Annotated in this window: 47 protein-coding genes (1 of these 47 only partly in view); 21 read left to right on the top strand and 26 right to left on the bottom strand. The window is 68.2% G+C overall.

Translation table 11 applies throughout. From position 1 onward, the window contains the following. Positions 1–524, top strand: partial view of a hypothetical protein gene (locus DAT35_RS54565; protein ID WP_233262267.1) — the end only. The gene continues 802 nt to the left of window position 1, outside the view; only the last 524 of its 1,326 coding nucleotides appear in the window; its start codon lies beyond the left edge, outside the window; its stop codon occupies positions 522–524. A 67-nt stretch (positions 525–591) separates the two neighbouring features. Here DAT35_RS54565 and DAT35_RS54560 read toward each other — a convergent pair whose 3' ends face one another. Then, the gene (locus DAT35_RS54560) at positions 592–3,906 is read right to left on the bottom strand and encodes an amidohydrolase family protein (RefSeq protein WP_108077416.1); all 3,315 of its coding nucleotides are present in this window, start codon (positions 3,904–3,906) and stop codon (positions 592–594) included. A gap of 152 nt (positions 3,907–4,058) precedes the next feature. Between DAT35_RS54560 and DAT35_RS59615 the strand changes: the two genes are divergently transcribed. After that, positions 4,059–5,369, top strand: coding sequence for a hypothetical protein (locus tag DAT35_RS59615; RefSeq protein ID WP_158502329.1), 1,311 nt, complete (start codon positions 4,059–4,061; stop codon positions 5,367–5,369). A gap of 125 nt (positions 5,370–5,494) precedes the next feature. Beyond that, complete coding sequence (locus DAT35_RS54555) at positions 5,495–7,456, top strand: ATP-binding protein (RefSeq protein WP_233262271.1); 1,962 nt, start codon at positions 5,495–5,497, stop codon at positions 7,454–7,456. A gap of 8 nt (positions 7,457–7,464) precedes the next feature. Here DAT35_RS54555 and DAT35_RS54550 read toward each other — a convergent pair whose 3' ends face one another. Both DAT35_RS54550 and DAT35_RS54545 read right to left on the bottom strand, forming a co-directional pair. After that, on the bottom strand, positions 7,465–8,637 hold the full coding sequence (locus DAT35_RS54550) for an ABC transporter substrate-binding protein (protein ID WP_108077414.1): 1,173 nt from the start codon (positions 8,635–8,637) through the stop codon (positions 7,465–7,467). A 113-nt stretch (positions 8,638–8,750) separates the two neighbouring features. Next, the gene (locus DAT35_RS54545) at positions 8,751–9,404 is read right to left on the bottom strand and encodes a carbonic anhydrase (RefSeq protein WP_108077413.1); all 654 of its coding nucleotides are present in this window, start codon (positions 9,402–9,404) and stop codon (positions 8,751–8,753) included. A gap of 121 nt (positions 9,405–9,525) precedes the next feature. On the opposite strand from DAT35_RS54545, the gene DAT35_RS54540 reads away from it, so the two are divergent. Next, positions 9,526–10,467 (top strand): bestrophin family protein, encoded by a 942-nt coding sequence (locus DAT35_RS54540; RefSeq protein ID WP_108077444.1) that lies wholly within the window; start codon positions 9,526–9,528, stop codon positions 10,465–10,467. 640 nt (positions 10,468–11,107) lie between these two features. On the opposite strand, the gene DAT35_RS54530 is transcribed toward DAT35_RS54540, so the two are convergent. Then, positions 11,108–12,436, bottom strand: coding sequence for an MFS transporter (locus tag DAT35_RS54530; protein WP_108077411.1), 1,329 nt, complete (start codon positions 12,434–12,436; stop codon positions 11,108–11,110). Positions 12,437–12,753: 317 nt separating this feature from the next. Here DAT35_RS54530 and DAT35_RS62265 point away from each other — a divergent pair, with 317 nt between their 5' ends. Together DAT35_RS62265 and DAT35_RS54520 are read left to right on the top strand one after the other, a co-directional pair. Continuing rightward, positions 12,754–15,738, top strand: a complete 2,985-nt coding sequence (locus DAT35_RS62265; protein ID WP_108077410.1) for a serine/threonine-protein kinase — start codon at positions 12,754–12,756, stop codon at positions 15,736–15,738. Between the two features lie 86 nt (positions 15,739–15,824). Further along, a complete protein-coding gene (locus DAT35_RS54520; protein ID WP_108077409.1) occupies positions 15,825–16,544 on the top strand; it encodes a tetratricopeptide repeat protein in 720 nt (239 codons plus the stop codon). Positions 16,545–16,569: 25 nt separating this feature from the next. Here the strand turns inward: DAT35_RS54520 and DAT35_RS54515 are convergent, their stop codons facing one another. Continuing rightward, complete coding sequence (locus tag DAT35_RS54515; RefSeq protein WP_108077408.1) at positions 16,570–18,012, bottom strand: hypothetical protein; 1,443 nt, start codon at positions 18,010–18,012, stop codon at positions 16,570–16,572. 202 nt (positions 18,013–18,214) lie between these two features. On the opposite strand from DAT35_RS54515, the gene DAT35_RS54510 reads away from it, so the two are divergent. The 3 genes from DAT35_RS54510 (at position 18,215) to DAT35_RS54500 (ending at position 20,653) form a co-directional block, all read left to right on the top strand. After that, the gene (locus DAT35_RS54510) at positions 18,215–19,651 is read left to right on the top strand and encodes a glycosyltransferase family 39 protein (protein ID WP_108077407.1); all 1,437 of its coding nucleotides are present in this window, start codon (positions 18,215–18,217) and stop codon (positions 19,649–19,651) included. Between the two features lie 87 nt (positions 19,652–19,738). Then, a complete protein-coding gene (locus DAT35_RS54505) occupies positions 19,739–20,191 on the top strand; it encodes a PaaI family thioesterase (protein WP_108077406.1) in 453 nt (150 codons plus the stop codon). A 3-nt stretch (positions 20,192–20,194) separates the two neighbouring features. Further along, the gene (locus DAT35_RS54500; protein WP_108077405.1) at positions 20,195–20,653 is read left to right on the top strand and encodes a PaaI family thioesterase; all 459 of its coding nucleotides are present in this window, start codon (positions 20,195–20,197) and stop codon (positions 20,651–20,653) included. A 1-nt stretch (position 20,654) separates the two neighbouring features. Here the strand turns inward: DAT35_RS54500 and DAT35_RS54495 are convergent, their stop codons facing one another. Continuing rightward, positions 20,655–21,245 carry a DUF2059 domain-containing protein gene (locus DAT35_RS54495; RefSeq protein WP_108077404.1) on the bottom strand — a complete coding sequence of 197 codons (591 nt, stop codon included), beginning with the start codon at positions 21,243–21,245 and terminating at the stop codon, positions 20,655–20,657. A gap of 83 nt (positions 21,246–21,328) precedes the next feature. Then, a complete protein-coding gene (locus tag DAT35_RS54490) occupies positions 21,329–22,744 on the bottom strand; it encodes a serine/threonine-protein kinase (protein ID WP_108077403.1) in 1,416 nt (471 codons plus the stop codon). Between the two features lie 95 nt (positions 22,745–22,839). Here DAT35_RS54490 and DAT35_RS54485 point away from each other — a divergent pair, with 95 nt between their 5' ends. After that, positions 22,840–23,376, top strand: coding sequence for a DUF418 domain-containing protein (locus DAT35_RS54485; protein WP_108077402.1), 537 nt, complete (start codon positions 22,840–22,842; stop codon positions 23,374–23,376). Between the two features lie 58 nt (positions 23,377–23,434). Here DAT35_RS54485 and DAT35_RS54480 read toward each other — a convergent pair whose 3' ends face one another. Further along, complete coding sequence (locus tag DAT35_RS54480; protein ID WP_108077401.1) at positions 23,435–23,836, bottom strand: VOC family protein; 402 nt, start codon at positions 23,834–23,836, stop codon at positions 23,435–23,437. Positions 23,837–23,929: 93 nt separating this feature from the next. On the opposite strand from DAT35_RS54480, the gene DAT35_RS54475 reads away from it, so the two are divergent. Beyond that, a complete protein-coding gene (locus DAT35_RS54475; protein WP_108077400.1) occupies positions 23,930–24,631 on the top strand; it encodes a YafY family protein in 702 nt (233 codons plus the stop codon). 115 nt (positions 24,632–24,746) lie between these two features. Here DAT35_RS54475 and DAT35_RS54470 read toward each other — a convergent pair whose 3' ends face one another. Further along, positions 24,747–25,481, bottom strand: a complete 735-nt coding sequence (locus DAT35_RS54470) for a glutathione S-transferase family protein (protein WP_108077399.1) — start codon at positions 25,479–25,481, stop codon at positions 24,747–24,749. A 113-nt stretch (positions 25,482–25,594) separates the two neighbouring features. On the opposite strand from DAT35_RS54470, the gene DAT35_RS54465 reads away from it, so the two are divergent. From DAT35_RS54465 to DAT35_RS54455, 3 genes are all read left to right on the top strand, one after another. Continuing rightward, positions 25,595–26,248, top strand: a complete 654-nt coding sequence (locus DAT35_RS54465; RefSeq protein WP_108077398.1) for a YdeI family protein — start codon at positions 25,595–25,597, stop codon at positions 26,246–26,248. Between the two features lie 88 nt (positions 26,249–26,336). Next, entirely contained in the window at positions 26,337–27,371 is a 1,035-nt protein-coding gene (locus DAT35_RS54460) for a hypothetical protein (protein WP_108077397.1), read from the top strand. A gap of 149 nt (positions 27,372–27,520) precedes the next feature. After that, positions 27,521–28,738, top strand: coding sequence for an adenylate/guanylate cyclase domain-containing protein (locus tag DAT35_RS54455; protein WP_108077396.1), 1,218 nt, complete (start codon positions 27,521–27,523; stop codon positions 28,736–28,738). Between the two features lie 77 nt (positions 28,739–28,815). Here the strand turns inward: DAT35_RS54455 and DAT35_RS54450 are convergent, their stop codons facing one another. The 9 genes from DAT35_RS54450 to DAT35_RS60350 all read right to left on the bottom strand — a co-directional run bounded on the left by DAT35_RS54450 (position 28,816) and on the right by DAT35_RS60350 (position 37,758). Then, entirely contained in the window at positions 28,816–29,241 is a 426-nt protein-coding gene (locus tag DAT35_RS54450) for an EscI/YscI/HrpB family type III secretion system inner rod protein (RefSeq protein ID WP_233262265.1), read from the bottom strand. A 201-nt stretch (positions 29,242–29,442) separates the two neighbouring features. Next, positions 29,443–29,985 carry a hypothetical protein gene (locus tag DAT35_RS54445; protein ID WP_108077395.1) on the bottom strand — a complete coding sequence of 181 codons (543 nt, stop codon included), beginning with the start codon at positions 29,983–29,985 and terminating at the stop codon, positions 29,443–29,445. Positions 29,986–30,173: 188 nt separating this feature from the next. Beyond that, positions 30,174–31,340, bottom strand: a complete 1,167-nt coding sequence (locus DAT35_RS54440) for an NAD(P)/FAD-dependent oxidoreductase (RefSeq protein WP_108077394.1) — start codon at positions 31,338–31,340, stop codon at positions 30,174–30,176. A 7-nt stretch (positions 31,341–31,347) separates the two neighbouring features. Then, positions 31,348–32,037: a TetR/AcrR family transcriptional regulator gene (locus tag DAT35_RS54435; protein WP_108077393.1), complete on the bottom strand. Its 690-nt coding sequence runs from the start codon at positions 32,035–32,037 to the stop codon at positions 31,348–31,350. A 270-nt stretch (positions 32,038–32,307) separates the two neighbouring features. Then, positions 32,308–34,233 carry a M20/M25/M40 family metallo-hydrolase gene (locus DAT35_RS61630; RefSeq protein ID WP_108077392.1) on the bottom strand — a complete coding sequence of 642 codons (1,926 nt, stop codon included), beginning with the start codon at positions 34,231–34,233 and terminating at the stop codon, positions 32,308–32,310. Positions 34,234–34,803: 570 nt separating this feature from the next. Continuing rightward, positions 34,804–35,040: a hypothetical protein gene (locus tag DAT35_RS54420; RefSeq protein ID WP_108077390.1), complete on the bottom strand. Its 237-nt coding sequence runs from the start codon at positions 35,038–35,040 to the stop codon at positions 34,804–34,806. Positions 35,041–35,049: 9 nt separating this feature from the next. Continuing rightward, entirely contained in the window at positions 35,050–36,255 is a 1,206-nt protein-coding gene (locus tag DAT35_RS54415; RefSeq protein WP_108077389.1) for a hypothetical protein, read from the bottom strand. A gap of 346 nt (positions 36,256–36,601) precedes the next feature. Then, positions 36,602–37,264: a lamin tail domain-containing protein gene (locus DAT35_RS60355; RefSeq protein WP_233262264.1), complete on the bottom strand. Its 663-nt coding sequence runs from the start codon at positions 37,262–37,264 to the stop codon at positions 36,602–36,604. Further along, positions 37,159–37,758 carry a carboxypeptidase-like regulatory domain-containing protein gene (locus DAT35_RS60350; protein ID WP_199243291.1) on the bottom strand — a complete coding sequence of 200 codons (600 nt, stop codon included), beginning with the start codon at positions 37,756–37,758 and terminating at the stop codon, positions 37,159–37,161. Before DAT35_RS60350 ends, DAT35_RS60355 begins: the two co-directional genes overlap by 106 nt. Before the next feature lie 775 nt (positions 37,759–38,533). Here DAT35_RS60350 and DAT35_RS54405 point away from each other — a divergent pair. Both DAT35_RS54405 and DAT35_RS54400 read left to right on the top strand, forming a co-directional pair. Further along, complete coding sequence (locus DAT35_RS54405) at positions 38,534–40,108, top strand: ELWxxDGT repeat protein (RefSeq protein WP_158502327.1); 1,575 nt, start codon at positions 38,534–38,536, stop codon at positions 40,106–40,108. A 14-nt stretch (positions 40,109–40,122) separates the two neighbouring features. After that, positions 40,123–40,539, top strand: a complete 417-nt coding sequence (locus DAT35_RS54400; RefSeq protein ID WP_233262263.1) for a type VI immunity family protein — start codon at positions 40,123–40,125, stop codon at positions 40,537–40,539. A 299-nt stretch (positions 40,540–40,838) separates the two neighbouring features. Here DAT35_RS54400 and DAT35_RS54395 read toward each other — a convergent pair whose 3' ends face one another. Continuing rightward, positions 40,839–44,216: a pentapeptide repeat-containing protein gene (locus tag DAT35_RS54395; RefSeq protein WP_108077387.1), complete on the bottom strand. Its 3,378-nt coding sequence runs from the start codon at positions 44,214–44,216 to the stop codon at positions 40,839–40,841. 1,034 nt (positions 44,217–45,250) lie between these two features. Between DAT35_RS54395 and DAT35_RS54385 the strand changes: the two genes are divergently transcribed. Beyond that, a complete protein-coding gene (locus DAT35_RS54385) occupies positions 45,251–46,480 on the top strand; it encodes an AHH domain-containing protein (protein WP_233262262.1) in 1,230 nt (409 codons plus the stop codon). Between the two features lie 80 nt (positions 46,481–46,560). Beyond that, complete coding sequence (locus tag DAT35_RS54380; protein ID WP_369946626.1) at positions 46,561–47,133, top strand: imm11 family protein; 573 nt, start codon at positions 46,561–46,563, stop codon at positions 47,131–47,133. An 81-nt stretch (positions 47,134–47,214) separates the two neighbouring features. Here the strand turns inward: DAT35_RS54380 and DAT35_RS54375 are convergent, their stop codons facing one another. From DAT35_RS54375 to DAT35_RS54350, 6 genes are all read right to left on the bottom strand, one after another. After that, complete coding sequence (locus tag DAT35_RS54375) at positions 47,215–49,365, bottom strand: WD40 repeat domain-containing protein (protein ID WP_108077385.1); 2,151 nt, start codon at positions 49,363–49,365, stop codon at positions 47,215–47,217. Positions 49,366–49,376: 11 nt separating this feature from the next. Continuing rightward, a complete protein-coding gene (locus DAT35_RS54370; RefSeq protein WP_108077384.1) occupies positions 49,377–49,763 on the bottom strand; it encodes a hypothetical protein in 387 nt (128 codons plus the stop codon). Between the two features lie 33 nt (positions 49,764–49,796). After that, positions 49,797–50,693: a DMT family transporter gene (locus DAT35_RS54365; protein ID WP_108077383.1), complete on the bottom strand. Its 897-nt coding sequence runs from the start codon at positions 50,691–50,693 to the stop codon at positions 49,797–49,799. A gap of 40 nt (positions 50,694–50,733) precedes the next feature. Further along, positions 50,734–51,513, bottom strand: a complete 780-nt coding sequence (locus DAT35_RS54360) for an AraC family transcriptional regulator (protein WP_108077382.1) — start codon at positions 51,511–51,513, stop codon at positions 50,734–50,736. Positions 51,514–51,720: 207 nt separating this feature from the next. After that, on the bottom strand, positions 51,721–51,954 hold the full coding sequence (locus DAT35_RS54355) for a hypothetical protein (protein WP_108077381.1): 234 nt from the start codon (positions 51,952–51,954) through the stop codon (positions 51,721–51,723). Between the two features lie 445 nt (positions 51,955–52,399). Further along, complete coding sequence (locus DAT35_RS54350; protein ID WP_108077380.1) at positions 52,400–53,293, bottom strand: LysR family transcriptional regulator; 894 nt, start codon at positions 53,291–53,293, stop codon at positions 52,400–52,402. 101 nt (positions 53,294–53,394) lie between these two features. On the opposite strand from DAT35_RS54350, the gene DAT35_RS54345 reads away from it, so the two are divergent. Beyond that, on the top strand, positions 53,395–54,423 hold the full coding sequence (locus DAT35_RS54345) for an SDR family oxidoreductase (RefSeq protein WP_108077379.1): 1,029 nt from the start codon (positions 53,395–53,397) through the stop codon (positions 54,421–54,423). A 99-nt stretch (positions 54,424–54,522) separates the two neighbouring features. Here the strand turns inward: DAT35_RS54345 and DAT35_RS54340 are convergent, their stop codons facing one another. After that, complete coding sequence (locus DAT35_RS54340; RefSeq protein ID WP_199243290.1) at positions 54,523–55,365, bottom strand: LysR family transcriptional regulator; 843 nt, start codon at positions 55,363–55,365, stop codon at positions 54,523–54,525. Between the two features lie 98 nt (positions 55,366–55,463). Between DAT35_RS54340 and DAT35_RS54335 the strand changes: the two genes are divergently transcribed. Both DAT35_RS54335 and DAT35_RS54330 read left to right on the top strand, forming a co-directional pair. After that, a complete protein-coding gene (locus DAT35_RS54335) occupies positions 55,464–56,060 on the top strand; it encodes a cysteine hydrolase family protein (RefSeq protein ID WP_108077377.1) in 597 nt (198 codons plus the stop codon). A 457-nt stretch (positions 56,061–56,517) separates the two neighbouring features. Next, positions 56,518–57,060 (top strand): hypothetical protein, encoded by a 543-nt coding sequence (locus DAT35_RS54330; RefSeq protein WP_199243289.1) that lies wholly within the window; start codon positions 56,518–56,520, stop codon positions 57,058–57,060. The last annotated feature ends 123 nt before the right edge of the window (positions 57,061–57,183 follow it).

Genomic DNA, 57,183 nt, shown 5'->3' with positions numbered 1-57,183 from the left:
ACCAGACCTCCATGGACGTGGTCGGCACGAAGCAGGGCTTCCTCGTCGCGTGGAGCGACTCGCGCAACGGCACCCGGGACATCTTCGGGACGCTGGTGAAAGGCAATGGCCGCGTGTCCGACCCCGATGGCTTCCCCATCTCCACCGGCCCGGCCGATGACATCATTCCCGCGCTCGCCTACGACGGGCAGCGGGTGCTCGCCACCTGGAGCCGGCTGGCTCCGGGCGGCAGCTCCATCACCATTCGAGGCAACTTCGTGAAGACGAATGGCACGGTGGCCTCGCCGGATGGCTTCCTGCTCTCGGATGACGACTTCGTCCGCGAGGTCGACCAGGACGTGCTCTTCGAGGATGGGAAGTACTTCATGGCCTACGGCGGAGCACCCACCGTCGACGAGCCACCCTTCCAGGTCATCCTCGGCACCCGCCTGAAGAAGGACGGCACGCGCGTGGATGACCCGGCCATCCGCATCTCGCACTCGCCATCGGTCGAGGGGATGACAGCGGTTCCCGCCGCGCGGTGAAGCCCGGGGGAGAGGGGACGAGCGTGTGTCCCCTCTCCTCCGCCATGCTCACCGAGAGGGCGGTGGCTCAGTCTTCCTGGGTGCTGATCGTCGTCGTCGGGCCCCATGTCTCCTGGCCCTCGCGCTCGAAGAAGAGCGGCTCCCGCTTGCGCGAGCTCCCGCCCACCTCGTTGAGCGTCATCGCGTCGAACATGCGCCCGCCCACCATCGTGTAGCGGATGGAGGTGCTGTTGCGCAGGTCCTCGAGCGGGTTCTTGTCCAGCACGAGCAGGTCCGCCAGCTTGCCCTCCTCGAGCGAGCCGATGTCCCCATCCAGCCCCAGGTAGTGCGCTCCCGACAGCGTCGCCGCCTTCAGCGCCTGCAGCGGCTTCATCCCGCCCTGACCGAACATCTGGATTTCCCAGTGCGCGCCCAGGCCCTCGCGCTGACCGTGCGCGCCGAGCTGCACGCTCACGCCCCGATCATTCAGCACCTTCGCCACCTCGGCGATCCGGAAGTGGTTGAACTCGTCGTCGGGCGCCATCACCGGCCGGCGGCTGCGCGCGTCCACCACGCGCCTCGGCACGAACGCGAGCAGGCGCTTGTCGTCCCACACGTTCGTCTTCTGGTACCAGTAGTTCTCACCCCAGACGCCGCCGTACGCGACGATGAGCGTCGGGGTGTAGCCCGTGCCGCTGCGAGACCAGAGCTGCTGCACGTCCGCGTACGCGTGGGCCACCGGCACCGCGTGCTCCACGCCCGTGTGTCCGTCCACCACCATCGTCATGTTGTGCTGGTAGAGCGAGCCGCCCTCGGGCACCACCATCATCTGCAGCTCACGCGCCGCCTGGAGCACCTTCTGCCGCTGGTCTCGCCGAGGCTGGTTGTAGCTCTTCACGCTGAACGCCCCCACGGCCTTCATCCGACGCAGGTGCGAGCGCGCATCCTCCAGCGTCTCGATGGGCGCGCGGAACGCCCCCGCGGCGCCGTACAGGATGGTGCCCGTGGAGAAGACGTGCGGCCCCACCATGCCACCCGTCTTCACCAGCTCGCTCGTGGCGAAGATGGTGTCGGTGTCGTTGGACGGGTCGTGCACCGTCGTCACGCCAAAGGCCAGCGACGAGAGCAGCTTCCAGTTCTGCTCCGGGAGGATGCCCTCGTCACCCATGGCCCCGTGCCAGTGCACGTCCACGATGCCCGGCATCAGCGTCTTGCCGCTCACGTCCACCACCTTCGCCCCCGCCGGCACCGGCACCTTCGCCCTCGGGCCCACCGTGATGATCCGGTTGCCCTTCACCACCACCACACCGTCCTCGATGACCTCGTCCCCCTTCATGGTGATGACGCGGCCACCCACCAGCGCCACCGTGCCCTCGGGCACGTCCGTCTTCGCCTGGAAGCCGATGTCCAGCCCCTTCTCCGGCGCGTCCGGCAGCTTCTCCGGCGCTCCCTCCTGGAAGCGGAAGCTGTCCTTCAGCTCGCGCGTGTACAGCTCGGGGCCCAGCGCCCAGTGCAGCTTCTTGCCGTCCCCGGACCAGTGCAGCCACTCGCCCGCGTCGCGCGACACCTTCGACACCGGCAGCGCCTTCGTCTCGGGGCTCGCCACCGCGCCCTTCGCCCCGCGCGGCAGCGGCATGAGGAACGCGTTGAAGTTCTCCCGGAACGCCACCCACTTCTCGTCCGGCGACACCCGGTACTCCGTCGCCTCGTCGCTCGTCACGTACGTGCGCGGCTCGCTCCCGTCCAGGCGGATGCTCTTGAGCGCGCGCTCGTCGTCCTTCTCGCGCTGGTCCACCGTCAGGAAGAAGACCCGCTCCGAGCCCGCGCCGAAGTGCGGCTGCTCGCCGTCCTTGGCCAGCCGGCGCGGCGTGCCCCCCGAGGCCGGAATCACGAACATGCCCTGGTCATGGCTGTAGAGCCCGCTGCGCAGGTAGCCACCGCCGATGGTGCGGTACACGATGGCCTTGCCGTCCGGAGAGAGCGCCGGCTCGACGTAGTGTCCCGGCCGCGAGGTCACCACCTTGCCCTCACCGCCCGTCACCGGCACCACGCGGATGCTGCCGAGCTTCTCGTCGTCCCACGTCGTGTAGACGATGCTCTTGCCGTCCCGGGAGAACGACGGGTACAGCTCCGAGTGGTCCGTCTGCTTCGTGAGGCGCTTGGGCGTACCGTTCGGCAGGTCGCGCACGTACAGGTGTCCGAGCGCCTGGAACACCACCTTGTCGCCCTTGGGAGACACCTGGACCCAGCGCAGCATCTTCACCGGGAAGGAGTCGGGCGCCACCGACTGCGGGAAGCGCAGCGCCTCGGCGATGGCGCGAGTGCCCCGCACACGGAAGGGAATCTGCGCCACCTTCTTCGTCGCCACGTCGATGCGCTGAAGCTTGCCGCCCGCCCAGAACACGAGCGACTTGTTGTCCGGCGTCCACGCCATCGTCGGGTACACGCCGTGGATGGCCCACGTCTCCTGCATGTCGCGCTCAAGCCCGTCATAGAGGGGCCGCTCCGCGCCGCTCGCGAGATCCGCCACGTACAGCGTGCTCTTGCCGCGCACCCGGCGGATGAACGCCAGGGATTTGCCATCCGGAGAGGGCGTCGGGCGGATGGAGCCGCCCGGACCCGTCACGAAGCGCTCCGTCTCCCGCGTGTCCAGGTCCAGCCGCTGGATGACATAGATTTCGCTGTTCGGGTCCTTGTTGTACTCGAACGACTTCCCGGGCGTGATGTCCTGGCTGTAATAGACATACCGGCCGTCCGGAGAGAACGCGGGCTCGCCCACGTCCTTCTGGTCATTGGGCCGCTCGGTGAGCTGCACGCCGTCACCGCCCGAGCGGTGGTACATCCAGATTTCACCCGCGCCCAGCGAGCGCCGCGAGGTGAAGTGCTTGCGCGCGATGAGGAATTGCCCGTCCGGCGACCACGCGGGGCTGTTGAGCAGGCGGAACTTCTCCTGCGTCACCGCGGTGGGCTCGGAGCCGTCGCGCTTCATCACCCAGAGGTTGTCCCCGCCGCCCCGGTCGCTCGTGAAGGCGATGGACTTGCCGTCCGGGCTGTAGCGCGGCTGCATGTCCCAGGCGATGCCGCTGGTGAGCGCCTTCGCCTCTCCCCCGGTGATGGGCAACGCGTAGATGTCACCGAGCAGGTCGAAGACGAGCTCATCGCCCTTGGGGCTCACGTCCAGGCTCATCCAGGTGCCCTCGGTGACGTCGAGGTCCACCTGGGTGGAGGGGAAGCCGGGGGCATTCACGTCCCACTTCTCCTCGGGCTTCTTGTCCTCGGGCTTGCCCGCGTCCTTCGCGGGCTGCGGAGTGGCGGGAGTGGGGGCCGGCGCCTGCGCGCGGGCGGAGAGGGGCAACGCGCTCGTCAGCACGAGCGCGAGGCAACGGAGGCTCAGTCGTTTCACCGCGAATCCTCGTCGGGTCTTGCGTGAAGGGGAGCGCAGACTACCCCGGCGCGGACCCGAGTGGAGTTCGTTGGCGGCAGGCGGGCAGGCGCGTTCCACGCGGGGTGCGGCTCGAAGATTGCGTTCACACCTGCCGCTGCCCAGGATGAGGGATGAAACGAAACCTTCGAGTCTGCATTCCGGTCGTAGCACTTCTCTGGGGCATCCTCGCTCCCGGTTGCGACAAGACTCCGCCGGCCGAAGAGCCGCCTCCTGGCGACGGGGGAGTCATCTCGCCGAGTGACGGAGGGGACGGCGGGGGTGGCACCGACGCGGGAGGAATCGAACCCGGGCCGATCGACGCCATCATCGCCGCCATGCCCGAGGGCTCCTGGAAGGAGCTGCCCAACACGCACATGGCGGACGTCTGCCCCCCGCCGTACTCCAGCTACAAGTGCGAATCGGTGATGATCGCCTGGAGCGGTGGAGCGTACGACTCGCTTCGCGACCGGCTGGTCGTCTGGGGCGGCGGCCATGACGACTCGCCGTACAACAACGTCTTCACCTTCGACCTCGCGTCGATGAAGTGGAAGCGCTGGACCGACCTCCCCGCCGGCATGACCGGCGACAGCGTCACCCCGGTGATGCGCGACATCCGTGTCGAGACGTGCGGTCTGTACCCATCCGTCACGTCGCTGAACATCCCCGACGCGGGCCTGGGACCCACCGGCTACGTGCGTCACGAGCTGTGCGACGACCCGAGCATCAGCTCGCAGTTGGATTCGCAGCAGCCGCGCAGCGCGCACACCTACGGCAACATCGCCTTCAGCGAGGCGACGGGCCGCTTCTACGTGCTCGGTTCCGTCGGCTCCTATCCCAGCGGTCAGTCCGGTTCGCAGCGGGTGATGGGCTTCGACTTCGCGACCGCACGGTGGGTGCGCGGCGCGAACAACCCGGTCGTCGACTACGGCGCGAGCGCCGCCGACAAGCAGGGCCACCTCTGGTACATCGGACCGCGGAAGCTTCACGAGTACGACCCGGTCGCCAACACCTGGACCGCACACGCTCCAGACGGCGCGGGCTACTACTACGCGGGCGCGGCCGTGGACACCCGGCGCAACATCCTCGCGTTGGTCCGCGAGGGAACCACCGTGTCGACCTACGCGCTGAATGACGCGTCGAAAACCCACACCACGGTCACCACCACCGGCTTGAGCGCACCGGTCGGCGGAGCGCCCGGACTCGCGTACTCGCCGGTGCTCGACCGGTTCGTTGCCTATCCGGGCGGCCGCAAGCTGGCGATCCTGGATTTGCAGGCCGCCAGATGGGTGGAGGTCACTGGCACGGGCGACGACCCGGGCCCGCAGGCCTCGAACGGCACCTATGGGCGGTTCCGCTACAGTCCCGCGCGCAACGTGTTCGTCGTCGTGAACAGCACCACGCGCAACGTGTTCATCTGGAAGCCGCCCGCGACCGCGCCGTAACGGCAACGCTTCCATCGGCCCACGGGGCTGGCTGCGATGGACGGGCGCCCACCCCAACCTCCCTCCCTGGAGCGACAGGGAAAGGGAGGCTCCGCCTCCGGTGGCCGAGCAGGGGACCTGTGTCGATGGTGCACGCGTGGTGGCCGAGACGAGGCAATCCGCTGGGCCGCCAGTTGCTCGTCTCCATCATGCTCTTCAGTGCCGTCATCAGTTGCATCGCCACGGCGGTGCAACTCCTCACGGACTACCGCCGCGACGTCCGGGCCCTGGAGAACCGGCTCGAGGAGATCCACACCAGCTACGCCCCCGGCATCGGGGAGAGCATCTGGTTGCTCGACGAGGACCAGCTCCAGGTCCAACTCCAGGGCATCACGACACTCCCCGGCATCGAGTTCGCGCAGGTGGACAGCGCCATCGGCACGCGCTACGTGGCCGGCAGTCCCTCCGGAGCGCAGTGGGAGCTGACGCACTCCTTCCCGCTCTTCCGGGGGGACTTGTATCTGGGGTTGCTCCAGGTGGGGGCCAGCCTGGAGGACATCTACGCCCGGCTCCGCAGCCGGGCGCTCGTCATCCTGATGACCCAGGCGGCGAAAACCTTTCTGGTCGCCCTGTTCGTCCTGTTCATCTTCCAGCGGCTGGTGACCCAGCACCTGGCGACCATGGCCGCGTACGCTCGCGGCCTGGACGTGAAGCACCTGGATGAGCCCCTGGAGCTCGGGCGTAAGCCCCCGCCCGACGGCTCGCGCGACGAGCTCGACGAGGTGAGCGCGGCCTTCAACGAGATGCGCGAATCCCTCCAGAAGGAGATGCGCGAGCGCCAGCGGGCCGAGTCGGCTTCCGTCTTCCTGGCCGAGGCCGGTGCGGTCCTCATGGAGTCGCTCGACCTGGAGAAGCTCCTGCAGCGGATCTCCGCCCTGAGCGTCCGGACCCTGGCCGACTGGTGCATCATCGACCTGCGCGAGGAAGAGGAGGTCCGCCGCGTGGAGGGTGCGTACGTCGACGCGACGAAGATGCCCCTGATGGATGAGCTCCGGCGGCGCTACCCGCCTCGCGCGGACTCGAAGTCACCAGCGGCCACGGTGTTCAGGACGGGAGCGCCGGTCCTGCTCCCCCATGTCTCACAAGCCGAGCTGCGCGAGCTGAGCACCGACGAGGAGCACTTCCGGCTCCTCCAGGGAATCGGGCTCACCAGCTGCCTGGCGGTTCCGCTCATCGTCCGAGGGCAGCCGCTCGGAGCCATCACGCTCGGCTCGAGCACCTCCGGACGGGTCTATGGCGCCGCCGACCTCGAGCTGGCCCAGGAGCTGGCGCGCCGGGCGGCCATCGCCATCGAGAACGCGCGGCTCTACCAACGGGCGGAGCGGGCCATCCACCTGCGGGATGTGTTCGTGTCCTTGGCCGCGCACGAGCTGCGCACGCCCCTCCTGCCGCTCCGGCTGCGCCTGCAGAGCATCCTGCGCAAGAGCGCTCGGGACAGGTCCCCCCTGGACCCGGAGTGGCTTCTCGGTGAAATCACCGCCGCGGAGCATCAGACCTGGCGGCTCGGACAGCTGGTGGACCAGCTCATCGACGCCTCCAGCCTCGGCTCGGGACACCCGTTGGAGCTGCACCACAAGCGGGTCGACCTGTGCGCGGTGGTGGAGGGCGTCCTCGATTCGATGAAGGAGCAGCTCAACGCCAGCGGCAGCCAGGTCGTCCGGAAGCTGCACGGACCAGTTCTGGGTGAGTGGGACCGGCGCCGGCTCGAGCAGGTGGTGGCCCAGCTGCTGCACAACGCCCTGAAGTTCGGACAGAGGAAGCCCGTCGAGGTGAGCGTGGAGCAGCGTGCGGAGTCGGTGCGTCTGGTGGTGCGAGACCATGGCCTCGGGATGTCGGAGAGCGAAGCGGCCCGCGTCTTCGACAGGTTCTCGCGCGGCGTGTCGGACCGGCATTACGGGGGACTGGGCATCGGCCTCTATCTCGCGAAACAGCAGGTGGAGGCACACGGAGGGACGCTCTCCGTCGAGAGCCAGCCAGGAGAGGGCTCCACGTTCACGGTGGAGCTGCCGGTGTCGCGAGTCCCGGGAAGCCAGCCGGAGCGGCCGTGACCGTGTACTCAGGGAGCGCGCCGGGGGTGGGTGGAGGGTGAGCGGCTTCGCAGCTGCTTGAACAAGGCCTGGGCGGAGAAGTCGTAGCGCTTCAAGGTGGGGTTGGCCACCTTCGAGAAGGCGCGAAAGTCGATCTCCGCCCAGGCCGGGTCACCGAGGAGGCGGAGGTACTCGTCCACGTTGTCGCGCGTGACGGCGACCATGTCCGTGTGCCAGTCGAGCCGCTCGGACGCGAAGTCCCTGCCGTGGTGGTAGTCGTAGAGGAGCACCAGGGCCCATGCGCCTTGCAAGACCTGGCCCCCGAGACTGGTCACCAGCCTCCCTTCACGGACGGCCTGGAGGGCCTGCGGTGTCCAGCCCATGCCGCCCACCACGACATCCTCTCCCGGGTGGCGGCCCGCATCCTCCAGCGCCTGCACGGCACCCAAGGCCATGACATCGTTGGCGGCCCAGACGAGCTGCAGTTCCGGATAGCGGCGCAACAGCAGGGACATCCTGCGCTGGGCCATCTTCGGATCCCAGACGATGACGTAGACCCCTTGGAGGAACTCGACGCCTTCGAGTCCGTCCAGGGCGTTGCGCAGGCCCTCGGAGCGCTCCACCGCGTAGGCATCGCCCCTTCCCTCGAGCGCGACGAGTCCCCTCCGTCCTCCCGGCGAGCCGGAAGGCAGGCCTTGGGCCGAGTCCCGCAGGAGGTGGGCGAGCCGATACCCGGCCGCCTCATCGTCCGGCACCATCTGGCCGAGCCAGGACTTGAAATGCTCGCGGGGTCCGCCAATGCGCGACTGCTCCTCGGGGGTCAGACTGGTGATGATGACGAACACCGGGATGTGAGCCTGCTCGGCGAGCTCGAGGACGCGAACACCAATACCGCGGTGCATCGAAATGATGAGGTAGTCGGGCCTCGGAGAGCCGCTCACCACCCGGCGTACCAGCTCGAGGTTTTCTCCCGGCCAGTACTCCGCGTTGTATTGGACGAGGTCGATGCCCAGATCCCGGGCCGCGGCATCCATGATGTCCATGATGCTGCGCTGCATGGGATTGTACGGTGCCAGCATGTTGAGGAAGACCACCCGCATCTTCCCGCCAGCCGCTGGGGGCGGGAGGGCCTGATCCCTCGCATCAGCCAGGAGCCCGAGGAGAAGGACGACAGCCACGAACCGGAGTCGCACAACGGACATAGGCAGACGTCCTCACCTCTCCACGGAGGAGAGAGAGACCTGGGAGGGGCGCGAGCTTTTCGCAACCCGTCCCGCGAGGCATGTAGGCCGTCAGCCGGAGCCTGGACGCGAGGTTAGTGCTCGAGTCCCTCGAAGAAGTCGACCAGGCCGGTCTCCAGCGAGTACTCGGCGCCGACAATCCACATGCCCTCCTCCTGGATGAGCCGCTCGAGCAGGCGGCTGCCGTGGCGCAGATGGGCGCACGACTGGCGGACGTTGGCGCGCACGGACTCGCGCATGAGACGCTCCTTGTCCACGCCCGGACCAACGGCCTCCACCACGCTCTGCACTGCGGGCCGGCACCGGTCCAGCAGGTCGTGGATGTTCTCCGAGGGCGCATCCACGTCGTGCTGGATGAAGTCCAGCGTGGCCTTGATGGCACCGCAGTGGGAGTGGCCCATCACCACCGCCAGGCGGGTCCCGAAGGTGGCGGCCGCGTACTCGACGCTCCCCACCAGCGAGGGCGCCACGACGTTCCCGGCCACGCGGATGACGAAGAGGTCTCCCAATCCCTGGTCGAAGACCATGCCGGACGGCACGCGGGAATCGGAGCACGACAGGATGATGGCGAACGGATTCTGCCCGGCCACCAGCGCGGCGCGAGCGGCCTGTCCAGCCGCGACCTCCATGCTGCGGACGTTCTGGCTGAAGCGGCGGTTGCCCTCGCGCAGGCGCTGGAGTGCCTGGTCGGCGGGCAGAGGGGCGGGAGCGATTCCAGCAACGGTCATATCCAGACTCCTGCCTTCCATGGGTGGTGCCGCTCGACGGGATTCGCACCTGACGCCCGCTGGCCTGCTGGCTTCGTTGTCGCGGCCGGGAGGGAGACCTACGGTTCCCGGGATGCAGTGGATGGGAGCGAGGCAGTTCTGGAAGGACGTGTTCACCTGGCGCGGCACGGTGACGCCGCTGGTGATGCCACGGGTGCTCCTGTTCGGGCTCTACGGGCTACTCGTGGGGCGCGTGCACGCGGTGTTCGGCTGGGAGGCGCTGGAGAGAGGGGCGGTGGAGTTCACCGCCGGCTTCCTGGTGCTGCTGCTGGTGCTGCGCACCAACGCGGGCTACGAGCGTTGGTGGGAGGCACGCAAGCTGTGGGGTGGCATCGTCAACCAGTCGCGCAACCTGGCCATCGCGGGGCTGACGTATGGCCCACGGGACTCGGAGTGGCGGGAGCGGTTCGTGCGGTGGACGGCCGCCTTCAGCCATGTGGCCCGGCGAAGCCTGCGCGGCGAGCAGGAGCTGCCAGAGCTGGTCCCCCTGCTCCAGGACGCGGCGGAGGTGGAGCGCATCGCCCACGCCCAGCACATGCCCTCGTTCGTCGCCCAGACCCTCGGAGGTATGCTGCGTGAGGGAGTCGAGCACGGAGGGATGGACCGCTTCGCATTCCTCGCGGCCGACCGCGAGCGCGCCCAGCTCATCGACCACGTGGGCGGATGCGAGCGAATTCTCAAGACGCCGCTGCCGCGCATCCACACCATCAAGCTGCGGCGCGTCATCGTGCTCTATCTGCTGGGGCTCCCCATCGCCGTCGTGGGGCCCATCTGGTGGCTCCCCGGGCTGGTGACCGCGCTCGTGGCCTTCCCGATTCTCGCCATCGACCAGATCGCCGTGGAGCTGGAGAATCCCTTCTCTCCGAAGAGCCTCAGCCACCTGCCCCTCGGCCCCATCTGCGACACCATCGAAGGCAACCTGCTCGCGCTGCTCGAGGCGGAGGAGGCGCTACCGATGCCAGGGCGCGGTGCTCCCAGCCTCGGCGCACGGATGGAGGAGGGAAGCGAACAGGCTCCTTCGTGAAGGCAGCGGCGCTCGATTTGGTCTAGAAACGGAGAGATGCATTCCGTGACGGTAAAGATTCTCGCCGCGGTGCTGAGCCTCCTCCTTTCAGGTTGCGCACACGGTCCCTGTTCCTCGTTCATGTCCCTGTTCGGCTGCTCTCCCCAGAACGAGGCCGTACTGGCAGAGGATCCGTCCATCAAGTTTCCGCAGTTCTATGAGCACGCCCCTTCCAGGGTGGGAACAGATGGCGAAACATTCGAACTGGATGGCACGGTGCTCCGCGCGATTCAGATCGCAGCCGACGATTTCCTACCGCCTAGCGCGAAGAACCCTCCATGCTGGGAGACTCAGGCCGCTCACACGTACCGAATCATCCGCCAGGGCGACATCATCTTCGTGCGCATCGATGAGGACCCCGCCCGCTGCGGGAGGGAGGTCATGGCGTTGCACTCCGGAGCGCAGTACGCCATTGGCTCGGATGGCCGCATCCTCCGACGTGTATTCGATGGTCAACCCGTGGAGCCATTCACGCCGGAGGCCCCCGACGCTGGCCATCGAGGCGTTCCCGCAAGGCCAGGTGTCGTCCCTGGCTATGAGCCCATCGAGGATGGACCATCGTCCTCACCGCTGGAGTCGCGGGACGGAGGCTGAGTCCGTTTCAATCCTCCGCGCGGTCCATCTGCGTCGCGCCCTCCCGCATTCCCGTGGCCACCTCGGGGAGGATGCCCAGCCGCTCGTAGATGGGCCGCACGAGCTTCCGCAACGATGGCAGCTTCACGTAGAACCACGCCGCCGCCACCAGGCACACCACCCCTCCCACGGCAATCGTCGCCGGGGCCCCGATGCGCGCCGCCAGCGCTCCCGCCAGCAGGCTCCCGAAGGGTGCCGTCCCCATGAACGCCATCGCGTAGAAGCTCATCACCCTCCCCCTCATCCGCTCCTCGACAATGGTTTGCAGCAAGGTGTTGCACGCCGCCGTCGTCACCATCATCCCGTAGCCCGTCGCCACCAGCGCTGCCAGTGACAGCACCACGCTCCTCGACAGCGCGAAGGCAATCAACCCCCCACCGAACAGCGACGCCGTCGCCACGATGACCTTCCCAAACCCTCTCACCGTGCGCCTCGACGCCAGATACCCCGCTCCTGACAGCGCTCCCAGCCCCGTCGCCGCCATCAGGAAGCCCAGCGTGGACGGCCCTCCCTTCAGCACGTTCGACGCCATCACTGGCATCAGCACCGTGTAGGGCATTCCCATCAGGCTCACCACCGCCAGCAGCAGCAACATCGCCCGGATGGGCGGGAAGTGAAACGCATACACGAAGCCCTCCTTCAGCTCCTCGAGCAGCGCCCTCCGCGTCTCATGCGTCTCCCGCCACGTCATCCGCATCGCCAGCAATGAGGCAATCACCGCCAGGTAGCTGACTCCATCCAACAGGAAGCAGCCGCCCTCGCCCACCCAGGCAATCAGCCCTCCGGCCACCGACGGGCCCAGCAGCCTCGCCGCGTTGAACATGGATGAGTTGAGCGCAATCGCGTTCGGCAGGTCCGCCCGGTCCTCCACCATCTCCACCACGAAGGCCTGCCGCCCCGGCACGTCGAAGGCGTTGATGAGTCCCTGCACCATCATCAACACCGCCACGTGCCACACCTCAATCACTCCCGCCAGCGACAGCGCCGCCAGCGCGAACGACTGCAGCATCGACAGCACCTGCGTCACCACCAGCAGCCGGTGCCGGTTCCACCGGTCCACCAGCACTCCCGCGAACGGCGCCAGCACGAACGTCGGTATCTGCCCGCAGAACCCCACCACCCCCAGCAGCAGCGCCGAGCCGCTCAGCCGGTACACCAGCCAGCTCGCCGCCACCCGCGTCAGCCACGTCCCCACCAGCGACACGCTCTGCCCGATGAAGAAGAGCCGGTAGTTGCGGTGGCCCAACGCCCTCCACAAGAACCTCCACCCGCTGTCCCTCCACCCGCGCGCCGCCATCTCCGCCTCTCCTCACTCCCAGTCCTCGGCGCGCTCCTCCCACCCCGCCACACTCCCGTCTTCCGAGCGCACCCCTTCTCCTCTCGTTAAAAGTAGGGTGCGCTTCGGCTCGCGCTCCTCCTCGTGCACCCTCGCGTGCCTCCGGGGGCACGCCCGCCCGGCTGCAAGACGCAACTGTCTCTTTGGGTCATGATGCACTGCGGTGTACAACGCTCGGTTCCATCAGGACCCGAATCAACAGCCTTTCAGTTTTTTCGCGGTTGTAATATTCTCTTATCGCTACCAAGCGAGGGCCTGACGTCGTCAGGGGGAAGCACGTGGAGCGCCTGAAGCGGTCCCAACCGGAGCAGCAGGCCGCCCTACCGGAAACAGCGGGTGAGCGGGCGCCGGACGACCGCGCGGGTAGCTCCAGTCACGCGCCGGACGCGCTCGCGGAGCTGGACGCACTGGAGGTCCTGGAGCAGGAGCTGGAGCGCGCCCGCTCGATGCTGAGTCAGGGCGAGGCCGAACCCACACGCGTAGTGGGTCCCCCCCAGCCCATGGCGGCCCTCTTCACCGAGCCGGAGCCCATGCCCCGGGGCACCTCGGTGGGGCGCTACCTGGTGCTGGAGCGGCTGGGCGCCGGTGGCATGGGCGAGGTGTATGCGGCGTTTGATCCACAGCTCAACCGCAAGGTGGCCATCAAGCTGCTGCTGCCCGGAGGCGAGGGGCTGGAGCGCAACGAGGCCCGCCCGCGGCTGATGCGCGAGGCGCAGTCCATGGCCCGCCTGTCGCACCCCAACGTGCTGCCCGTGTATGACATCGGCGAGCACGGGGACCAGGTCTTCATCGCCCTGGAGTTGGTGGAGGGCAGCACCCTGCGCCAGTGGCTCAAGGAGCAGCCGCGGCACTGGCGCGAGGTGGTGCACGTGCTCACGCTCGCCGGCCGGGGCCTGGCCGCCGCCCATGCCGCGGGGCTCGTCCACCGCGACTTCAAGCCAGACAACGTGATGGTGGGCCGCGATGGGCGCGTGCTCGTCTATGACTTCGGCCTCGCCTGTGAGCAGGGGACGGGGACGCCCGGCGCTCCCGTCCCGGTGGACCTGGCGGAAATCCTCCGCTCCGAGCCGCCTCCGGGCCAGGAGTCCGGCTCCATCTCCGGCCTGCGCACGCGGGAGCCGCTCGAGACGCCGGTGACGCGCGCCGGCCTCATCATGGGGACGCCCGGCTACATGGCCCCCGAGCAGTACCGCCAGGAGCCCATCACCGACCGGGCCGACCAGTTCAGCTTCTGCGCCACGCTCTACTACGCGCTGTACATGGAGCACGCCTTCGAGGGCAGCGGCGCCGCCGCGCTCGCCCGCGCCACGCTGGAGGGCCGCCTGCGCCCACCGCCGCGCGACTCGCGCGTGCCGGGCTGGCTGCGCCGCGTCGTCCTCAAGGGCCTGAGCCTCCACCCACAGGACCGCCACGCCTCCATGGAAGTGCTGCTCGAGGCGCTCCACGACGACCCGCGCACGCGCAGCCTGCGCCAGGTGCTCGTCGCGGTGGCCGCGGCCTTCCTCGTGGCCGTGGTGGCCGGCGCCGTGGGCCAGTGGCACCAGCGCCAGGGCCTCTGCCAGGGCATGGCCGCGCGGATGGACGGAGTGTGGGACGCCCCGCGCCAGGAGGCCGTGCGCAAGGCCTTCCTCGCCACCGGCCAGCCCTACGCGGCCGACGCGTGGTCCGGGGTGAAGGGCGCGCTCGACACCTACGCCTCCTCCTGGGTGGAGCGGCAGCAGCAGGCGTGCGAGGCGACGCGGGTGCGCGGCCAGGCCTCCGAGGAGCTGCTCGCCGCACGCACCGTCTGCATGGAGCGCCGACGCTCGGAGCTGAAGGCCCTCACTGGCGTGCTCGCCGAGGCCGATGCCACCGTGGTGGAGCACTCCGTGGAGGCCGTGCGCGGCCTGCCCGAGCTCGGCCCCTGTGAAGAGGTGGACCCGCTCGCCGCGCACATCCCCGCCCCCGCGGACGAGAAGACGGCGGCCCGGGTGGAGGAGCTGCGCGCCTCGCTCTCGCGCGCCCGCGCCCTGCGCATCTCCGGCCAGTACGCGGCCGGGCTCGCCGTGACGGCCCCCGTGGCCGCCGAGGCGCGCGTCCTGGGCTACCGCCCCCTGGAGGCCGAGGCCCTGCTGGAGCTCGGCCAGCAGCAGGCGGGCTTCGGCCTCCCCGAGGCCGAGCACACCCTCAAGGAGGCGGCGTGGACGGCCGACGAGGTGCGGCTGGACGAGGTGCGCGCCGAGGCGCTGGTGGCGCTCACCCAGCGCGTCGCCTACGACGCCGCCCGCGTGAAGGACGGCCATGACTGGTTCCAGCAGGCCCGCGCCCTGCTCGTGCGCACCCGGCGCCACGGCCGCATCCTCGCCGAGCTCGAGAGCGCCCACGGGCTGGTGTACGCCGCCCAGGGCGACGCCGCCGCCGCCGAGTCCTCCCAACGCAACGCGCTCGTCGCGCTGGAGAAGGTGTCCACGCCGGAGAGCCCAGAGATGGCCGTGGTGCTGCGCCGGCTGGGCAACGCACTCGCGGCGCAGGGCCGCCACGAGGAGGCCCTGGCCGTGTACCAGCGTGCGCACGCGGCCTTCCGCAAGTCGCTCGGCGCCGAGCACCCGCGCGTGGGCAGCTCGCTGGTGAACATCGGCACCACGCTGAGCGCGCTGGGCCGCAACGCCGAGGCGCTCGCGCCGCTGCGGGAGGGCGTGGGCATCGTGGAGCGCACGCTGTCGCCGCGCCATCCGTTCCGCGCGCAGGCGCTGGACGCGCTGGGCGCGGCGCTGTGGCGGGACGGGAAGACGGACGAGGCGCGGCAGGTGCTGCACCTGGCGGTGGATGCAGCGGAGCAGGCGCGCGGGCCGGAGCACCCGGACGTGGCGGTACCGAGCACCACGTTGGGCATGGTGCTGGTGGACGCCGGGCGCCCGGGAGAGGCGCTGGGCTACTTCGAGCGGGCGCTGCGTCTGCGCGAGGGCGCCCTGGGGCCGCGACACCCGGAGCTGGCCGCGCCGCTCACCGGCCGGGGCGAGGCCTTGTTGAAGCTGGGCCGTCCCACCGAGGCGCTCGCGCCGCTGGAGCGGGCCCTGTCGCTGCGCGAGTCCCATGCCGTGCCCCAGACGGAGCTGGCCGAGACGCGCTTCACGCTGGCCCGGGCGTTGTGGGACTCGCACCGGGACACCGCGCGGGCCCGGCAGCTCGCGCAGCAGGCCGAGAGCGCCCTGGACACACCGGGCACCGCGCGCCAGCGCGAGCGCGTCCAGGCGTGGCTCGCCTCCCGGATGCCGCGCGGGTAGCTACGTCACACACCGGCGATCCATCCCGGACCTGACGCTCCGCTGAGCCGGGCCGTAGGATGAGCGCCCGTGACGAAGGGAATGGAATGACGGAGCGCAAGGGGCGCGAGGCCTGGCCGCCAGAGCTCACCGAGCTGCTGCGCAAGGTGGACCGGCTGCGGCGAAGTGGACGCTACACGGAGGCGCTCTCCCGGATGCGCCAGCTCGTGGAGACGTACCCGAGGCAGGCGCGCGTGCTGCTGGAGATGGGATTGACGCTCGGCATCTGGGGCCGGGACCCCGCCAAGGCCCTGCCCTGGTTCGAGCGCGTCCTGGAGATGGCGCCCGGCCACGCCTCCGCACAGCTGCACCGGGCCCTCGCCCTGGCCCGGCTCGGCCGCCACGCAGAGGCCGTGGCCGATTTCGACGCGCTCGAGGCCGTCGGCTTCCGCAAGGCGCTCGTCCTCCACATGAAGCGCGCCGAGTCCCTCGATGTGCTCGGCCGGCTCGACGCCGCCGAACGAGACTGGACGCTCGCCCTCGACGAGGACCCCGGCAATCCCTGGCTGCTCCACCAGCGCGCCTCGGTGCGCGAACGGCTAGGCCGACTGGAGGAGGCCGTGAAGGACCTCACCGAGGCGCTCGCCTCTCAGGAAGGCGAAGAAGTGGACGCGGAGCTGCTGCGCGAACGGGGCGTGCTGCGCGAACGGATGGGCGACTCCGTCGGTGCTCGCGCGGACTTCGAGGCGGGACTCTCCGCCCTGCGCGCGGGGGACCCGCCCGAGCTCGCGGACGACCTGCGCCGCAGGCTCCAACAGGTCCCCTGAGACCAGGCCAGGCCCCCCCGTTCGCTCAGCGCTCGAAGCCAAACAGGAAGAGATCCGAGCGCCCTTCAGCCGTCCACACCTCGGAGCCCACGGTGAGCGAGCTGGTGAACTGCCCCAGGACGGCGGAGCGGCCCTCCTTCGTCTCCGCGATGGAGGCACTCTCGAGTCCGGGTGAACCGGTGTCCGGGCCGCTCGCGGCGAAGCCGTGCGACCAGCGCAGCGCGCCGTCGATGCGGTCGAACTTCGCGACGTAGACATTGGCGAGGGTCGCCGGATTGCCAGGCAGGGGCCCCAGCACGCCGAGGTCTCCGCTGCCCGCCTGGTAACTGCCCGCCACCACCACACCATCCTCCACGTCCATGGCGACGTCCTCGGCGCTGAAGCCGAAGTTCCACGCCCAGCGCTCCTCGCCGTCGCGGGTGAAGGCGGCGACGAAGGCGTCCTGCAGGATGCCCCCACCGGGGCTCGCGGTGTGGGTGCGTCCCGCGAAGGTGAAGGTCCGCGCGAACGTCCCCACGACCACGACCCGGTTGCCGTGCGTGGCCACGCTGTTGGCGAAGCCGAGCGCCCCATCGAGCCGCCGCACCCAGAGCACGTGGCCCTCGGGCGAGAGCATGAGGACGAAAGGCTCCGTCTGGACCTCGGTGAAGACGGTCCCGCACAACAGGAAGTTGCCCCGGATGTCCGCGGCGGCGCCGAAGCCCTGGCTCTGGTTCTCCGAGTCGACGAACGTCCACAGGTTCTCGCCTCCGGGCGTGAACTTGGAGAAGAAGGCGCTCACGGTCTGTCCGCCCCCGGGGAGCTGCCTGGAGGAGACGGGGCCGCGCCCGAAGTCCACCGTGCCCGCGAGCTCCCCGCCAAGGCCGATGTTGTCGTCCGGATCCGTCACGATGCGATTCACTCCAGGGAAGCCCCTGTCGGTGGAGACATGGCGCAGCCAGCGCAGGCGCCCACACGAGTCGAGCTTCACGAGGTACAGGCCGAAGGCCAGCGGCCCGCTTCCCAGGTCCACGCCACCCGTTTCGAGGAAGAGGATGATGTTCCGGTGCCTGTCCACCACATGGCGGATGCCGAAGACGGAGCCCTCCGCGCCGGGCTGGGAGCTGAAGACCTTCACCCACCGCAGGCGCCCGTTGACGTCGTAGCGCGCGAGCGCCATCGAGGAGTTGGACGCGCCACCCGGAGCCACGATGGGACCCTCGCCCAGGTCGATGCTCCCGGTGAAGTTCACCATGGCGAGGAACCCACCCGCCCTGTCGCGGACGATGCGCCCGGTGTTGTCATCGGGCCCGGTGATTTGGTGGGCCCACCGCAACGCGCCGGTGGGCCTCCAGGAGTCATGCACCTCCTGCACCACCTGTTCGGGTGCCTCGGACTCCGACTCCTCGAGCACCGTCCCGCCACACGCGACCAATCCCGCCGCTAGCAACAACGACAGGGCATGCCATTCCCTGTGTCCACGTCTCATGGTCTCCCCCTCCCTCGCGTCGAGAGCCCTCACGACTTCGCGCCCGACAAGCCTGTGCACGCGAAGTGCGTCCGTCGCTGCCTGACGAAACAAAGAGGGGGTTCACCAGGAGACGGAGGCGCCCGGCTGGCCGGACAGCCACCGAGGACACGTCACGAGGAGGGACAGCCCGGACGCGCTGCGGTATGAGGTCCCCGCCCCGATGTCCTCCTCCCCGCCCTCGCGCCTGCCGGGCCCCACCGCCTGGGCCGCGCTCGTCTTCCTCGGACTCACCACCGCCACCTGGTGGCCCCATACCGACCTCGGGGACTCGCAGCTCTACCAGGTCGTCTCGCGCCACATGGTCGAGGATGGCTCCTGGCTCGCCCTGCGCTACCTCCCCGACGTCCACCCGCGCTTCTTCGAGCACCTGCCCTTCGGCTTCTGGCCCTTCGCGCTCGTCATCCGCCTCTTCGGCGAGCCCGCCCTGCGCCCCCTGTGCGCCGCCTTCTCCCTGGGCACCCTCCTGCTCACCGGCTCCGTCGCCCGCCGCGCCGCCGGTACCTGGGCCGGCGTCACCGCCATGCTGGTGCTCTCCTTCCCCGATGGCTTCTTCATCCGCGGCGGCCACCCCTTCCTCGAGCCCCTCCTCCTCCTGCTCGCCACCGCCTCCGCCGTGCCTCCGCTGCTCGGCACTCCGCGCGCTCGGGACTGGCTCGTCTGTGGGCTGCTCGCCGCGGGCGCCTGCGCCGTGAAGGGGCCCTTCGGCCTGCTCCCCTTCGCCGGTGCCACCGTCGCCCGCGCCCTCGTCGATCGCTCCTGGAAGGTGCTCGTCGTGGGCACCCTCGTGGGTGTCGCCGCCACCGTGCCCACCGTGCTCTTCCTCGCCACCCACGCGGACTGGTGGGAGGGCTACGTGCGGCACCAGGTCCTCGCCTCCGCCGCCGGTGAGCGCACCGATGGACAGCTCTCCTGGTACGTCCCCTGGAGGACCGTCGTCAGCCGCTTCTGGCCCGGGCTGCCCCTGCTCACCGCGGGCGGGGTGCTCGCGCTCGGCCGGCCCGCGCGTGCCTTCCGCGCGCTGCTCCCCGAGGGCACCCGCGATGAGGCTCAGGTCCGCCGCTCCGCCCGCGTGCTGCTGCTCGCGAGCCTCTTCATCCTCACCGCGCTCTGCCTCCCGAGCCGCAAGGTGTGGAACCACTCGCTCGTCGTCTTCCCGCTGCTCGCCATGCTCGTGGGCGTGGGCGTGGGCCCGTGGCTGGAGGCCCGGCTCACGCCTCCCGAGCGCGCACGCCGGGCCCGACTCGGGCTGGCCGTGCTCGCACTCACCGTGCTGGCCGCCTCCGCCGCGGGCGCGGGAAGGCTGCTCTTCCCCAGACCGTGCCCCGCCTCGGGGACGCTCGCGCCGGAGCTCGCGGACGTGCCGCCCGGAGCCTCCGTGCTGGTGGTGTCTCCCCGCCACGAGTGGACCACCGTGGCCGCGTTCGCCGTGGAGCGGCGCTGGTCGCCGTGGCGTCTCACGGAGCTCGGCTCGGGGCTCGCTCCCGGAGGCCCCTCCGAGGCCCGCGTGGCCTTCGTCGCCGACGGAGCGCCCGTGAGTGACCCGGCCTGGCACGAGGTGGGCCGAGATGGCCGCTGGCGTCTGCTGCGCCGGCCCTGAGCCCATGAGCCCCCATGCCACCTGGCGGACACCAGGGGCGCATTTCACGCTCGCACGGAGCGGTGAAGCTGTTATCCATTCCCGCGCATGGCGAACGACGACGCGTTCCCTCCCGACAAGCTGCAGATGATGGAGAGCATCAACCGCTTCATCACCGATTCCGTCCCGCACAACCACGCGCTGGGCCTGAGCGTGGAGGACCTCGGAGCGGCGGATGCGACCATGAGGCTGCCCTACTCAGCGAAGCTGGTGGGCAACCCCGAGACGGGCGTGCTGCACGGCGGCGCGGTGACGACGCTCATCGACGCCACGTGTGGCATCGCCGTCTTCATGAAGATGGCGCGCCTGGCCCGCATCGCCACGTTGGACCTGCGCATCGACTACCTGCACCCGGCCACGCCCGGCAAGGACCTGCTCGCGCGAGCCGAGTGCTACAAGCTCACCCGCGCGGTGGCTTTCGTACGAGCGTTCGCTCATCACGGGGACCCGAACAACCCGGTGGCCTCGGCGCAGGGCACCTTCATCATCGTGGAGGACTGAGCCATGGAGAGCACACCCTCGGGGACTCCGACCCGCATCGCCGACATCCTCCGCCAGGTGCGCCAGTCGGGCGACTACCGGCTGCTGACGGACGCCATTCCGTACACGCGCTTCCTGGGAATCGGCGTGGAGAACACCACCGGCGAGGTGCTGTGCCGCATGCGCTACGCGCCCATGCAGATTGGCAACAGCTCCATCCCCGCGCTGCACGGGGGGACGCTGGGCGCGCTGCTGGAGTCCGCCGCCATCTTCGAGCTGCTCCTGCGCACCCAGGAGGAACGCGTGCCCAAAATCATCAGCATCACGGTGGACTTCCTGCGCTCGGGCAGGCCGCAGGACACGCTGGCCAAGGCCACGATTACGCGGCTCGGCCGGCGCGTGGCGAACCTCCAGGTGCAGGCCTGGCAGGAGGACCGCTCCAAGCCCATCGCCAGCGCCACCGCCCTGTTCCTGCTGTCGTGAGCTAGAGCTGCTGGCCCTCGTGGCGCACGGCCTTGAGCTCCCGCTGCCGCTCCTCCTCCGCGAGCGCCCGCAGCGTCTTCTCCGCGAGGTTCATGCCCCACTGCTCGCCAATCTCCTTCGCCTCCTCGAGCAGCCGGGGCTGGGCCGCGAGGAAGCGCTTGCCGGCGGGGGACTCGTGGAAGGCGATGGCCGCGTCCAGGTCCTCCTCGGACAGGTGCTTCATGTACACGGGCACCAGCAGGTCCACGATGGACTCCTCCTCGGCCACCTCGCGGAACTTCTCCATGAAGCCAGGGGGAATGTGGGACATCTGCGAGAACTGGGTCGTCATCAGGTCGAGCATCTGCTTGCCCGAATCCTCCGCCCCCGTGAGCACCATCAGCCTGCGCACCTTCTGCTCCTTGCGCCGCCGGGCCTCCGGTCCACTGGCGCTCGACCTGGCCGCGGGAGCCTCGGAGACAGCGGCCGGCGGCGAGGACTCCGGCGACGGGGCCGGAGCCGCGCTCGTGCTCGCGCCCGAGTGCGCGCAGCCCACCGCGAGGACCGCGAGAAGACACCACCGCCAGGACGCCAGGGAATTGAAGGAGCGCAAGGAGCAGCCCTCCGCGACGAGAGGACTCCCACGATAGTCCCCGTGCCCACGCACCCGTAAAGGGGGCTCGCACGCCCTCGGGCTCAGCGAGGGCGCACCGTGACGGTGTACGTCCGACGGGAGCCGTCCCGAGACCACACCAGCATCGACACGGTGCCGGGCCCGATGGGCTCGATGCGCAGCATCTCCTGGCCCAACGCCTCGACGTTCACGACATCCATGGTGCCCACGGCGACGCGCTGCACTCCCGGCATCTTGAACTCATACCGTGAGCCCATCTCGAGGATGAGGGGCACGGCCTCGGGCAGCTCCGCCACCACCACCGGAGGCTTCCGCGTCCGCTCCACCACGACGTCCGCCCCGGCGAGCAACAGCCCCGCCCCCACCACCCCGGTCAGCACCGGACGCCAGCGCGGCGCCGGAGGCCGGGCCAGCTCCGCCAGCAGCGCGTCCATGGAGGGGAAGCGCGCCTCGGGCTCCAGCGCCAGCCCCCGCTCGAGCGCGGCCTTCACGGACCCCGGCAGACGGAGGCTCCGAGGCACCGGCACCCGCTTCCAGCGCGCCTCGCCCCGAGCCCGCGCGTCGAAGGGACGCACCCCGTACAGCGCCTCATGGAGCGCCACACAGAAGCTGAACTGGTCCCCGCGGGCGTCCAGCTCGCGGCCGGCGAGCTGCTCGGGAGACATGTACGCGGGAGTCCCCGGCACCGCGCCCGCACGGGTGAGCACCTGCGCGGAGTCCTCGAGCACCTCTGCCTCGGGGGCTCCACCGCCCGCCCCGGCTCCGTGGCGCACCAGTCCGAAATCCGTGACGCGAGGCCGTCCGTCCGCGCCCACCAGCACGTTGGCCGGCTTGAAGTCCCGGTGCACCAACCCCGCGCGGTGGGCTGCGGCCAGGCCCTCGCCCGCCTGGATGAAGAGCGCGAGCACCTCGCGCCATGGCCGCTCGCGCTGCCGCAACCAGTCCGCCAGCGTGGAACCCTCCACCCGCTCCATGGCGAGGAAGACGCTCCCACCCTCCGTCCCCAGCTCGAAGAGGGGCAGCACGTTCGGATGCGCGAGGCGCGCCATCGCCTGGGCCTCGCGCACGAGACGGGCCCGGCCCTCGTCCCCGCCGCCGCCGGGACGCAGCAGCTTCAGCGCTACCGTGCGCCCCAACCCCGGGTCTCTCGCGGCGTACACCACGCCCATGCCGCCCTGGCCGAGCAGCCCCTCGAGCACGTAGCGGCCGACCCTGTCTCCCGGCCCCAGGGTGGGCGCCTCGGGGTGCATGGGCAGCGTGGGCGAGCCCGTGTCCAGGCGCGTGGGAGCGCTCGCGGTGTCGGGCCCGGAGTCCTCGGACGCCACCACCGCCACCAGGGCCCGGCACGTGGCACACCCATCCAGGTGCCGTTCCACCTCCGGCGCGTCCGAGAGGGACAGCGAGCCAGAGGCGAAACCCGCGAGCACGTTCTCATCCGGGCACCCGTCCGGCGCGCGGAACCGCGATTCCAGGGACATCGAGACGGAATCCTCGCAGGCGCGCGCCACAACGGGAAGCACGCGGTGGTGAAGCGAGCTTGACGCCCGACCGTGGGCACCCGTCTGCTCGCGTCATGTCCGGACCCCTCTCTCCGGCGCCGGGCGCGAGCACCGACGCCCGCCCCGTGGATGCCAGCGAGCGCGTCGTCCTGCTCGACGTCCTGCGCGGCTTCGCCCTCGGGGGCGTCTTCGTCTCCAATGCCTACTGGCACCTGAGCGGCCGGGGACTCCTGCCCCGAGCCAGCGAAGAGGCCTTGAAGGCCACGAAGGTGGACGTCGTGGCCGACTTTCTCTTCGAGCAGCTCGTGGCCGGCAAGGCCATGTCCCTCTTCGCGCTCCTCTTCGGGCTGGGCTTTGCCCTCCAGATGTCACGCGCGGAGGAGCGCGGTGGCTCCATCGTCCCGGTGTATGCCCGGCGGCTGGGCGTGCTCCTGGGCATCGCTCTCACGCACCGCTTCGCGCTCTGGTACGGGGACGTCCTCACCACCTACGCGCTCATGGGCTTTCTGCTCCTGTGGATGCGCGAGCTCCCCGATCGGCGGCTGCTCGTCTGGAGTCTCGTGATCATCTTCGGTGCGCCGGTCGCGGGTACCGGCAGAGAGGGATGCTGAGGGGTGCCGCAAGGTGGAGAGCCGGGAGTGATGCTCCCGGGCGGTGGACAGACCGCGCCTATCGAGCGAATTTCGCGATCGCTTCCTTCGTGACCGGCGTGAAGAAGTTCACCAGGGTGCCATCGGGATCGCGGAACAGCAGCGATCTGTTGCCCCACGGCATGGTGGTGGGCTTCTGCACCAGGGAACCGCCGATGACATCCGTCAGCCTCCGAAACGATTCGTCGACGTCGTCGACGCGGAACTCGATGATGGCGGTGTGGTTGTCGGCGGGCCGGGCGATGTTGCCGCCGAACAACTGGAGCGTGCGGGTGCTACCTATCGCGAGGGTGCAGGCCGGCGTGAGCAGCTCCGCGAAGTCCTCGGTGTACCGGGTCGCCGGCAGGCCGGTGATGCGCTCGTAGAAGCGAACCAGGCGCTCGATGTCGGCGGTGATCAGGCGGATCGAAACGAAGTTCATGCGTGTCCTCTTTCGGTGGTCGGCCACTGATGTGTCCGTGGACCCGCTTGTAACGAGGGGCTGCTGCCAGCATGCTGTCAGCAGCGAACCGCCATGCGCCGCGCCGATCGCCTGTTCCAGATCATCCAGATTCTCCGGCGCTCCAGTCAACCCGTGACGGCTGGCGCTCTGGCCGCGGAGCTGGAGGTGTCGAAGCGCTCCGTCTATCGCGACGTCGCGGACCTCATCGGACAGCGGGTGCCGATCCGCGGCGAGGCGGGGCTGGGCTACGTACTCGAGCGCGACTTCGACATGCCGCCGTTGATGCTCACGCCCGCGGAGCTCGAGGCCGCGGTGCTCGGCGCGCAGTGGGTCGCCGAGCGAGGCGACGCCGAGCTCGCGAGCGCGGCGCGAGACCTCGTCGCCAAGATCGCCGCGGTCGTGCCGGAACGGCTGCGCCCGTTCATCACCGAGCCGACCATCGGCGCCCCGCCGGCCATGAGCGCCGCCGTGGATGGGCTGGACATGGCCCGCACCCGCGAGTGGATCCGCAGCGGGCGGAAGATCCACATCCGCTATCGGGACGACCATGGCCGGGAGAGCGAGCGGACAATCTGGCCCGTCGTCATCGGCTATGCCGAGACGGTGCGACTGCTCGCCGCCTGGTGCGAGCTTCGATCGACTTTCCGGCACTTTCGAACCGACCGCATCCTCGCCGCCGAGTTCCGCGACGAGCGTCACGGCGCGCCTCCGGGCGACCTGCGGGCGCGCTGGCGGCGCCATTTCGAGGCCGAGCGCGGCGTCCGCTTGCCCTAGCCACGGGCCTCGCGTCCGCCCACCGCGCGGCGGGAGCCGACCTCCTCCGCGCGACACGCGCCACGCCGTGCTGCTCGAGTTCTTTGACACCAGCGGCACCATCGTCCGCACGGACTCACGGCTGGCGGTGCTTCGCGTACAACGCGTCCCGCCACTCGACCAGGTCCGGGAAGGCGGAGGTCAGCGCTTCGTGGCGCCATGTCTCGCGCATCGCCGGACCCAGCGGCAGCCACCTGTCCGCCACGGGCTCGACGAGCTGGACCATCGCGGACGCCGTGACGTCCGCATACGTGAAGCCGCCCTCGAGGTAGGGGCGGCCATGCAGCTCCGCGCGCAGCTGCTCCAGCGCGGGGAGGACCGTCTCGCGCAGGGCCGCGTCCGGGTCGGAGTCCGCGCGGTGCTTGCTCGCGATGAAGCGCGCGCCCATCGCCGCGCTGGGCGCGAACACGCCTCGCAAGGGGCCCGGGATGAAGCCGGGCAGGGTCTCCCGCTGGACGGCGGAACTGCCCGCCATGCGCCGCACCACGCTCGACCGGCCGATGGCGAGCACCCGGTCACTCACCGCCTCCCAGCGCTGGATGGTGGGCAGCGCCGCCTCGGGGAACAACGGCGCGCCCTGGCCCCGCGCCTCCGCGCGTCGGGCGATGGCGAAGGAGCCCGTCGTGGCTCCGTCGTCCTCGACGAGCAACGGCACGGACGGGCGGGAGCCCTTCGGCGTGCGCCAACGCAAGGCCAGCTCGCCAAGGAGCGGCGTGTGCTCGCGATAGCGATACTCGACCCGGTGGTGGTCCAGCGCCCAGCGGGCCTTCTCCGTCCAGGGGGAGTAGCCGATGCCGTAGAGGGTTCGCATGGGAGAGAACCGTACGCCGGTCGAGGGCGGAATGGGAGACTGCGCCGCCCTGGCGGATGCGCAAAGAGTCCTCCAGCCGCGAGCCGAGGGGGCCATGGTAGAAACCGGCCCCCATGAGCCCCGCGAAGAAGAAGGCGCCGACCCCCAGGAAGACCGCGCCGCGCGCCGCCCCGGCGTCACAGGTCGAGCTGTCCTCCGACGGCCTGCCCATCATCGCCTTCACCAGCGCCGACACGTGGGAGGCCTGGCTCTCGAAGAACCACGCCAGTGAGAGGGGCCTCTGGCTGAAGCTCTCGAAGAAGGTGGCGGGTGCGCCCGCGCTCACCTACGCCGAGGCGCTCGACGTCGCGCTCTGCTGGGGATGGATCGACAGCCAGAAGAAGGGCTTCGACGACACCGCGTGGCTCCAGAGGTTCTCGCCCCGGGGCCCACGCAGCATCTGGTCTCAAATCAACCGTGAGAAGGTCGCCGCGCTCATCGCCGCGAAGCGGATGCAGCCCGCCGGGCTGGTGCATGTCGAGCGCGCGAAGCAGGACGGGCGCTGGGACAACGCCTATGCCTCGCAGAGCAAGGCCTCCGTTCCGGAGGACCTGGAGGCGGCCCTGGCCGCGAATCCGCGCGCCAAGGCGTTCTTCTCCACACTCGACTCGGCCAACCGTTACGCCGTGCTCTTTCGCATCCACAACGTGAAGAAGGCGGAGACGCGGGCGCGGAATATCGTCCGGCTCGTCGAGATGCTCGCCCGGCACGAGAAGCTCCACCCATGAAGCCCGAAGTCCCCAGCACCGGCCCGGTGGCGGACGGCGTCTCCTCTCTCCCGCCTGCTGCCGCCGTCCTACGTCTTCGAGGGCATGGATGATCGATCTCGAGAAGCTTGCCGCCGTTCCCAGCCCCATCCCACTCCGGAGCGCCGAGGTCGAGCGCGGGATTGCCGATTCCATCGCCTACCTCGGCTCGGATGCCGCGCAGCGCAGCCTCGAGCTCGATCCGTACTGGCCCAAGTGGCACTCCCCGTGGTGGCACATGCTGCTGCTCCACGAGCTCGGCGAAGCACGCCAGATCCCGGCGCGCGCCTCCGCGGCGATGGCCTCGAGGGTCGATCGCCTCTTGCACCTCTTCCCCATCCACCCGAGCGATGCTCCGGGCGCCGACCTGCAGCGCGACAGTGCCTGTCATTGCGCCCTCGGCACGATTTACCCGGTGCTGGCCGCGTGCGGCATCGACGTCGAGCGCGCACTGCCCTGGGTCAGCCCCTGGTTCGTGCGGTACCAGATGGCCGATGGCGGCCTCAACTGCGACAACACCGCGTACCTTCAGACCGGCGAGTGCCCGAGCTCGATGGTCGGGACTGTAGCGCCGCTCGAGGCCATGCTGCTCGGCGGAGCCGGGCCGAGCGAGCAGCGCACCTTTGTCGCTCGCGCCGGGAGCTTCATGCTCGCTCGAGCCCTCATCCACGGCTCGCAGACCGTGCACAACGCCGAGGAGCGCGGTGCGGCGGAGGCCTGGCGCGCGCTCACGTTCCCGCGCTTCTACTTCTACGACGTGCTGCGCGGGCTCGCAGTCCTGGTGCGGTGGGCCGAGGCGACCGAGCAGCGGCTGCCGGTGGCCGCGGTCGCCACCGTCGTCAATGCCCTCGTCGAGCGCTGGCCCGACGGCGTCGTGCGCGTCGAGCGCCAGGCCCATGCCGGGAAGACCACGATCCTCCCGACGGCCGATCACTCGCCCAGCCCGCGCGCGCTGGCCTCGACGTTCCCGCTGCTCGACGCGACGAGCAGGCTCGGCGAGCCGTCCGAGGCGCTGACGCGGCAATGGTCCGAGGCCCGCGCCGGCTTGCTCCGGCTCGCCCACGCGGGGCGCCTCGTCGCCGAGTCCAGGACTCTCGGGTGCTGAGTCGGCGAGCAGGTTGCCCGCCGCCTCGAGCCGAATCCCTCGTGCGGGAGCTGGCTCAGGGGCGCGGGCGCACTGACGCATGAGCGCGACCCGGTCGGCACACCCGAGCACTGAGCGGACGCGCGGCTGTCGTAAGCTCTCCGGAGACCATGAGTGACACCGCCACTTCCTACACCCATGCGCTCGAGGAGGAGCGACTCCGGGGCGCCGACCGGCTGATGGTGTTGCGCGTCCTCGGGATGCTCGGCTGGTTCCTGGCCATGGCGCGCGAGCCGAGTCAGTCGGCGGGGGCCTCCGTGGTCCCCACGGTGGGCCTCGGCCTGGCCGCGGCCACGCTGCTCTGGCTCCTCGCCAGGCGCTTCCCTGGGGTCCGCCGCGCCAGCTTCGCCGCCATTCCGCTGCTGGACCTGCCCATCGTCTTCTTCGCCCAGTCGCGCGGCATCGCTCGCAGCTCGGTCCCCCTGCTCGCCGTCGGGTTCACCGCCTGCCTGTTGATGAGCATCATCATCCTCTCGCAGGTGTCGATGCGGCCCCGCACCATCCTCGCCACCGCGCTGGCCGGCATGGCGGTGGAGATCGTCCTCCTGGTCCGCTACCACGTGGGCGGCTACTGGCTGAACGTCGTGCTTCTCTTCGGGCTCGCCGCGGCGCTGCTCGTCTTCGTCTCCGGCCGCAATCAGGCACTGCTCCGGCTCGCCGTCCGCGAGCAGGTCATGCGGGACCGGTTGGTGCGCTACTTCTCTCCCCTGGTGGCCGAGCGCATCATCGCCTCGGGAGCGGGGACCCAGGAGGGGGAGCACCGCGAGGTCACCCTCCTGTTCGTGGACCTCCGCAACTTCACGTCCCTGGCCGAGGAGATGGAGGGGGCGCGCGTGGTGGCGCTCCTGAATGCCTACCACCGCGCGATGGTGGAGGTGCTGTTCCTGCATGGGGGAACGCTCGACAAGTTCCTGGGCGACGGAATCATGGCGTACTTCGGTGCGCCCCTGGAGCAGCCAGACCATGCGCGCCGCGCGGTGGCGTGCGCGCTGGGGATGGTGGAAGCCCTCGAGCGGCTGAACGCCGAGCGGGTGCACTCGGGCGAGGTGCCGCTGCGGCTGGGCATCGGTATCCACACCGGGCGCGTGGTGCTGGGGGACATCGGCACGGACGAGCGGCGTGAGTACACCGCCATTGGCGACGCGGTGAACGTCGCCTCGCGCATCGAGGGGCTCACCAAGGCCCACGGCGTGCCAGTGCTCGTCTCCGAGGAGACCCGCGCGCGTACCGGTGGCGCCTTCGCCTGGCACGAGCTGCCGGCCTCGGCCCTCCGGGGTAGGACCGAGCCGGTGCGGCTCTGGGTGCCGGTGTCCCCACGAGAGGCGTAGAGGTCAGAGAATTCGTGCAGAGCACCGCAGCTGCGGACTGACTGCTTGAGCAGGAGGACGGCCTCCTCCGCCGCGCGCTACACCTGGGTCTTCAGCACGTCCTTGAGACCGCTGGTCCCCTTCTCGACGACCTTGCTGACCAGGTCCAGCTCCAGCGTGTAGCGCGACATCGAGGCCTGGAGCAGCAGCAGCTCCGAGTTGGAGAAAGTCGCGCCCGACGCCGCCCGCTGGATGAGCTGATCCAACTGGACCTGTCCCTGCTCCAGCGACGACAGCGTCCGCGTGACGAAGTGGAACGAGGGACTCTCGGCGCGCTTCACCCCCTCTACGGCGCGCACGGACTCCGCGGGCCGCGCGGCGCCCACCGCCTGCGCCTCCCTCGCCGTCTCCGCGAGCACGCCGTCGAACCTCGACGGCTCTCGCTTCTCGGCGGATGCCACTCCCGGGGCCTGAGCGGACGGTGAAATCAGCTCGACGGGAATGCCTGTCATCGGGCTCGTCATGACGCGCTGCCTCCAGTGCGAGGGGACTCGTGTGTCACGGCCGAGTATCCCTCCTCGGCCTGACACGCCGCGTGCCACGCCCCGCGCGTTCGTTCCACTCACCCGAGAAGCGACACACCCTGGGTCTCGCGGAGCGTCGACGACGACTACGAGTCGTATGACCCGGGCCTCGTGGTCAAGGTGATGAAGGCGAAAGGAAGGCTACTTCGTGGGCTTGACGGACAGGCACATCTCCTTGAGCTCCTTGAGGTGGGAACCGGGCCCGGTGCAGTGCGCCTTCACCTGCACCTCCTTGCCGTTGCGAGTCACGTCGACGGAATAGGTGTCGTAGTCCGGGCCGATGACCACCAGGTAGCCACGTGGCACCTCTCGCTGCTCGGTGACGTTGCCCTTCGGGGCTCCCTGGGGGCGCAGCGCGAGGGCGGCCTCGACGGCCTTGTCCAGGTTGGTGTCGGGCGTGAGCTCGTCCAGCGTCACCACCTTGATGGTGGCATTGAGCTTCACGGAGTCCGCGGAGAGGAGCGTGGCGTAGGACGTACTCCACTCATCCCGCTTCTCCGTGACCTCCCCGGGCACGTTGATGGTGAAGCCCTTCGGGTCTGACCTCTCCACCGCTGGGGTGCTTCTTCCCGCGGTGGACTTGCTGGCGGCGCTCTTCGTGGGCTTCTTCTCCTTGGCGGCCGCCGGAGTCGCGACCAGCACAGGGAGGAGGGTGCTGAGCACAATGGCTCGGATGGACGTCATCGGGTCCTCCTGGGGCAGCATTGGTTCCCTGGCTTTACCATGGAGGGGCCGTAGGCCACCCGGTGTTTGCGCTCGAATGCGGCGCTCACGGGTCAGCTGGCTCCAGGACCGTGTGGCGTGTGCACCAAGGGGGCTACGCAAGAGGCACCGCGCCGACCCTAGCAAACGAGGAGGCGGGGCCCTGGAAATCACCCCTGGCGGCGCCTCACGAACTCCACCATCGCACGGGGCGCATCCGCGGCGATGGCGCCCTCCAGGCCCTCGGCCGAGGCCATGGCGGCCTCCTGCGCGCGAGGCAGCATCACCGCTTCGTAGCGACGCACCGCAGTCTCGAAATCGGGCGCTTCGCTGAGGGCGACACCCAGCTCGGCCCCGTCGAGCATGGCCAGGTTGGCGCCCTGTCCCGCGAAGGGAGACATGACGTGGGCGGCGTCACCGAGCAGCGTGAGTCCCGGACGGGTCGTCCACAGGTGGGGGACCGGAAGCGCATACAGCGGCCGTGGAACGAAGCTGTCTTCGCAGTCGCGCAGGAGGGCGAGCAGCGAGGAGTCCCAGTCCGCGAACAACTGGAGCAGCGTCGCACGCGCCGCGCGGGCATCCTTCAAGTCGATGCCGACCTTCACCCAGTCCTCCGGGACCCGGGCGGCCACGTAGACTCGGACGTGCGCATTCGAGTTGCGCTGGGCGATGAGCCCCTTGTTGTCCGAGAGGGCGAGCATGCTGCCCCTCCCGACGAGCGCGGAGAGGTGGGGATGGCGGCGGTCGACGTCATTGAAATCCACCTCGACGAATGTCACCCCCGTGTACTGGGGCCGTGCCTCGGAGAGCAGGGGGCGCACGCGTGACCACGCCCCATCGGCCCCCACGATCAGGTCGAACGTTTCGGTTGTCCCGTTGTCGAAGAGGGCTTCATGGCGGCCCTCGCCCACGGGGCGCACCGCGCGAAGCGAGTACCCCCATCGGACCACGCCGTCGTTCAGCGATTCCAACAGCAGACGGCGCAGGTCGCCGCGGTCGATCTCGGGGTGGTGACTCTCACCCGGCTCGGCCCGCTGCTCGAACACGACAGCGCCCGTCTTGTCGAGGATGCGCTCGTCCTGTCCCTCGGGACGGGCGAGGGCGGAGAACTGCGTGTCCAGGCCCGCCAGCCGCAGGGCCACCTGTCCGCTGTCGGCATGCATGTCGAGCGTCCCGCCTTGAGGCCTCGCGGTCGGAGAGGCCTCCTGCTCGAACACCGTGGGAGTCAGCCCGCGCATTTGCAGGACGCGAGCCAGGACGAGGCCTCCCGGTCCTCCACCGATGATGGCGATGCGAGGCGAGCGGGATGATGACTTCGAAGAGTGAAGAGAGCTCATGGGTTGCTCAGGTGCGGGGAAGCGGGGTCTTGAGGATTCCAGTGATGAGGACCTCGAGGGCCCACGTGACGCGCGTGGAGCCTCCCGACAGCAACTCTTCGCGGAGCGCATGGACTCGAGGGAACTGCTCGGGAGACGCCAAGCGGATGGCCCGGGTGACCGGTCCGAGCGGGTCTTCTTGTTGGCGGTGGTGGCTCTGTTCGGCCGCGACGGCGGTGACGTAGAGGGTGATGAGATCCACCGCCCACGCGGCCACGGCGGGCTCCAGCCCCGCTTCATCGAACAGGCCCAACAGGGCCTCGAAGATGCGCAGGGCGTGAGGCCCCGCCGCAACCGTTGTCATCGCGAGCTGCGCGAGCCCGGGGCGTTTGAACAGCACCTGGAGGTAGGAGCGCAGCAGCGCGTCGAGCCGCTTCCGCCATGTCCCCCGCGTGCTTGACGGAAGCTCGACGTCGGCCAACGCCTGATCCAGGACGAGTGCCTGGAGCGCCGGGAGGTTCTCGACATAGACATACAGGGACGCGGGCCCCGTATGGAGTTGCGCGGCCACCTTGCGCAGGCTCATTCCCTCCAGGCCTTCACTCGCGAGCAGCTCCAGCGCTGCCTTCACGATCGCCTCGCGACTGAGCGGCTCCTTCGCGGGGCGGTTCCGACGACTGACGACTTTTCGCGCCTCGAACGGGTTCTTCGTGCCCATGCAACGAACGGTATTCGTAACGAACGGTGTTCGTCAAGTTCGGGTCGAAGCGCTCGAAAGGGGTGGTGCACCGGCGGCGCGCCCTCCCGGGTGGTGTCCGGGCTGGTGTTAAAGACTCCGGGCCTTTGACACCTTCCCAGACACCTTCCCAGGCTCTCGCCTCACGTCTGGGATGTCAGGTGGGGTCTCGCCGCCGGGCGCACCCACGAAAACGCCCGAGAGCCATCAGGCTCCCGGGCGTCCGGACTTCAGGGCTGCTTCAGCGCGCGGCTAGTAGGTGCCCTTCATCGTCACGTTGGTGTACGCGCTGTAGCCGTACGAGCAGGCGTACCAGGTACCGGCGCTCGGGTTGCTGATGGTGCAGCTCTCGGTGCTGCCGCTGAGGTACGGACGGCAGTTGTAGGTGCTGGTGGTCGGAGCGGAGCCGAACCTCACGTACAGGTCCGCGTCGCCCGTGGTGCCGCTCTTGCCCGTCTGGTTGAAGACCACGCTCGTCGTCCCCGTCGGCACGGACAGCGTATTGCAGGTCCACGAACCCGTGGCGCCCGAGTACTGTGCCGACTCCACCCCGTTGCTCAGCGTGCCACCGCCGCCGCCGCCGCCACCGGTGCTGTACGCGCCCTTGAGCGACATGCCCGAGGCGGCCGAGTAGCCGTTGAGCTTCACGTAGTACGTGCCGGCGCTCGGGGTGGCGAAGGTGCAGGTCTCCACATTGCCGGACTTGTACGGACGGCAGTCATAGGCGGAGCTGGTCGGCTCGGAGCCGAACTTCACGTACATGTCGGCGTCACCCGTGCCGCCGCTCAGGTCGAACGTCAGGTTGCTGGCGCCCGAGGGCACCGCCAGGGTGTAGGCGCAACTCCACGTGCCCGCGTCCACGGAGATGCCGGACACCGTCACGCCGTTGGAGAGCGTCACCGGAGTACAGGGCGGGGGGCCACTATCGTCCACCGGCGGCGGGGTGTTGCCGGTGGTGGCGCCCTTGGCCCGCTCACCCATGAAGGACACCGCCAGCTTGGAGAACTTCACCGAGTTGCTCGCCGTGCCGCCCATGAACGTCAGCGTGTCGCCCGTGGTGTGGATGTTCGGGTTGTCCGTCGTCATCGTTGCCTCGAAGGGCATAGAGGCCGGGAAGCCCGCGCTGTTCCACGAGGCGTGGTCCGAGCAGCCGTAGCCGCACGTGATGTTGGTGTACGTCATCTCCGGCTGGTACGTGGAGATGAGGCTGGTGACGAAGGCGTTCTGCGTCGCGTTGGTGTTGTCCGTCACCATCGCGAAGTCGTAGCTGGAGCCCTTGTAGTTCGTCATGTCGAGCTGCAGCACGCCCACCACGTTCACCAGATTGCTCTTGTGCCAGTTGGCGATGTCCGCCGAGCCCTTCAGGCCCACCTCCTCGGCGGCATAGGCCATGAACTTCACCGTGCGCGCCGGCTTGTAGCCCGTGGCCATGGCCACCCGGAAGGCCTCGGTGAGCGAGGCCACGCCCGAGGCGTCGTCATCCGCGCCCGGCGCCGCGAGGGTGGAGCCCCCCGTGTTGATGGAGTCCAGGTGGCCGCCGAGCACCACCACCTCGTTGGGGTGCGTGGTCCCGATGATGGTGGCGATGACGGACGGCTGCGGCGAGACGGTGCTGGTGTGCGTGAAGAACGCCACCGAGACGTCGGTGCGCCCGTTGGCGAGGGTGGTCCACTCATTCTTCAGCCACGTGGCCGCGTCGGTGCCCGACTGCACGTTGTAGCGGCGCGACGTCCAGTTGGTGGACAGCGTATTGATGGTGTTGCGGATGTTGAGCTCCTGCACCCCGCTCAGCATCGCGTTCACCGACGGGGCGTTGTTGAGCGTGTAGGCCGCCAGCGATGCGAGGAACTGCGGGGCGCTGCTGGCCTCCACGGCCGCGCGCGCCTGCGCCTCCGAGTCATGGGCGATGAAGCCCGCGCACCGGTTGAGCTTGGAGTGCATCGCCTCGGACAGCTTCACCAGGTGCGACTCGGGCACGCGCAGCACCGCCACGCCGCCCTTCTCGAGCGCCGGAGCGGGCAGCGCCAGGCCCTTCTCCTTGAACGAGGCACGCGCGGGCCCCAGCGCGTCCGTTCCAATGGAAATCCACACCTCCTTCTCCTTCGGGGGGGCCTCGGCGAACGCGGGCGCGGCCAACGCGAGCCATACCGCAACTGAACCAGACTTCCTCATTCCCATACGCTTCTCCTCGACGCGGGTACTTCCTCGTGAAAGCTCCACTCGAACGAAGACGCCCGGGGCCATGCATGAGGCTCCCGGGCGTCCGGACTTCGCGGCTGCTTCAGCGCGCGGTCTGCAGGTGTCCTTCATCCGTACCAGGCGCCGGCTCTCGGGTTGCGTCGCTGGTGGAGCGGGTGCCAACGCTTCAGCAGGAAACGTGCCATTCCACCAAGGCGCATCACTCCACCGAGGTCCTATCGACTGGGCGTGCGGAGTGGAGCATGGAGCTCCCACTGGCTCGGTGCGTTCTGTATCGAATCGTGACAGGACCGAGACCAAGGACGCGAAATGACGGGAGATTCAGTGCTGGCGCCCACTGTCCGCGTTTCAATCACTTCCGGAGGGACAGGGGTCGTCTTCAACCCAGCCCTGGAGAGGGTGGAGCGGCCGGTGTACTTCCCGTCCTGGAAGGTGGGATTGAGGACTCGAGTCTCCGGTGGGAAGACGACCTCCTCGCCATCGAGTTCGAGCCGACGCCCCACCGCCTTGAAGAGCTCCTCCACGTCGCGGCGGACCTTCCCCATGGATTCATGATTCATCAAGGGCTCCGTCCCATCCAATGAACCCCTCGGTCCAGTGGTCCTTGTTGAGCTCGTACCGAGAGATGTGAAACCCCTCCGGGTGCTCTCGGAAGCCTGGCTGTTGGCTCAGACGGGAAACAGCCGCCTGTGCATCTGCCTCGGACACGTACACGCCAATGAGCTTGACATCCTCCTCTCCGTTTGGAGCTGCATGCACATGCTGAAGGACATACACGTGTGTCATGGGACGCCCTCATGGGTTCTCGAATGCGCGGTCTCCCCATTTCTGTATCTTGCTGAATTCACTCCCAGGTCCCTTGTCGTAGTTCCCTTCCCCATACTTCTTGTCCAACAACCTCTTGGCGAAGTCCTTGCCACTCTCATTGACCTTGGGCCGTTCACCTTTCGCCCAGCTTGGCACATCCTTGGCGCCCTCTTTCCCGCTGACGCCAGACTTGGGCGCCTTGTATTGCTCTTGTGTCTGTGGCTTCTGGTTCTCTGGCTTCGAGCCACCACTGGGCCCCTGGCCCGTCATGGCCACCGCCGTGGGAGCCAGGGTAATGGTGATGGTGCCCTCGGCGGAAACAGCCACCGCGCTCACCTGTCCTATCTCCGAAAGTGTGAGGCGCAGTTGTGAGGCCCCCAGTGCCGCCGCCTCCGAGAAGCTGGGCAGCATCGCCAGCCTTGAGGCCAGCCATGCCGAGCCCCCGGTCATGCCGTGGCTCACCACCACCGTCACCGCGAGTACGAAGACGCGGGCCACCTCCGGCCCCACCCGGTTCGCGAAGCGCTTGCTGGCGCGCTCCAACTCCTCCCAGGTCGTGGCCCGGTCGGTGGCCCACTTCAACTCCCGGCTCGCATCCACCAACTCCAGGAACGTCTCCACTCCCAGGTAGATCAACAGCGCCGCTGAAACGATCGCCGCCGCCTTGGTGAACACGGGCTCGGGGTTGGCCGCCAAGACGGCCCAGGAGATGAGTCCCGTGGCGATCACCGTGTAGAAGAGCTGGGGGGCCAGCGTCTTCTCCACCGCCTTGGAGATGCTCTCCTTGAGGGGATCGATCGACAGGCCCAGGGCTACCCCCAGTTTGTCCCACTTGCTCAATCCCATCAGGTCGTCGAGCAGCGAGAGGCAGGTTTCCTTGCGCTGGCCCGGCTCGCAGATGCCTCCGAAGCTCTTGCTCATCAGGCTCTGCCATCGGGTGCCCTCATCGTTGCTGGGGTAGGAGGCGCGCACCAGCCAGCCTTGCTGGGATGGGCGAAGCGTGAGGGGAACCTCCAGCACCAGTTGCGTCAGCGCTTCCTCGAACGCTTCCTCGTCCACCTTCACGGACTTGTTCGAGGGAGGCCGGTACTCCAGGGGCTCCCCCTGGCCCGTGTCGAGGCGCACTACACGCTGGGAGGCACACGCACTGAGCAGCGCCAACAGCACGATCGCAGCGGTCAGACGAGATGCCATGAGACGCCCTCCAGAGCGAGGAGGGTTCCAGTCTACGGGAACGTCACACCAGTGACGATGACGCTCCGGGGCCCCTCACTGCGGTTGCGCTGCCGCAAGGGGCGCGTGGTGCGGGTGAAGACGCCGGACATGCAGCGGCGGGAGCGCCACATGAGGGAGCTGCTCATCGCCGTGACGCTGCGGCTGCGCAAGGAGCAGCCGCATCTGGGGTTACCGGCCGAGCCCTCGCGCCCGGGCCCGGTGTGCCACGCCGTATCTCATGGGCGCCGGCGTGAAGTACCAATCCTGTGGCGTGTGGGCGGGAGAGTTCCGTCAGGGCAGCTCTCCGCGCCCGTTCCCGGAGTGCCTAGAAGGCGGTGCCGTTGGCGCGCTTGCCGGCCGAGGCCGTGAGCGTGGAGACGGTGTTGTGCAGCGCGAATCCCGCTCCCACGGTGGCGTCCGGGTTCCGGTTCATCGACACCCCATCCGCCGAGGCCAGCGAGCTGGTGTAGCTGAAGCTGTCGACGCTGATGCCGGCCGTGTCCTTCACGGTGACGGAGTCGCTGGTGTTGGCCAGGTTGAGCGTCCCGGTGGAGGCAGCCACGGCGTTGGACAGGCCCGAGGGAATGCTGGAGGCCCCGCCGAACACCACTACCGCCTTGCCGGGGGCGAGCACGGTGCCGGCGGCGAAGGTGTGGCGCACGGCCGTGGCGTCCGAGACCGTCCACCCGCTGATGTCGAGGGCGGAGCCGCCCACGTTCACCAGCTCGACGAACTCGCCAGAGGTGGCGGAGCCGGGCTCGTTGGCGAGGATCTCATTGATGATGAGGCGGGCGGGGGGAACCTCGCAGGTGAGGCCATCACCCGTGTAGCCCGGGTTGCAGGTGCACATGCGCGAGCCGGGGATGTTGGTGCAGGTGGCGTTCATGCTGCACCCGCCGTTGTTGAACCCGCACTCGTCGGCATCGACGATGACGTACTCCTTGCTGACGGAAGCGGAGAACGTCTGGCTCGGCAGCAGCGTCTGCACGTACCCGGAGCCGGTGGCGGGGTACAGCTGCAGGTTGGAGTAGGTGCCGGGAAGGATGCGTGGAAGCGGCCGTCAGTGCCCGAGTAGGGGTAGAGGACGCACGAGCCGTTCTGCGAAGTGGTGCCATAGCCGGACAGCTGGGCGCCGGCGACGGGCTGGCCAGCACTGTTGACGATGCGCCCGTTGAGGGTGAGGTCGGGCACGCCGAGGTTGAGCTGGGCATTGGAGCCGACGGTGTAGGAGGAGAGGAGCACCTGCGAGCAGTAGCCGTCGGAGGAGGAGAACCCGACGCCGATGTTGTAGGTGCCCGGGGTCAGGTGCAGCACGTAGGCGCCGGAGGCATCCACGGTGGCGCTCGAGGACGTGTCACTGGAGGGGGAGTAGGCCACGACGGTGACGCCAGCAGCCGCGGAGCCGTCCGAGAACTTCACCTGCCCGCTCAGGGCCGCTTGCGCCCAGGCAGAACCGGGCAGCGACAGCAGGAACACGGCCATGAGGGCCACGGAGGAGAGGGAAGTTCGTTTCGTCTGAACAGTGAGATGCGGTTTCAAGCGAGTACTCCGTGTCCTCATCAGAGGGGAAAGTCGCTCTGCGGTAGCAGAGCAGGAGGGGAATGCGGTGCATTCCCGGAGTGCGCGCTTATTCTGTTTTCCTGATATTATGGCAAGCCAACCATTTTCCAGCAGGGCGCCAATCGCTTGCTGGAACGCGCCTGGGCCGCCTACTGCTGGAAGTCGCCCCGGGCGCGGCTCTCAACGGGGGTGAACTCCGAGAGGAAGACGAGATCGACCGAGCCCACCGGGCCGTTACGCCCGGAAAGGTGTCAAAGAACTCGTTTCGACACCTCGTCTCCTACGAGTCGTCTGACACCCTTCCAGAAGGGAATGATGCACCCGCGCGCATGGTCCGGCCCGCGCGTGGAGATGTCCCCCACCCAGAGCACGCGATATGCGCACCTGGGTGGGGGATTTCATAGGCAACACCTCAGAAGACCGGAGCCATTTCAGCTCGGGAATTCGTTGTCATCACTCAAATCCCTCCGGACGTCCGTCCAGGAGGGAGGCGATCAACACCCCCTCACCCACAGAGGTAGAGACGATGCGCACGTGTTGGCCTCATCAGGCCTGGATGTTGACTGCTTTGGCGTTGTTGGGAGGCTGCACGGAGCCGACGGGCTCGGGCACCTCACCAGGCACCTCAATGGACGGGACTCCCTCTCCCCTCGCGCACCACGCGCACCGCCTGGAGACTCTGGGGGTCGAGCGGGTGATGGACATCGCACCTGGGAGCAAAGGCTCCACCCCTTCCAACCTGCTCGTGTTCAATGGTGGGGTCTATTTCTCCGCTTCGAGCGATGTCTTTTCGGGGACCGGGCTGTGGAAGAGTGACGGCACCGAAGCCGGCACGCTCCAGGTCGCGAACCATTACAACTGGACTTTTGGACCCTCGTTCCTGACGGAATTCCAGGGGGCGCTCTACTTCTCCGCCAACTCGAGTGCGGGGGTGGAACTGTGGAGGAGCGAGGGAACGGCGGCCATTCCCATGGTCGTCGCGGACATCTACCCTGGATACTTGAGCTCTTCGCCGGGGCTGCTGACGAACGTCAACGGCACACTCTTCTTCAATGCCTACAACAGTACCTCAGGCTACGAGCTGTGGAAGAGCGACGGCACCGAAGTCGGCACCGTGCTTGTCCGAGACATCCGCCCTGGCTCCCAGTCCTCCCTGCTCAGCGGCCTGACGAATGTCAGCGGAACGCTCTTCTTCCAGGCCACGGACGGCACCTCCGGCAAGGAGCTCTGGAAGAGCGACGGCACCGGAGCCGGCACCGTGCGCGTCAAGGACATCCTGCCCGGCGCGTCCTCGGCCCTCACGACATCCGCTGCCGCTGTCGTGGGCAGTACGTACTACTTCGTGGCCAATGACGGCACGTCCGGCCAGGAGTTGTGGAAGAGCGATGGCACCGAAGCCGGTACCGTCCGCGTCAAGGACATCTGGCCGGGCTCCGCAAGCTCCCAGCCCGAGAATCTGACGAACGTCAACGGAACCCTGTTCTTCACGGCAAGCAATGCAACCTACGGGCGTGAGCTGTGGAAGAGCGATGGCACCGAGTCCGGTACCGTTCCCGTCAAGGACCTCATGGCTGGCGCCGGGAGCTCCTGGCTCAGCAACCTGACGAACGTCGACGGGACGCTCTTCTTCTCGGCCGACGGCTACCAGTTGTGGAAGAGCGACGGCACCGAGTCCGGTACCGTCCTCATCAAGGGCATCGTGTCGGGATTCAACGGCACCGGCATGAGCCACTTCACCCCCATGAACGGCAGGCTCTTCTTCACCGTAGGCGACGACACCTCCGGCAACGAGCTGTGGGTGAGCGACGGCACCGAGGCCGGCACCCGGCTCGTGGGCGACATCGCTCCGGGGCCGCTCGGCTCGGACCCTCGCAACCTCACCGTCCTGGGCGACACCCTGCTCTTCGTGGCCAACGACGGACAGTCCGGTACGGAGCTTTGGCGCACGGTCACGACGCTCGACACCACCGCCCCCATCGTCTCGCTCACCCATCCCGCGCCGGGGCAGGTTCTGAGTGGGCTCGTCACGCTCGAAGCCAGCGCGGACGATGCACGGGCGGTGACGCGTGTGGAGTTCTACAACGGCTCCGCGCTGCTGGGCACGGTGACCGCCCCTCCCTGGAACCTGGCGTGGGACACCCTCCTGGTGGGCAACGGCAGCTACATGCTGAGTGCCAGGGCGTACGACGCCGCAGGCAACGTGGGGAGCTCCGTGGAGGTCGCGGTGACGGTGAACTCGGGGGAATTCTTTGACCCCCTCTCGGCTGGCTGAGCTTCGATTCCCTCTTGGGAGACCTGTTCTTCACACCCCGAATCCGCACCGAGCTTCTTCGCCACCCGGGGCTCAGTCTCCACCACGGCTCCACTCCAGACTGGATGGGCACGCGAGTGGACGGGGTACACTGGCTCAACTTCCTGGGCCATCCCGTCCTTCAGGAGCAGGGCGGCGTGTCCGCACTGCGTTCTCGCCTGCATTCACCAGAAACGACCGTGCAAGCCATCGACGAGACGCGGGCCCTCGTGACGTTGGGGACCTGGCCCGAAGCAGGCGATCTGACCCGAGGCGACGCGCTCCCCGCCTACCGCGAGTTCGGTCGCGTGCTGGAGCCCTGGCTCGACAAGCCCTTCACTCGCCCCAGGTTCCGCGTCGAGGGCTTCACCCAGGAAGAAGCCATGAAGTGGGCCCGGCGATTCATCGGCTGATGCCACGTTCGAGATGCGACCTGGGCCTTTCCCCTCGGGACTCGGAAAGATAGGTAAGCGCGAGGCCTTTACCTCTCCCTTGCAGCGCTACCGACATCGAAGGCTCGCCGTCATGACCTTCGCTGTACTCGGCCTGGACACGGCCATGGGGCTGAACCTCCCGGGCAGTTCGATACCGTGTTCGAATCCTTTGATACACTCACTGGCGCCCTCGATTCCAGGTGTGCATGTCTTCCAGCGCGTGATGCCGCGATCGGACGCCGGATTCGGAGAGGCCACTCCGCCCATGCAACTCAACGTCACTCCGTAGTGTGCGTCTGCCCCCGCTCCGTGGACGCTCCCTTGACGGCGAGGGGCTCGAAGCCTTCGGGCCAGCGCGTCCGTGAGTCGTAGCTGGCGCCTTCCAATCGGGCGCCAGTGAGTGTCGCACCCGAGAGGACGGCTCCTCCAAGCATCGCGCCTCTCAGGTCGGCTCGCGTGAGGTTGGCCTCCTCCAGATTGGCTCCCTCCAGGTTGGCCTCGACGAGCTGGGCGTCGGTGAGGTCCGCGTGTTGAAGTTGTGCTCCCTCCATGAGCGCACGGTGCAGCTGAGCCCGTTGAAAGTTGCACCAGCGCAGCCCCGCTCGCCTCAGGTTTGCATCCTGGAGTTTCGCGTCCCGCAGGTAGGAGGTGTGGAGCGAGTAGAGGCTTGCGCTCCCCTCGGGGTTTCGACCTAAGAAGCCATAGAGCATGAAAAACAAACCGACCAGGACGACCCCATAGGCGATGCTACCAACCCAGCCCGCGCGCTCGGCCCAGATCAGCAGAAGTGTCGCCAAGATGGAGAGTGCAAGCGCCGATACGCATGAGATCAGCCTACGGCCAAGTCCACCCAGAGCGTGCTTGATGGCAAGGCGGGACAGCCAGTTCTCCGTCAGGCCGAAGACCAGGAGAAGGCCGCCTGAAAAAAGCACGCTCACCAGCCAGCCGCCAAAGTCATCCGCATGCAAGGACCACCCGTCCTTCTGGGGTACTCCCAGGACGACGAAGACCAGGTGGACGGCCACCAACACCATAGCCGCCGCGCCGAACAGTGTGCTCATTGCCGCAGCCACGAGGCGTTCCCAGAAAATCCTCCATCCGTACGAGGTTCCATCCAGAGCACGCCCGCCGGACAGAAGAAGATGAGACAAGTTCTCGCCTAATACAGCGGCTCCACCCACGGGAAAGAAGAAAAGGAAGACTGCGAGGACTCGGAGTCCATCGGACTTCAGGACCGAGGCGAGCGCCAGCAGGAAAAATGGGACTGGAAGGTTCAGGAGCACGAGTTGAGTTTTCCTGCTCTTGATCATGCGCCCCACGGTTTCTCTGTACTCCTGCTGTGTCGGCCATAACCGCGGAGCGGTTCCAGAGAGCTCGGTCCCTTCGAATCGAGCACGCTCGAGATGCGCGCCATCGAGAATAACCCGTCCCAAGGCCATGTCCGAGAAATCCGCATCCTGCAGGTAGTCTCCCAACGCATGCAGATACTTGCGCACGCTCCCTTCGACTCCGAGTGCGCTACGGCGTGCAATCCCGAGCAGGATTCCATCCCATTCTTTGCGCAAGGCCGCTGGCTCATTCTGATGGCGGATGGCATAGCGGAGGAACCAAGCCTCCTGGCGCGTATCGTAGACTGCCAGCCCCGCGGAGAGGGGCAACCGCAGGCTCGGCAGGAGCCATGCCAGGGAGGTCACCTCCCAGGTTGCTTTCACACGTCCGAATCCATCACGTCCATGTGCAACGCGCAGGTAGTCACACAAGAGCCGATGGATCTTGAAGCGCTCCTCCCCTAGGGCTTCCACGAGTCCCCAATCGACCAGTTCCTGCAGGCCGTCGCGTGTTCTTGCCTTGGAGCCCCAGCCTGAAACATACGCGGCTGCCTCCAATGGAAAGGAGACCGGGGACTGTGAGGCTAGCGAGATGAGCAGTGGGCGCAGGGCTCGGCGCGGCAGGTTTTTGATGGACACCCTGAAGCAGTCGTGCAAGCGCTGCAGCATCTTTGCCGACAGTTCCGCCTTCTCATCTCCAGCACTCGCGCGCTGTAACTGTTTCAGGAGGTTTCCGGGAGTCATGTTCTGCTGGCGCGCCAGCTCGCTGATGAGCTTCACGGCCAGTGGATGATCCATGGCGTAATCGAGCAGTTCCTCGATGCCGGGGGCGGAGAGGTTCTGATGCGGCAGGCAGTGCGCGAGGTACTCGAGGCTCGCTGCCCGTGAGAAACCGCCCAGCCTGATGGGCGTAAGCCCGTACTCCGTGGCAAGGTGCTCCTGGCGAGTCGTCACCAGGATCGAGCAATGTGCTGCGATCTTGAGCATTGGCTCGAGCGTCTCCCTCGAATCGACGTTGTCCAGCACCACCAGAACCCGACCTCGTCTCCGCTGCTTCTCGAGCGAGGTCTGGATGCACCCCATGAGCTGGTTCGTGGACGTATCCCTGAAGCTCTCGAGTTCAAGCTGCCCCGCCCATTGCTCAAGGGCCCCGCGCAATGCTGCCGCCGGATTGCGGTCGACTCCTCGCTCCCCCTGGTCGCGGTTGGTCCCCAGGTCTGCCGAGAAGACGCCGCCGAGGAATTCACCCTGATGTTGATGCGCGAACTGGGTGGCCAGAGCGGTTTTCCCGATGCCTCCGAGGCCGTGCAGCCCGACGATGGATACCGCTTGCTGCGTCTCTGCCGACGCACCGAGCAGTGCCTGGCGCAGTTGTGACAGCTCGTCCTGGCGTCCGACGAAGTGGCCCTGGAATGGCGGTGCTAGTGGTGGGCCATGGCGACGCTCTCCCTGGAAGCGCTTGATGCGGCCACTCTTGACTAGGGCAAGAGCGTACGCAGCTGCAGAATGGCAGGCATAGATTGCCCAGGCGTCGTCGCGCTTGAGCCCAACGATGTCGCTGATACCTCGGATGGGCAGGAAGGGATATTCTCGCTTACCGTCCCGAGCCGCCCGTAACACACCTGCGGACTCCATCTCCACCGCGAGCGTGTTCCGGGCCATGTCGAGCCACTGCTGAACGGTTTGTGTGTCCTTGACCAGCGTGTCACTTGAGAAGAGCGGTCCGTCGACAGCAATCGGGTTCTGTCGAGCTGCCTGCTTCTCTAGACTCTCCTGGACTTTATTCTGCCAGCCCGGATCGCCGTAGATAGCCCCTGGTGTGCTCCAAACGACCGGTGGTCGAGACACTCGAATCGCTTCAGACGTGTTCCAGCCACGGAAGTCTTGCTCCATGGTGCTCCGGCCTGTGACGACCTCCGTGACCTCTTTGCTGAGCGGGCCCCCCGAGATGGCGTACTGCATGCGTGCGTTCTCGTAGACGGCATGGACCGTCAGGTCATTGATGTGAGTGGCGAGCACGACGTCGCCCAGTGTGTATTTGGAGTCCGGAATGCCGCCTGCGATTCCGACGAGCAGGATCCAATGGGGATCGAGCTCATCGATCATCTGTTGCGCGAGGGCCTGTGCCGCGAGGTTTCCCTGCTTGTTGGCGCGAGCAATCGCGACCAACGCCGAGCCGCCTCGGACGGGTACCCGGCGGAACTCGTAGACAAGGCTGGGGCTTTCGATGGTTTCACCCTGAAAGCAGGCACGGACAGCCTCGAGTTCATCCTTCAGGATGGTGATGATTGCGAAGTCGACCTTGCCCTTCACTTCGTGAAGTTGCATCAGGTTCTTGCTCCAAGCGGCTTACGACTGGCGCGTGGATGCTAACCCGCAGAAGTCGAGGCGGAGAATGCAAGAGCGCTGTCATGTCCGGTGGATGACGTGGCGACGCAGCGCATTGCGTGCCCTCAGTACGTTCATGCATGGGGCATGAGTCGGAAGGTGTCAAAGGGCTCGTACCCGGCACATTGACCCCTACGAATCGTCTGACTGGAGTGCATCTGTGAGCGAGGGAGTCCCCAAGCCACTCACTGCCCGACCGATTGGAGTGTCGGCGGGGGCTGCATCGAGATTGAGCATGTGAGGCACCCAGCAGCCGCCGTTGATCTCCACCTCGACCCGGGGCTTGCAGGGAGGGCGCTTCTGTCCATGGTACGGCTTGCTCGGTAAGAGGCGGGAGAGGACAGGGAGCCCTCCGTCCGTGGCACTCAGGAGCGACAATTCCGTAAGGGGTCCCCAGGTGTCCGTCGGCACCTCATGACTCTGGGGCGTGGGCTCGGTCACCACCAGGAAGTCCCGGCTACTCGGCGGTTGGGACATGAGGGCCAAGCGCACGAAGGCGAAGACCAGGGCGCACACCGCGGCGCTCCCCACCAGCACCAGCCCCAGGGGTCGCCGTGACCGGGGCTCGGGGTTTGCTCCACCTCCATGGCGTCGTAGCCAGGCGAGGCCGGCGTGCTCCTCGCTGGCCTCACCTCCCATGGGAGGCCCGCGGCTCTTGTTCGCATGGAGCCGAGCCCCTACTCCAGGAGGTGCTCGGTGCATCCGGGGAGTCCTACCACGCAACGCAGGTGCACTCTCGGCTCGCCCTACACCACCTATCGCGTCAGGCGGTGCTCGCCATCCTGGGGATGAGAAAGTGGCCAACGAGTCCTTTGACACCTTCCCAGCATGGGCCGCGCATCGTGTTCCTTCCCTCCTGCGGACTCTCTGCCATGGAGGGGGGCGTCGAGCATCTCTGCAGGGGCGCAATCGGCACTGTTTCCCGGGTGCGATAAGCTGGCCGTGTGCAATTCCACCCGCCCGCGGTAGGCGACATGAAGAAGACGCTCTGGTTGCCGCGCTTGGTTACTGTCCTGTGCCTCATCCTGCTCTCCTCGTGCGGTACGCCCCGAGCCGCACTCGACGAGGAGGTGCGCCCTCGGCCGGAGCCGAAGACGGTGGGGGTAAGCGAGTTGCCAGGAGGCGCGCTGAGGCTCACCTTCGAGCCGGTGGCACCCGACCCGACCCTGGAGCTACTGCGGGTGGAGGAGGCGCGGGCGCTGCTCGTGGCCTTCCTTGAGAGCCTTCCGCGAGAGGAGGGGCGCCGCTTCCGGGTCGTGAGGACGTCGACGGGAGCGGAGCCCGAGGAGTGGGAGCAACGGTTGAGGGAGGAGTTCGTGGCCCGCTACGGCGAGCCCGACGTGCCGCTGCCCGGGTCACTGGAGACGAGCCCGGTCTTCCTGGCGCTGAAACTGTCCCCCCGCTACATGGGGGCGGGAGTCCGGGACGCGGCCCGGGAGATGTTCCGCTCGCCGGTGTTCCTGACGAGCGTGGCCCTGTCGGTGCTGGTGTATTTCTCGGCGTGGCTGTTGCCGGAGCCAATCTTCAGCAAGGCATTCGTGACGGCGTTGACGTTGAGGCTGGCATTGGTGGTGGGGGTGCTGGAACTCAATCAGTTCGCGCGGGCGTGCGCGAGGCTGTACCAGGAGGCGCGGGCGGCGAGGACGGTGGAGGAGTTGGAGTCGGTGGCGGAGCGCTTCGGCAGGGCGGTGGGAGGGGCGGGGCTGCGGGTGCTGGTGATGGTGGCCAGCATGGGAGTGGCGAAGGGGCTGCCGCAGGTGCCCAAGGGAGGGCTCGGGGCGTTACTGGGAGGACCCCGGTTCGCATTGCCCGAAGGGTTATCGATGAGCGGCGCGACGACGGTGCAGATGGCGACCGACGGTACAGTCATCGTGACAGGAGTGGCGGCGGGCACGGCTGCTTCCGCGGTGGGCAGTGCCTGTGCCGACGGCTCCGAGAGCAAGGCGGGTCACCAGTGGCACCACCTGGCCACCAACAAGAACGACACCTCGACGGTTGCCGGTGGACCCTGGACGCCCCTGTTCGAGAAACTCTTTGCGAAGGCGGGGATGAGCCTGGACGCGGCGGAGAACCTCGTCTACCTCAAGGGGCACAAAGGTCCTCACCCTGAGGAGTACCATTCAGAGGTCTATCAGCGAATCGAGTCTGTACTCAGGACTGTCAGACCGTTTCACAATGCAGAAGCAAGCTATTGCGGACATTGAAGAAGCTGGCGGATGAGGTGTGCACTCCTGGGTCCTCTCTGCATCAGTTGCTAACGAAGACCTCGGAGTAAGTAGTGAGGATGATGCGCATGGCTCGATATTTCGAGTTGATGGACGACAGGCGACCCCAGCCACGCTGGCATCTGGGATGCCCTGTTGATGAGCAAGAACAGGAAATCGATCCCTGGCAATTCAAGAAGGGCAAAGTGCTCGAAATGGGCTGCACCCCGCGATTTCCGCTCGATGTCCCCGGACACCCGCTGGACTATTGCTGGGCCGCCTTCTCCATTCCCGTAGTCCATGGGCGAGTCGTCCACCTTTTCGAACGGCTCGGTGTCCGGGATGTGCAGTTCATTCCCGTCCAGGTCGAGGGGTATCAAGGGCCCTACTTCATCCTCAACGCGCTGCGCATCGTCCGGTGTATCGACGATGCCAGGAGCAGACGGGTAGAGCATTGGGAGCCAGAGGACGAGCAGCCGGAGAAGATGGGAGAGTATCGAGTCGTCTCTGGCATGCGCGTCGATCCCTCGAAGGTGGGCGATGCCCGCATCTTCCGCCCGTGGGGGTGGACAGTGGCTCTCGTCATCTCCGAGGACATCAAGCAGGCCATGGAGCAGGAGGGCGTCACCGGCACTCGGTTCGTCGAAGTGTGAGGAGAGGGGATGGCGGGGCATCAGGCACCTCGCTCCGTCTCCTGCCTTGCGGCGGAGCCGTTTCTCGCAGCGGAGACAAGCTTAGGGCCCCCGCAGCGGGACCGCCGGCCCCATCCAGAGGATGGAGTCGAACGGACGGATGCGGTCCGTCACCCGGTGCCCGGGCGCCTCGGCATGAAGGAGCATTCCGTCCGCGGTGACCTCGAGCAGCGTCGCGGTGTAGTACCTCAGCCAGCCGTCGTACGCGCAGACGAGCATCACCCGCCCCACGTAGGGCGCGAGGTTGTCGCGGCAGAGGGTGGGCCCTCTCGTGAACACGGGGTCTGCGCGGTAGTGCCAGGCAGGGAGCGTGGGGACCTGGTACCGCTCCAGGGGCCCCCACTCCGCGCGACGAGCCTTCGCCTGCTTCTCCGTCTCACCCTCGGGCACGTGGATGAGGTGCTCAGCGAACGGGGCCGCCTCCACGGGAGCGCCAGCGACGGAATGGGGTGCCCACTCCTCCAGCCGCGTGTGCCGGGTCCCCACCACCCAGCGCCAGGGCCAGGCATGGCGCCCCTCCACCGCGAACATCAACCGCGGCGCGAGCTGCTCCCGCACCTCCTGCGGACAGACCACCGTGCCGTCTGGAAACACGCGGGTGAAGGCCCACCCCTGTTTCGTGGGAAGGCCCTGCGCGCGGCCCTCCGGGCAGGGGTTCCATGCTTCAGGCGGAGGTGCACGGCCCGGCTCCCTGGCGAACGAATGGTGCGCACGCAGGTGTCCGTCCGACACGTCCCAGAACGCGACCTCCTCGTCCCCCAGCCCCACGAGCGTGTCGTCCGCGCCCCATACCAGGCCCACGACGCGGCCGACGTTCTCGATGCGCCGAAGCAGCCTGGGTGCGGCACCCAGTTCCCACACCATGATTTGCCGCTCATCCACCAGACACGCCCCCCTGGAGCCGTCGGGCGACCAGGCCCAGCCCTGGAGGTCGGGGTGTCGCGTTCCGGCAAACCAGGGGGACTCCATCTTCAGGTGGAACCGGAGCCGGCCCTCGTCGAAGACGAAGACCGCGGGGTGCTCATGGTCGAGGGGCGGCAGGAGTGGGTCGTCGTCGTCGGGGTGGCTCCCCCAGTTGCTGACCACGGCCAGCCGCCGGCCATCCTGGGACCAGACGAGCGCTTCGACCTCGGTTTCACACGGACCGAGCTGCTCGCTGAGCTCCGCCACCGTCCGACCGGTGCGCCCGTCGGCGAGCACGAGCCGCTTGCGCCCATGGGCCAGGAGCGCACCATCCGGCGAGAAGGCCAGGGGGAACGTCACGTCCTCGGAGGCGAACTGGAGGTTGCCGCTCTGGACATCGGTGACGGAGACGAAGTCGTAAGAGTCGTCCCGGACCGAGTCCCGCTCCCACCAGTCGCACGAGTCCTTGCAATGACCGAAGACCCGTGAGCCATCGAGGCTCCAGCGGACCCACGTGAGGGGGTAGGACTTCGAGTGCTCGCCCCCGAACCGGGCCGGGCACCAGCGAACCCCTTCACTGTCCTCGTGGACGGCCTCCCCGTCCTTGAAGGGAACGATGCACCCGCGCGCATGGTCCGGCCCGCGCGTGGAGATGAACAGGGCCTTCTCATCGGGAGACCAGCACCATGCGGGCTGGTGGCCCTTGTTGACCACGTGCTCCGGATTGATGACGCTCCACGGAGGTGGAGAACCCCAACGCCGCGTGACGTCGACGGTGAACGAAGGCCGGGTGCCCGCGAAGGCCCGCATCACGCCGACGATGGCGTCATCGAAGGTGACCCCGAGCCACGCTCCCGAAGGCGACCACTGGAGGGTGGAGCTTTCCCCCCAGCCACCGACGTTCCCCTCGAACGCGACCGCGTCGACCACACAGCCCGTCGCCAGCTCCCAGATGCGCAGGACGCAAGCCCATCCATCCCGGGACGACTCGTCGCGTTGGCTCGCGATGGCCAGATGACGGCCGCAGGGGCTGAGCGCGAAGGCGCGCAGCGGGCCCGCGTAGCGCGGGGTCTCCACGAGCCGTGCACCCGCCCCCAGGATCTTCTCGGAGACCCGCCGGTGGAGCTCCGTGACGCCCCGTTCTCGCTCGAGCCGGAGCAGCCGCTCGCGCAGCGGCGGAAGATCCCTGCCAGCCACGAAGCTTCCGAAGTCGGCCTGCTCCACCAGCAGCGCCAGCTCCTCGTCGGAACAGTAGACCAGGAGAGAGCGGTTCGCGAAATGCCCAGGCATGCGTGACGACGTCACTCTCGAATGAACTCGATAGCGGCCCGGGTGAACGCACGAACCTTCTCTTCGGGGCCCTGAGCGACGAGCACCAGGCGAAGGGTGAAGGGGTCTTCCAGGTTGCTACGCAGGCTGTGCTCGACGCCGAGCTTGCTTGCAAACTGATTGAAGGCGAGGTGCATTGGATCAGTCCTCGCGGCGACCACTTGCGGCGTGGGGCTGTTCGGGATCGTGAACGACAGCTCGATGCGCAGCTCACCGCTCGAACCTTCGACGGGAGCCTCGGTGAGCGACGCGTTCGCGAGGGGAGCGAGCGGCAACGGCTCCGTCGAGCTCTTCGAGAGCGCCTTCTCCAGGGTGTGATTTGCAACGTCACGGATGCGGTTGGGGTCGATCTGGCCCATGATGTCGCTCGTGCCTCCTGACGGGTTCTCGCATCAGCTTGCCTCGAAATCCGCCACGTGAACATCCGGATTTCCTGGTGCGGCGCGCTTGCTCAGGCGCGCTGAGATCAGCGTGGCCAGCAGGATCAACACGCCGCCGAAGAGCATGCGCAGGTTGGGCTGCTCGTTGAACAGCCACCATGCGAAGGCAATCCCGTAGACCGGCTCCAGGGCGAACACCACCGAGGCGCTGCGCGCGTTGAGCACACGCAGGCTGGCGACGAACAGGCTGTGCGCCAAGGCCGTGCAGAGCAGGCCGAGCAGGGCAATCCACAGCCAGTCCAGCGGGCGAACCTCGGGCAGCGCCACCCAGGCCAGCGGCAGGCTGGCGAGCACGATGGCCAGGTTCTGCCAGAGCGCCGCCTGGGCCGGTTTGACCCCGACGGTGGTGGCCCGGTTGGACACCGAGACCATGGCGAACAGCAGGCCGGAGAACACCGCCCAGGCCAGCCCCAGGGTGGCGTCGCTGCCCAGGTCGAATTGCGGGGTGACCAGCACCAGGCCGACGCTGACCAGGGCCACCACGCCCCATTCGGCCACGCGCACCCGTTCGCGGAACATCAGGCCCTCGAGCAGCACGGTGAAGGCCGGGAAGCTGGCGAAGCCCAGGGTGGCCACGGCCACGCCGGACACCTTCACCGCGATGAAGAAGGCCCACCAATGGCCGCCCAGCAGCAGGCCAGCGCCGGCGAGGGCCAGGCGACGCTGCCAGCCCAGCGGCGCCGCCGGTTCGCCGAAGCGGGTCAGTGAAGCCAGGACGACGACGGCGAACAGGGCGCGGCCGAAGACGATCACCAGCGGCGCGGCCAGCGCCAGCTTGCCGAAGATGCCGGACAGGCCGAAGAACAGGGCGCCCAGGTGCAGGGCGAGGAGAGCGGTGCGATGCTGCATGGGTCAGCCTGGGCGCAAACCGACGTCGCGGTCTGTCGCGCTACTCGCGGCCTTTGTCGCGCGCCTCGCGCGCCTTGGCGCGCAGCTGACGAGGGGTGACGCCCAATTCACGGGCCAGCGCCGCGGTAAAGGCGCTCTGCGAGCTGTAGCCGACCCGCGCGGCCACCTCGCCGACCGGCAGGCGGCTGCCGAGCAGCAGTTCGCGGCCCAGACGCAGGCGACGCAGGCGCACGTGGTCCATCGGCGTGCGCCCGGTCTCGGCGAAAAAGCGGGCGTGGAAGCGGGCGCTGGACAGGCCGCACAGGCGCGCCAGGTCCGCCACCTGCAGCGGGTGGGCGCAGTGCCGGTCGATATGCGCGTCGATGGCCGCTAGTGGCAGGCCCTCGGGCGGCGCGGCGGCGGGTGCACCGCCGCTGAGGCTGGCCAGCAGCAGGGCCGCGCCCTGCTGGGCGATCACCTCGTCGTCGAGCCGGCTGGCCGCAAGCCAGCTGATCAGCTGCCCCTGGACCAGACTGAGCTCGACACGCCCAGGGGTCTCCAGCAACCGACGGCTGGCGTCGAGGTGGTGGCCCAGGCGCTGTTGCAGCCAGTCGTCCTGCGGCGGCACGTCGAGCACCAGGCAGCGGCTCCCCAGTGTGCTGGCGCAGGCGTGGTGGGTCTCGGGCGGCACCACCGCCAGGCTCAGACTGGACATCTGGAAACCGTGCCCGGCCACCTCGAAGTCCAGCCAGCCGGTCAGGCCGAACACCAGTTGGGCATGCTCGTGGCTGTGGGCGATCTGTTCGTGGTGGTAGTGGCGCAGGGTGAGCAGCTGGGACATGGCGGGAGTATAAGTCTCGTGGTTGAAACCCACGGCAGCGCGCCCGCCTGGCCGAGAGGGTGCTCTACACCCGCGTCAACTCGCCGGACTCCGGTGCGGAGCCTCGCCCGCTGGCTCACGCAGAGGGGGTAGACGCGGCAGGAGTTCGGAGGTTTTCATGGGAGCGACCGAGCCGGCGCGCATAGGCACCGGCCGGCGCAGGACGACTCAGTGCAGGCATTCACCGCACGAGCCGGACAACTTGGTATTGGCGACGAAGGAATCGTAGTCCGCCTTCGAGGAGACAACCGCTGAGCCGAAGTCAGCGTAGACCGCCCAGGTGGAGGGGGTCGCCACGGCGTCCTTGAAGGTTCCGCGATAGTAGTCCACCCCATTGTTGTTCTTGAAGAAGCTCCACCCGTAATTGCTATTCCATGGACGGCAGCTCGCATGGGTAGCCATGTAGCTCGCCGTGGGAGCACCTCCACGCCCCTTCCACAGGTAGCACGCATTCGTGGGCGTCTGAGACGTCGGTGCCGTTGCAGGTTGCGCGGCGGGCGGCGTCTGCGCTCCAGCGCCAGTCATCAGCAGACAGCTACCCAGCGAAAAGAAAGCCAAGAATTTACGCATTGTTTTCAGCTCATCTCCGGTAGGGGACCCTTGCCTCGTGGGCCTGAATCAATACTGCGAGCTTCCCTTATCCATTTCAAGCCTAAAACACACAATTGCGCGCGCCAGGCCCCGTCAGCGCGCTGACGCGTCAATGACATGTCAATGACACGTCAGAAGGTTCGATTTTGTCTCAAACCCGCGAGGAGACTTCAAACGCAACACGGTTCCTATCGCCTCCTCACCCCGTCGAAGACAAGGACGAGGGTGAACGGCAAGGGGCTGCGGAGCGGGTCGTTCAACGCTCCACGTGCCCCTTCAGGCCCGCGGCGAGCGCATCGAAGACGGCGCGGCAGCGAGGGATCGACCGCAGGTCCTCGTGCATCGCCAGCCACGTCCCGAGCTTCAGCTCGAAGGTGGCCGGAAGCACGCGGACGAGGTCTCGGTCCCGGCGAGCCACCGCGACCTGGCAGATGCCAATCCCGAAACCGGCCCGGATCGCCGCCAACTGGGCGAGGTCATTGTCGGTCCGCAACGCGAAGCGGCTCGTGTCGAACTTCGGGACCCGCTTCATCATGCCGCGGATCGCCTCCGTCTCCCGGTCGAAGCCAATCACGCTGTGAGTGGCGAGGTCCTCGATGCGTTTCGGCGTGCCGTGCCGCTCGAGGTAGCGCCGATGGGCGTGCAGCCCGAGTGAGATCGTCCCGAGGCGCTTCACCACCAGGGCCTCCTGGCTCGGCTCCACCATCCGGACGGCGATATCGGCATCGCGCCGGAGCAGATCCTCGACGGCGTTCGAGACCACGAGCTCGATGACGAGCTCCGGGTACCGCTCGCGCAGGGCCGACAGGATGGGGGGCAGGACCTCGACGCCCACGACCTGGCTGGCGCTCACCCGGACAGAGCCCTTCACGGCGCCGCCCTGGCCCGAGGCGGCCCGCAGCAGGGACGCCGCCGTCGAGGCCAGCGCCTCGGCATGGGGCCGCAGCTCCAGCGCGGCCTCCGTGGCGATGAGGCCCCGCTGCGAGCGGGTGAAGAGCTGGAGACCGATTGCCTGCTCGAGCGCTTCGATGTGCCGCCCGACGGTCGGCTGCGTGAGCCCCAGCGCGCGCGCGGCGCCGGACAACGAGCCTTCTCGAAGAACGGACAGGAAGGTGCGGTAGAGGTCCCAGCTCGGCTCGGTGTGGTTCATACATTTTCGTATAGCAACCCCACGAGCTCATGCAATGGCATGGAGCCGCCTCAGAGGTCATGTTTCCCGCGTCGACGTCACTCACGAACGGGAGATCGCACATGAACCAGAATCGGAATGCACTCGTCCTCGGAGCCACGGGCGGTATCGGTGGGGAGGTCGCACGGCGGCTGAAGGCGCGCGGTTGGACGGTCCGAGCGCTGCACCGTGATGCCGCCAGGGTGGAGGCCGGCAATCGCAAGCAGAACGGCTTCACCTGGCTCCAGGGGGACGCCCTGCGCGCCGAGGACGTCGTGGCCGCGGCTCGGGGCGTGTCCCTCATCGTCCACGCCGTGAATCCACCCGGCTACCGCAACTGGGGCGAGCTGGTGTTGCCCATGCTCGACAGCACGCTCGCGGCGGCACGGGCGAGTGGCGCCCGCATCCTCCTGCCAGGGACCGTCTACAACTACGGGCCCGACGCATTCCCGGAGGTGGACGAGACCTCCCCCCAGAGTCCCGTCACCCGCAAGGGCGCCATCCGGGTCGAGCTGGAGCGCCGCCTGCGCTCGGCCGCCGAGCGCGGTGAGGCGCGCGTGCTGATCGTCCGCGCCGGTGACTTTTTCGGGCCCCACGCGGGCAACAACTGGTTCTCGCAGGGCCTGGTCAAGCCGGGCCAGCCCATCACCGCAATCCAGAACCCGGGCCAGCGGGGCATCGGCCATCAGTGGGCCTACCTCCCGGACGTCGCCGAAACGATGGTCCAACTGGCGGAGCGAGAGGAGGCGCTCGAGGCCTTCTCCACGTTCCACATGGAGGGCCACTGGGACGCGGACGGAACCCGGATGATCGCCGCCATCCGCCAGGCCATCGGCCGTCCGGACCTGAAGGCCCGCGCCTTCCCCTGGTGGCTGCTGGGCCTGGCATCGCCCTTCGTGCCGCTGTTCCGGGAGCTGAAGGAGATGCGCTACCTGTGGAGGGCGCCGGTCCACATGAACAACGCGCGCCTCCTGGCCGTGCTCGGCACCGAGCCCCATACGCCGCTCGACGAGGCCGTCCGGACCACACTGGTGGGCCTGGGCTGCCTGGCGGGTAGCGGCTCACCCCGTCCCACGCCACGGGACGCGGACACCGCCCTCACGGGCGCGTGAGGACCTCGCGCAGGAACCGCTGCGTTGGGATTGCCCACTGCATGTCCGGCAACTGCCCATCGACCACTTCGCGTTCGACTGAGCAGGGGGCTCGTCGCTCTACTCCAGACGCGCCCTTTCCGCCTCGAACGCCGCGACCACGTGGTCGACCAGGGCGCGCACGCGGGGCACGTCCTTGAGGTCGCGGTGGACGACCAGCCACGCCTCGCGCACCGGCGGTGGGGCGGGCGGCGGTAGGGCGGTGAGGCCGCCCTCCTCCTCGGCGAACCAGCGCGGCAGGACGGCCTTGCCAAAGCCAGCGCGTACGGCGGCGAACTGCGCCGCCAGCCCGTTGGTGCGCAGGGCGATGCGCCCGCCGGCCGCAATCCGGGCCAGCCACTGCGCCTCCGGCAGGTAGGCGAGGGAATCATCATAGCCGACCCAGGCATCGGCATCGCCGTCGAGCGCCACATAGACGCCATAGGCCATGGTGGCGAGGCGGCGGGTGATCAGCTCCCCTGCCTGCGGGCGGGCGAGGCGCACGGCCACGTCGGCCTCGCGCCTGGCGAGGCTCAGCGAGCGCGAGTCGATCAACACCTCCAGGTCGATGCCGGGGTAGCGCCGACGGAACGGCACCAGCCGAGGGATCAGGAACCGCTCGGCCACCGATTCCGTGGTGGTCAGCCGCACCGTGCCGGTGAGCCCGGCGTCACGGCCGGCGCGCCGCAGGATGGCGAGTGCGCGCTCGTCCATGCCCTGCGCCAGCTCCAGCACCGCCGCCCCTTCCGCGGTCAGCGCGTAGCCGTCGACGCGGCGGTCGAACAGCGCCTGGCCTAGCGCCTCTTCCAGCGCGGCGACGCGGCGCCCAACGGTGGCGTGGCTGACCCGCAGCGCCCGCGCCGCCGCCGACAGGCTGCCCGCCCGCGCCAGCGCCACGAAGACGCGCAGGTCTTCCCAGTCCAACCCGCCTGATTGTTCTTGAACAGCCATTGCGCGATTTTAGCGAAGGGCTGAACGGTTTTGAACGGGATACGAAAGAGCACCCCATTTCGGAGGACCCTATGACTACCCCCCGCACGCTATTCGCCATGGCCGGCGCCCCGGCCCACCCCAGCCCGCTCGACCGCGCGGCACTGGTGCTGATCGACATCCAGGCGGAGTACACGGCCGGCGCCCTGCCGCTGGCCGGCGTCGACGCCGCAGTGGCGGAGGCCGCCCGCCTGCTAGACCTTGCCCGCCGCCGCGGCGTGCCGGTGGTCCACGTGGCGCACCACGGCACGCCCGGCGGCCTGTTCGACCCGGAGGGGCCGGGCAGCGCCTTCGTCCCCGCCGTCGCCCCCATCGATGGCGAGGTGGTGGTGACCAAGGCTCTGCCCAACTCCTTCGCTGGTACCAACCTGCATGACCGGCTGAAGGCCATCGGCCGGCCGGAGCTGATCATCGCCGGCTTCATGACGCACATGTGCGTGTCGGCCACGGCGCGCGCCGCGCTCGACCTCGGCTACCGCAGCACCGTGGTGGCCGCCGCCACGGCGACCCGCGACCTGCCCGACCCGCTGGGCGGCGTCATCACCGCCGCCGAGCTTCAGCGCTCGGAGTTGGCCGCCCTGGGCGACCGTATCGCGGTGGTGGTGGGCAATCACCGGGCGTGGGTGTGACATCGTCCTGCCCAGGCCTGCCTCCCTCAACACAGGCCAGGCGCGTCCTCGAGCAGGCACCGCCGTCGGACGGCTCCAGACTCTCTGCTCCAACCCGCTTCCCTTCACATTGCCCCAATTCCTCTATGCACCGCTGCACGTAACAATGCCCTGTCTCTGCGTGTCAGCCCCTTGCCTGACAGAGCCAGTTCCCAGCGAGAGCTGAAGCACGCCCCAGAGCGAAGTGAGCGCCAGCGGCCCCATGATGGACTCCAAATGACCGAACTCATTAGGGGTTCGAGTTCAAGAAGGAATGGGTGCCTCAGACGAGGACTCGCGCGGTGCTGGAGTGGCATTTCACTTGCTGTGTCCCGACCACGTGGGTGCACAGAAGGAAGTCAATCAATCCAATGACCCACCTTGTGCTCGCGACTGGGCACGAGTCCCGCGAAGATTGATGGCATCAAGGAATGTAAAGATGGAAAGCACGCTTCGACCGCTCAGAACCTACGCCTGTGCGCTGGCGCTGGTCACGACCTTCGCATCATGTACGAAGACCGTGGCCCCCGGCACCACTCCATCAAACCCCGCGGCTCAAAAAACGCCGTTTCCGGGTGGAGCACCCATCACGCCGTCAGATTTGACCGCGACCCCCGCTGCGCTACCCCTCGAGCCACCACCTTACGACCCCAGCATCAGTCGCGAGGAATATGCCCGCTTTGCCTGGCGGCAGTTCATCCATTTGAATTCCCCCGCCAAGCCGACAGGCGATACTGTTCTTGCCCCGGGGGCGATTCCGGTGGTTCGGGGAGTCGTCGATCCGAACCGCAACTTTGCCGCATCCGGCGATCCATCCTTCTTCCAGAACGGCACCAAAGTCCACGCGTTGGGCAGCAACCAGTTGGTCTGGGAAACCTTTGCGCACCGCTCCGAGTTGTTCCCCGCGGACCATCCTCCCCGAGGTGCGTTGTCCGAACTGCCTCCTCGGTACGCCTTCGCGAATGTCGTGGTCGACCCCTGAGGCATCCCCTCATATAGCAAGCAGGCGAGGAAGCGCGTATCTGGCCATGTGGTTTGAGCAGTAGGGGCATGGATGTTACCGGAGAAGTGGGTACTCAAGCCATCAACGAACAGCAGGTGCATG

This window comes from Vitiosangium sp. GDMCC 1.1324, from assembly GCF_003044305.1.
Taxonomy (GTDB): Bacteria; Myxococcota; Myxococcia; order Myxococcales; family Myxococcaceae; genus Archangium.
Note: the sequence above shows the minus strand (reverse complement) of the source record. Positions and strands in the feature narration are given on the sequence as shown.

What these genes read in the sequence shown, in the direction of transcription:
- DAT35_RS54530 (WP_108077411.1), bottom strand. Translation starts at nt 12,436, where the DNA reads ATGGCGGCGCGCGGGTGGAGGGACAGCGGGTGGAGGTTCTTGTGGAGG.
- DAT35_RS54385 (WP_233262262.1), top strand. Translation starts at nt 45,251, where the DNA reads ATGAAGAAGACGCTCTGGTTGCCGCGCTTGGTTACTGTCCTGTGCCTC.
- DAT35_RS61630 (WP_108077392.1), bottom strand. Translation starts at nt 34,233, where the DNA reads ATGGGAATGAGGAAGTCTGGTTCAGTTGCGGTATGGCTCGCGTTGGCC.
- DAT35_RS54395 (WP_108077387.1), bottom strand. Translation starts at nt 44,216, where the DNA reads ATGCAACTTCACGAAGTGAAGGGCAAGGTCGACTTCGCAATCATCACC.
- DAT35_RS54335 (WP_108077377.1), top strand. Translation starts at nt 55,464, where the DNA reads ATGACTACCCCCCGCACGCTATTCGCCATGGCCGGCGCCCCGGCCCAC.
- DAT35_RS54550 (WP_108077414.1), bottom strand. Translation starts at nt 8,637, where the DNA reads ATGTCCGTTGTGCGACTCCGGTTCGTGGCTGTCGTCCTTCTCCTCGGG.
- DAT35_RS54365 (WP_108077383.1), bottom strand. Translation starts at nt 50,693, where the DNA reads ATGCAGCATCGCACCGCTCTCCTCGCCCTGCACCTGGGCGCCCTGTTC.
- DAT35_RS54545 (WP_108077413.1), bottom strand. Translation starts at nt 9,404, where the DNA reads ATGACCGTTGCTGGAATCGCTCCCGCCCCTCTGCCCGCCGACCAGGCA.
- DAT35_RS54405 (WP_158502327.1), top strand. Translation starts at nt 38,534, where the DNA reads ATGGACATCGCACCTGGGAGCAAAGGCTCCACCCCTTCCAACCTGCTC.
- DAT35_RS54480 (WP_108077401.1), bottom strand. Translation starts at nt 23,836, where the DNA reads ATGAACTTCGTTTCGATCCGCCTGATCACCGCCGACATCGAGCGCCTG.
- DAT35_RS54505 (WP_108077406.1), top strand. Translation starts at nt 19,739, where the DNA reads ATGGCGAACGACGACGCGTTCCCTCCCGACAAGCTGCAGATGATGGAG.
- DAT35_RS54510 (WP_108077407.1), top strand. Translation starts at nt 18,215, where the DNA reads ATGTCCTCCTCCCCGCCCTCGCGCCTGCCGGGCCCCACCGCCTGGGCC.
- DAT35_RS54555 (WP_233262271.1), top strand. Translation starts at nt 5,495, where the DNA reads ATGGTGCACGCGTGGTGGCCGAGACGAGGCAATCCGCTGGGCCGCCAG.
- DAT35_RS59615 (WP_158502329.1), top strand. Translation starts at nt 4,059, where the DNA reads ATGAAACGAAACCTTCGAGTCTGCATTCCGGTCGTAGCACTTCTCTGG.
- DAT35_RS54475 (WP_108077400.1), top strand. Translation starts at nt 23,930, where the DNA reads ATGCGCCGCGCCGATCGCCTGTTCCAGATCATCCAGATTCTCCGGCGC.
- DAT35_RS54360 (WP_108077382.1), bottom strand. Translation starts at nt 51,513, where the DNA reads ATGTCCCAGCTGCTCACCCTGCGCCACTACCACCACGAACAGATCGCC.
- DAT35_RS54420 (WP_108077390.1), bottom strand. Translation starts at nt 35,040, where the DNA reads ATGACACACGTGTATGTCCTTCAGCATGTGCATGCAGCTCCAAACGGA.
- DAT35_RS54345 (WP_108077379.1), top strand. Translation starts at nt 53,395, where the DNA reads ATGAACCAGAATCGGAATGCACTCGTCCTCGGAGCCACGGGCGGTATC.
- DAT35_RS54485 (WP_108077402.1), top strand. Translation starts at nt 22,840, where the DNA reads ATGTCCGGACCCCTCTCTCCGGCGCCGGGCGCGAGCACCGACGCCCGC.
- DAT35_RS54500 (WP_108077405.1), top strand. Translation starts at nt 20,195, where the DNA reads ATGGAGAGCACACCCTCGGGGACTCCGACCCGCATCGCCGACATCCTC.
- DAT35_RS54445 (WP_108077395.1), bottom strand. Translation starts at nt 29,985, where the DNA reads ATGACGTCCATCCGAGCCATTGTGCTCAGCACCCTCCTCCCTGTGCTG.
- DAT35_RS54450 (WP_233262265.1), bottom strand. Translation starts at nt 29,241, where the DNA reads ATGACGAGCCCGATGACAGGCATTCCCGTCGAGCTGATTTCACCGTCC.
- DAT35_RS54435 (WP_108077393.1), bottom strand. Translation starts at nt 32,037, where the DNA reads ATGGGCACGAAGAACCCGTTCGAGGCGCGAAAAGTCGTCAGTCGTCGG.
- DAT35_RS54460 (WP_108077397.1), top strand. Translation starts at nt 26,337, where the DNA reads ATGATCGATCTCGAGAAGCTTGCCGCCGTTCCCAGCCCCATCCCACTC.
- DAT35_RS54370 (WP_108077384.1), bottom strand. Translation starts at nt 49,763, where the DNA reads ATGGGCCAGATCGACCCCAACCGCATCCGTGACGTTGCAAATCACACC.
- DAT35_RS54540 (WP_108077444.1), top strand. Translation starts at nt 9,526, where the DNA reads ATGGGAGCGAGGCAGTTCTGGAAGGACGTGTTCACCTGGCGCGGCACG.
- DAT35_RS54415 (WP_108077389.1), bottom strand. Translation starts at nt 36,255, where the DNA reads ATGGCATCTCGTCTGACCGCTGCGATCGTGCTGTTGGCGCTGCTCAGT.
- DAT35_RS54440 (WP_108077394.1), bottom strand. Translation starts at nt 31,340, where the DNA reads ATGAGCTCTCTTCACTCTTCGAAGTCATCATCCCGCTCGCCTCGCATC.
- DAT35_RS54350 (WP_108077380.1), bottom strand. Translation starts at nt 53,293, where the DNA reads ATGAACCACACCGAGCCGAGCTGGGACCTCTACCGCACCTTCCTGTCC.
- DAT35_RS54330 (WP_199243289.1), top strand. Translation starts at nt 56,518, where the DNA reads ATGGAAAGCACGCTTCGACCGCTCAGAACCTACGCCTGTGCGCTGGCG.
- DAT35_RS54375 (WP_108077385.1), bottom strand. Translation starts at nt 49,365, where the DNA reads ATGCCTGGGCATTTCGCGAACCGCTCTCTCCTGGTCTACTGTTCCGAC.
- DAT35_RS54465 (WP_108077398.1), top strand. Translation starts at nt 25,595, where the DNA reads ATGAGCCCCGCGAAGAAGAAGGCGCCGACCCCCAGGAAGACCGCGCCG.
- DAT35_RS54380 (WP_369946626.1), top strand. Translation starts at nt 46,561, where the DNA reads ATGATGCGCATGGCTCGATATTTCGAGTTGATGGACGACAGGCGACCC.
- DAT35_RS54470 (WP_108077399.1), bottom strand. Translation starts at nt 25,481, where the DNA reads ATGCGAACCCTCTACGGCATCGGCTACTCCCCCTGGACGGAGAAGGCC.
- DAT35_RS54490 (WP_108077403.1), bottom strand. Translation starts at nt 22,744, where the DNA reads ATGTCCCTGGAATCGCGGTTCCGCGCGCCGGACGGGTGCCCGGATGAG.
- DAT35_RS54520 (WP_108077409.1), top strand. Translation starts at nt 15,825, where the DNA reads ATGACGGAGCGCAAGGGGCGCGAGGCCTGGCCGCCAGAGCTCACCGAG.
- DAT35_RS54455 (WP_108077396.1), top strand. Translation starts at nt 27,521, where the DNA reads ATGAGTGACACCGCCACTTCCTACACCCATGCGCTCGAGGAGGAGCGA.
- DAT35_RS54515 (WP_108077408.1), bottom strand. Translation starts at nt 18,012, where the DNA reads ATGAGACGTGGACACAGGGAATGGCATGCCCTGTCGTTGTTGCTAGCG.
- DAT35_RS54355 (WP_108077381.1), bottom strand. Translation starts at nt 51,954, where the DNA reads ATGGCTACCCATGCGAGCTGCCGTCCATGGAATAGCAATTACGGGTGG.
- DAT35_RS60350 (WP_199243291.1), bottom strand. Translation starts at nt 37,758, where the DNA reads ATGGCCGTGTTCCTGCTGTCGCTGCCCGGTTCTGCCTGGGCGCAAGCG.